Genomic DNA, 57,671 nt, shown 5'->3' on the forward strand with positions numbered 1-57,671 from the left:
GTTCTGTCACAACGAACGGTCAGGGAACGTGTAGCATTAAGTTTATTAATTCTGCATAGAAAATATCAATCTAATATAACAGAGGATAAAACTTACATTACATTGTCCAGAACAGATCTTGCCAACATGGTAGGAACTGCCAATGAAACGTTAGCCCGTATTCTCCATGATTTCCGGGAAGATCATCTTATCGTTATGGAAGGAAGAAAAATTCTATTAATAGATTTGGAAAGCCTTACCCGTATTGCGAATATCTAAAGGTAATAATTGTCTTTACACATTTCAAGGAGCTCTCTGTAAAAATCTGTACTCAAAAAATTTACCTTTTTAAAAATTTCACTTAAAAGAATTGCTCATGTTTAGGCACAAAGGGAAAGGAAGAACATATTCCCATAATTTAAAACTGGCTTCTATTTTATCTGGTGTTGCAGGATTAGTGAATATTACAGGAGTTCTATCCGTTAACAATCTTACCACAAATGTAACGGGACACTTTGCTTTTTTTTCCGAACAACTATTTTTAAGAAATTATAAAATGGCTTTTATTTATTTGCTATACATTTTATTTTTTTTATTAGGTGCTTTTATTTCAGGACTGCTAATCGAATGGACTGCAAAGTATAGACCCCATAGCTCATATATCATTCCTTTATCTATTGAAATTGTTCTCATGCTTCTCATCGGTTTCTCACCTGAATTATTTCCGGATCATTCCTCTGCTCCATTGGTGATTTCTTCCGTATTACTTTTTGCCATGGGATTGCAAAATGCTCTCGTTACCCGTGTTTCGCAATCTGTAGTAAGAACAACTCATCTAACAGGACTTTTTACAGATCTGGGAATTGAGCTATCGCTGCTGTTTTTTCATAAGCAAAAAGATAAGAGAACGCAAGTAAATAAAAGTATATTTTTAAAAATAATGATCATCATTTGTTTCTTTTCTGGAGGAATTATTGGGGCACTCACCTATCAGCATTTTCAATTAAAAACACTTCTTATCCCGGCTTGTTTACTATTATTCGCCTTGTGGTATGATAGATTATTAGCTAAATATTATCATATAAAAAGAAAACTGAGATAATTTCTTCTCTGGTTTTACATAAAAAAATAATCAAAAACAATATTGTAGAAAATTTAAAATAGACTTGCGGAACTAACAATTTATAGGTTTTGATATTTGTTTTAATCAATAATAAATCGATAAATACTCTAAAATATTTATTCTATCAAAAGCTGATTGATTTCTTCATAGAAAGAATCTCTGCTATAATCTGCCATTCCATCATGTTTCATCCGCATTTTTCCTTTCTTGTCCAAAACCACGGTTGTAGGGAGTGAACCAGTAAAATATACATCCGGAACATGCCCATTTGGAACTAGAAAAGGAATTGTATATTTTTCCTTCTCAAGATAGTTAGTTCCAGCCTTCAAGTCTTCATCCAAATTTACTGTAATAAAAACAATTTCATTATTTAAACTGTATTTCTCATAAAATTTTTGAATAGAGGGAAATTCTGCTCTGCAAGGTGGACACCACGAAGCCCAGAAATTAATAAAGACCACTTTACCTTTAAGTTCAGAAACATTGATGATCTTTCCGTTCTCATCTTTTACAGTAAAGCTTTCAAAGATGGATGGAGCCATTTCTTCTACGGGTTGTCCAACATTTTTTTTCTCAATTTTTGAGTTCAATAAGCCTGTAGAAATGATTTGTCGCATAAGCCAAGCTTTCGCATCTGTACTGACCAAGAGGAGAATGAATATTCCTACAAAAAGTACAGTACTCCAGTTTTTTTTGAGCCACATTTTGAATTTTTCCATTGTTATAGTATGGTGCTTATTGCAAAATTTGTTTTCTTACTTCTGATTCCTCCACAAATCCAAGATTTTCCCAGATTACATTTTTGTTTTTATATAATTTTAAAACAGGAAGTGCAGAAACATTCAGTACTTTACAAAGTTCGGTGTTTTCATCAGCATTGATTCGTACGACTTTTACTTTGTCCGACATTTCAGATGCTATTCTTTTGAGGTAAGGTTCCATTTTCCTGCACGGAGCGCACCATTCTGCGTAGAAATCAACAAGCACAAGAGTTTCACTTTTCAATAATTCATTGTACTGTGCAAGACTCATTCCTGCAGTGGTGGACTTTTTTATCTCCGGAAGACCTGCATTTCTCCATTTCATCATTCCACCTTCCATTATATAGACATTTTTAAAACCTATTTCCTGCAGTTTTTTACCAGCAGCAGTGCTTCTTGGTCCGCTCATACAATAAACAAATACGGGCTTGCTTTTGTCCAAAGCTTTTGATTTTTCTTCGAAATCATCTGCCTTCCAATCGATATTTTTTGCGTTGATAAGATGTCCGTTTAAGAATTCATCCGGCGTTCTTACATCGACCAACTGTGCTTCTTTGTTTGTTTCTATTTTTTTGTAGAACTCTTTAGCCGGGAGACTTTTTTGCTCGGCTTTATTTTGTGCTTTCATACCTTCTGTCACAACGAGTGCCAGTAATAATGCGATCAATTTTTTATACATTTTCAACTATTTTACTTCATTACTATTTCTAAACATCATCAATTTGTAGTCTTGAATCGGATCACGCAACATTTTACAACTCCTGATACAAAAAGATTCTATGCATCCGATTACTTTTTTCTCCCAATAAATCTTATTACCGAACCTACTCCATTGTGATAAAGTCCTTCGCTTAGTTCAATTTCCTTTTCTATTAATTCACTAAATTCATAGTTTGGGAAGTCTGATCCGATCTCTTCTATTGAAAATAAACTTTCAATATCTTTTGGACCACCTGCTTTCTCGTTTGCCGTAACATAATCAATATGTTTTTTACTAAATGCTTCAAAGATAATGGTTCCATTTTTTTTCAATAATCTGTCAAATGTTTGATGGTAACGTGATTTAATAGTTGCAGGAAAGTGTGCATAGATCAAAGCGATTGCATCAAATTGTTCATTTTCAAAATCTAATGTTTCCAATTCTCCAACTTTGTAAGTGATGGCTACATCATTTTTTTTAGCAAGTGTAACAGCTTTGTTTTTACCTTCAACACTAATGTCGAATGCAGAAACATCCCAACCCATTTTGGCGGCAAAAACGGCATTTCGTCCTTCTCCTTCTGCAGGAAAAAAAATAGAACCTGGGGTTAGTTTTGGCAATTGTTCTTTCAAATAGTTATTGGGTTCTTCACCATAAGCAAACTCTTCCTCGCGGTATCTATCATCCCATCTCGAAGTCCACAGTTCATCTACTTTATTATCTTTCATATTAAAATCTATTTATTGGTTTAAATATAGTGGTTCCCGACTTTTTAATGAACAGTTCGACCTTTTGCAGCCAGCCATTCTGTCATTCCACCAGAAAAATTTTTAACATCTTTAAAACCATTCTTTCTTAGAAGTGAATACGCGATCGCTGCCCTATCACCACTCTGACAATGAATGATCACCGTTTTATCTTTAGAAATTTCATCAAGATGGTCTTCCAAAGTACCAACAAAAACATTGTCTGCGTTTTGTATGTGAGCTTCTTCATATTCTGATTTGTTTCTCACATCCACAATCTGTATATCGTCTCGATTCAGATGGGTTTCAAACTCATTAATATCAATAATATCAGACAAATGCCATTAAAAAACCTCCTGCATAATTGGTTCCGAAGCCTACTAAAAAGCGACCGCCAATCATAATTGCAAAACCCTTTAAAGTCAATAGATTCGCAAATTCACCAATTGAACACGAATAATATTGCTGTAATCCCTGATTCCATAACCATTCAATTCTCCTTAAAGTGTTGGATTAACGATAATTCCTCTAGTATTCGTAAGAAATTGAGAAGCTAGCAGTCCACCTAATAAAAATCAAAAACAAAAAACAAGTTCAATAATTTATAAGATGTAAAAATAAGTCAAATTTCTCTCTTTCAATTTATGAAAAATACTATTTTAGACTACAGCTTATAGCTCTTAAGATTTATAAAACTTGATAATATCCTTCAATTCTGTTCTTCGAAAATCCACAACTACATTTTCACATTCACTCATTAATTCATTTTTTGAATGCGAGGAAGAAACTCCCACGACCACCATACCTGCAGATTTCGCTGCTGAGATCCCTGCAAAAGAATCTTCAAAAACGATACAATTTTCCGGTTCAACCCCTAATTTATCCGCAGCCTTTAAGTAGCATTCAGGCGCTGGTTTACCGTCAACAACATCGTTGGCTGTAATCATCACATCAAAATACAGATCGTAGTTTTTCTGTCCACTCACTCTCGTTAGTTTTTCCAGATCCGAGCTTGTTACCAATCCTAATTTAATTTTTGCTTGTTTTAAATGATACAACAAAGAAGAAATGCCGGAAATTTCAGGAAAAGACATTTTATCTTCAAATGCTTTGAATTCTTTTAAAAGATTCTTTTTTTCAACATCTCCAATATGTTTGAAATGTCCTTCAAATAATTTTTTAACCGTCATCCCGCGGATCTGTTTTTCAAAGCCTTCGAAGTAAACGTTATATTTCTTGGCAGAAGTTCTCCAAAAGTTTTCATATTGCGGTTCTGTATTGATCAAAACCCCATCCATATCAAAAATGATCGCCTTTAAATCTAATCTATTTTTTGTCATATTCTTTTTAATTCTTCCCACCTTTTAGAAAATAATTATCTTTAGATATCCATTTCTTGAACTACTTTTTATATGAATCAAAAGTAAAGTTTAAGCATCGGTTACAATCTACCAAAACCTCTTTTTTTAATGTCATTTTGATAAATATTTGCTTTAGTACAGTAGTTTTTGAATCATATATTAGTATCTACGATAACCATTGCATAGGCGTAGTTTTCTAAATATTAAAAATTGGGGAATATTTTATAATTAGAATGTATCATTCACGATTTAGCAGTATCTTTGATCATCGAATATTAGCAAATATTAATCTAAAAAAATATTTTTCCTTTTTTTTTTGCATACTCAGGAAAAAAATAACCTTCATTTTTAAAGTACTCTTAAATAAACCAATATAAATCTTTAAAAACAACTTCAAATAAATGAAAAAAATCACATTCATCAGTACACTCGTTTTTGTACTCGCTGTACAATCTTGTGCAAAAAAAGACGATAAACCAGTTGCAACTACAACACAATCGTCTTCAAAACAAAATGATAGCATACAATCGGATATATCTCAAAAAAATCTTAGTAAAAATAATAATCTGCTTTTTGATATTGAAGGACTATATCAATCTAAAGATAACGCTAGTTGTAATATGAATCTGAAATTATATTATTCAGAAGGAAAATTAAAGTATGATTTAAAAACAGATCGTCAGACACTTACAGACTTCGCCACTTTAACATTAAATGAGAAAAAAGATGGCTATTATATTACTTTAAAAAATATAAAATGGAGCGAAAACACAGGTGCTGTCGATTCAAAAGGAAATGCAATTGACAAAAATTTGGATCTTCCTAAAGACATACAAGGATCGTTAGATAAATATGGGATTACTATTCAAAACTATGGGAATGCAATGAATAGTTATGAAAAGTTTGCTGAATGTGGACTGAAATACATTAATTTGATTAAAGATGTAAAATAATCTGAATCAATAAAAGCAAAACTAAAGTACTTTAAGCACCACCTGCTATCCTTGATTTCAGATTTATTATTAATTAAAAGATAAAAACCTACTTAAGAAAGTAGGTTTTTATCTTTTGTGTTGATCAGTTTTCGTTGTTTAATTATAGAGAAATAGTCAGTTTTTCTCCATCTTCAGGAATAATTAATTTATCTGTTCCGATTTGCAATTCCTCAGCCTTCTTTTTCAGAATATCTCTGGTCGTAAAACAATGATCCAATGCATTCATGTGAACTGCTATAACTTTTGCTTTTCCACTTGCGGCAATCAAAGCCATCGTCTGCATTTCATTCATAATGATTGGAGTATCGCCAAATCCCTTGATCAATGCTCCTCCTGAATTAACAATAATATAATCCGGTTTGAATTTTTCAATATCTTTTTTAATGTCTTCATTCCAGATCGTATCTCCTACAATGTAAACCGTTGGTTGATTCGCTGCCTGCAAGACAAACCCGGACGTTTTACCCATCATTTCCAATACTTTACCAGAACCATGTTTCCCTTCCACGCGGTGAATATTGATGCCATTCCAAACTTTTTGATCTTCTACGACCGTTGCATTCATAAAGCCTTCTTTTTTGAAGAATTCCTTGTCGGCAGGCTGCATGATTAATGCTACGGATTTATTAAGAGTGCTGCTTGCAGGCTTGTCAAAATGATCTTCGTGAGTATGGGTTACTATAACCAAATCAACGTCTCTAACAATATCCTCTACAGGCATTGTCAGCTCAACCGTAGGATTTTTTTGAATCCCTGCCCAAGAATCAATAGCCCCTTTTGGGGATAACATTGGATCTACCAATATTTTTTTTCCGGCATAATCAATGACCAAAGTCGCATTTCTAATTAATTGAACAGTCGGTTTTGTATCAGATTTTATCTGTCCGAAGGATAAGGCAGATGACAACGTAAGTGCCATTGCTACGATTACTTTTTTCATAAATATTCTTTTTTTATTTTATTAACTATCTTAATTATTTCATCAGATTTTACAGAAATAAGAACACTGTAAATGTCCGAATAGGAACATATCTTTGAGGTATCTAAATGATGTTTTTTACCACCATTTTGATAAGCCAAATATCTATCCGAATCACCACTTCTATTTCATTCTTGAAGCAATATAATTCAAAATAATGTGTCTTAAAATTTCTTAATAATCAATTTTCCTCTTTGTAATATTCTCCTACTATAAAATAGGCATATTATAAGCATCTGCTATTAGTTCAGCCGAATGCAAAATACCCTCTGGCGAATATCCCAAATTAGCAATCATCAATTCATCTGCTCCCGAAATTTTTTGAAATTCATTCAATCCACTGACAACCTGATCTGCAGTTCCCTGAATCATTTTTTGATTCCAGCTGTCCAAGACATATCTTTCGTATTCGGAATATTTGTAGTTTTTTAATTCTTCAGGTGATGGTATGATATACGATTCACCTTTCATCATCCTAAGCATACTATGCGAAAAAGAATGAGTCTGGAGTCTTGCTTCTTCTTCACTGTTCGCAGCAAATACGGCAAATGATGCAACGGTATAAGGTCGATCAAGAACTGCTGATGGTTTGAAATTTCTCCTGTACAGGTCAAAAGCAATGGACAAATTCTCTGGAGCCAGCTGAGCCGCAAATGCAAAAGGCAATCCTAGTTTACCAGCCAACTGAGCCGAGTAACCTGAAGATCCCAAAAGCCAGACGGATGGGCTTTCAAAAGATCTTTCAATGTCGTTTTCTCTATCCTGTCCGGGTCCCGGAACAGCAAAAACTTTTTCTTTGTAAGGATGTCCATCCGGAAAATCGTCTTCAAGAAAATGCAGTAATTCTGCTAATTGCGCAGGAAAATCTTCAATACCAATATTACCTCGGCGAAGTGCTGAAGCAGTAAGACCATTGGTTCCGGGAGCACGTCCTATTCCAAGATCAATACGTCCTGGAGCCATTGCCTGAAGCATGCCAAATTGTTCAGCAACTACCAATGGAGGAAAATTCGGTAACATCATCCCGCCAGATCCCAACTTTATATTCTTAGTTTCTCCAATAAGTCTGGATAGCAACATAGCGGGGGAAGAAGTAGAAACTGCGGGCATCCCATGATGCTCTGCTACCCAATAACGGCCGAATCCACGTTGGTCAGCAAATTTTGCCAACTTAATACTTGTTTCTATGGCCTCTGAAGCAGAATAACCTTTTCCTGTAGTTGCAACGTCAAGTATTGATATTGGTACTGGTGCATTTCCTTGTTTTAACAGTGGAGAAAAAGCAGTTTTTTTATTTTTATCAGCTGTTGTATTTTTCATAATCTCTTGATTTAAATTATAGTGCAAAATTACCCCGGTTCTTAAACTAGTACGATATCAAAAAACAGATAAGAAATACCATTTTGATAAACCAACAAAAAAATGATTTTTCTGGAAATCTATTGCTTGATTGAGCCACACATTTATGTTTCATGATGTTCTCTGCTATTTGGATTGACCTACGTGTATAATTAAAAATATCCTCAACAAATTAATTGTCAAGGATATTCTCTCATTGTTAGAAAATGTTTTCTCTTAATTAAGAAACAGCATCTAAGAACTCATCTGTACTTTTTATTTCTCCGTAGAAAAATTCCAATGCTGCTAAAAATGCGTGGTGTACATCATCAGCTTTTACAGTTTTCCCGTTGATTTCTAAATCTTTTGATGCGCATGCATCCCCAATAACAGTACACTTGTAACCAAAGTCAAATGCTGCTCTTGTGGTGGCATCAACGCACATGTGAGTCATCATTCCTGTGATAATAACTTCAGTAACATCGTTTTCTTTTAAATATTCACCAAGACCTGTTTCTCTAAAACTGTTAGGATAGTACTTTTGAAAGATCTTCTCGCCTTGTAATGGTTTTACATTTTCGTGGATTTCTGCACCGGCTGTTCCCTCAATGAAAAGAGGAAGTGCTGTCGGATCAGCCGATAGATGTTGTATGTGTGCAATAGGTAAATTTTTTGCTCGGAAATGCTCAAGAACTTTACCTGCATTCAGACTTGCCTCAACTGGATTAACCAATGTAAGATTTCCGTTGTCAAAATATTCATTCTGGATGTCGATGATAATCAATGCTTGTTTGCTCATAACTATTTATTTATTTATTTATTTATTACGAAACAAAATTAGCGTCTATTTTGTAGGATCTTAATACCAAATTATTAGGAAAAGATGTCATTTTGATAAGCTAATTTAGAAACGATTAACATCAGATTAATTAATATAATTTCTAATAATAAAATTATTTCAGTGTATATTTGATTCAATAAAGATATAATGCAAACGATCAATTTTCATAAAACAGAATGTGGTGTCGATTTTTTCATCAATATCCTCAATCAGGACACCATCAATTATCTGCAGACCGATGTCCACAATACTGACTATTTTGAGGTTGTTTTTTTTACGAAAGCTGATGGTAAGGTGCAAATAAATGATCAGACAATTGATATACAAAATAATTCCATTGTTTTTATTTCAGCCTTTCAGAAAAGAGCCTGGAGAATTAAGGAAGAAGGACTTGAATTTAAAACTTTAATATTCAGGGAAGACTTTTTGAATGAATTCTTTGCTGATAAGTTTTTCACGCACAAAATGCTGTTCTTTTATCAGCTCAATCATGAGTTACGTCTCAATGTGAGTGATTCTGAAATGAAAAGATTCAATGAATTTCTTGCAGAAATTAAAACTGAACTTGTACACACAAAAAAAGATAGCGTTCACATCATCAGATCTATCCTGTACTACCTTTTACAAACCATCAACCGACGGTATGCATCTGCTAATCATTTGATGATTGAAAAGGATGATAAAAATTACGCAGTGCAGTATAAGTCGCTTCTTGAGAAACACATCTGTCAGAAAAAAAATATTGAAGATTATACCGTTTTATTAAATGTCAGCAGGATTACCCTAAACAAAGCAGTCAAGGAACAATATAATGTGACTGCTACAGAACTTCTAAAACAGCGTTTATTGGCTGAAATAAAAGATCGATTGGTTTACTCTAATAAAACAGTTTCAGAAATATCTTTTGATTTGAACTACGCTGAACCAGGACATATGATGAGATTTTTTAAAATGCAGACCGGAATGACGACCTCTGAGTATCTGGAAAGCCTGAGCACAAAGTAAACGTATTTACAAACATATTTATGTAACTATTTAAACAGCATATTTATTCAATAGCGAAGCGCCTGATAAAGAATGCAAATTTTCTCTTTGCGCACCAGATTTTCATTCAATTACTTTTTAGATTTGATAACAGAGTTATTTTACCTTACCTTTGCAACTGTACAACACACATAGTCAGGTACATACCAAAAGGTAAGAAATACTGTAAATCAATGGATTTAAGCGAAATTAATATCTGCGACGAAAACTGTCCTGTCCGAAAATCTCTCCAACTTCTAAGCGGGAAGTGGACTTTATTGATTTTATATCAAATCAATGATCAAAAAGTTAGGTACGGGGAATTGAAGCGTAAAATCCCCGGAATCAGTGAAAAAATGCTCATTCAGGAATTGAACCAATTGATTGAACATCAATTGGTTCACAAGAAATCGTTTCCTCAAATTCCGCCAAAAGTAGAATATACTTTGTCAGAAAAAGGCTTAAGTACACTACCAATTATTGAGCAGTTAGCCACATTTGGTCTTAACCATTTGGTTTAATTTATATTGGAAATACTTCATCTCAAATAAAAAATAATCCGACTTCAACTGATAATATTCATACTTAAGATATGACCAAAGAGTAGTACTTTTATCATTGCAGAATCCTATGAGACTTCTATTATCTTTATTTATTGTTTTCACCGTTGCTGTACGGCCGATTATGCCGGTGTACAACTATGTAGTCAACTATGATTATATCGTTGAGAACTTATGTGAAAACAGAGATAAACCTGAGTTATCATGTAACGGAAAGTGTTTTTTAGCGAAAGAACTTTCAAAATCTGAAAAACAGTCCACACAAACAGTCGCAAAAGTGATTAGTTTAGATATTTTTGTTCCGAACGATATTTTGTCATTCGATAATGGAACAGAATACATTCATTCTATTCAATCCATTTCAGAATATATCAACTTGTATCATTTAAGATATAATTTCACGATTTTTCACCCACCCCTCTTCAGTTAAATTATTGCATTACTTCTATTTTGATCTTTATCAAAATACTATTCGACAAAATTTAACAAATCTTACCTAATGAAATCAATAATAATTTTGATAGCAGTGCTGTCATTATCCCTAACGTCTTGTAAAAAAGAAAAAGAATTTAAAATTAACCACAAAAAGTCGATGACCGCTGGTGTCGACATAAAAAATGTAAAGGTGGTCAATGAAGAGGATCCCATCTGTAAAATGAAAACAGCTCAATATCTGAAAGATACTGCAGTCTACAAAAATAAAATCTACGGATTCTGTTCATCTGGCTGTAAAGAAACATTCAAAAAAACTCCAGAGAAATATGCAAGCAAATAATCATTCAAAAAAGAAGAGCTCAGTTTTTCAAAAATTTGTTGTTCCTATCTTGGTCATTGCCGGTCTGTTCGCAATTATTTCTTTCGGAACCGGATATTTCAAAAAAGAATTGTACTCGGTCATGAAAGTTCCCGATTTTGAACTGACCGACCAAAACAATAAAAAAACTTCTAATAAAGATATGCTGGGCAAAGTGTATCTGGTAGAGTTTTTCTACAGTACCTGCCCTACGATATGCCCGATTATGAATAGCAATTTGAAGCACATAATGGAGGAAATCGACAGTCCTGAACTGGGAGTAATCTCTATCAGCATCGATCCTGAAAACGATACTCCTGAGATTTTGAAGGCTCATGAAAGTAAAATTGGTATTAAATCTCCCAACTGGCATCTTTTGACAGGTGACCGAGATTATATCGGAAAAATTGCCGATCAGTTCAATATTTATGTCGGTGATAAAGATGACGATTCTGAAAGCCTGAACCACAGTGGTATGATTGCCCTGGTAGATCAGGAAGGAAACATAAGATGCCGTTTCGGTAAAAATAATGTTCCCATCCTCTATTACTCAGGATTGAATTATGAAGATCCCGAAGGACTCAGTACCGATCTTAAAGGAAAATACCATCCGGATCGAGAACTTTTAATTGAAGATATTAGAAAGCTTCTAAAATAATTTTAAATTTCTATTTGAATCTGGTTTTCACCTATTAACAGTCACTTTTCGAATTAAGATTCTGAAATATTTCGTTTCCATATTCATCATTTTTACGATGACAATGCGACCTGTATTGCCAATGATTAACTATGCAGTAAACTATGAGTATATTGTAGAAAACCTATGTGAAAACAAAGCAAAACCTGAACTGATGTGTAATGGTAAATGCTATGTTTCCAAAGAATTGACCAAAACAAATCAGGAACAGACGACTCAAAACGGTCATAAAATCTCTGTTCCTTCGATTGATGTTTTTTTGGTTGCCGAAGATTTTAAATTTACTCACTCGGACATCGATAGTATTTATCAAGAATCTATCAGTACTTTCTGTACGAATCCTTATTATTCCGAATACCATTCAAAGATATTTCATCCACCTTTAGTTTAATTGACTCTTATTTTTAAAAAAGAGAATTTTTAAGCAATTAGACAGCACTTATTAGCAACATTATTAATGATGTCTGCCTATATAATCTGTGTACAAAACCTCCAAAAACGGTGTAGACCCGATTGAAATCACAAAGAAACTTAATCTATCAAAACAATTTAATGAAATCCATTTCAAATATTCTAATAAGAAAAAGTTTTTTACAAAGCTTTCCCCTACTCTGTTTTATGACAATATTTAATTGTTTTAAAGCTCAGAATCAATCAACTGACATTGTTTCAAGTGTTCCCATCAATACAGAAGTTTTAGGGAGCAACCGCGGTCTGGCTTTTCAGATGATTATTGACAAAAAAATAAAAAGCGTTCCCAAACTCGGTTTTTTCAGCGTCACTTCTTTGGTAGGAGAATGGAGTGAAGATAAAGTGAATGATTATATGACGCAAGCCAGTCTTAGTTACGAGATTGTAAAAGGTTTGAAGCTCGCCGGTGGTTTTCACGTGACTCCTGTAAAAGGGATGCGACCGATTGTCGGACTCATTTACACCAAAGCCACGCCAGATTGGTTATTCGTCGCAAATTCCAGAATAGATTTCTCCAAAGATACCAATATAGAAGGAATGTTCTTATTTGAATACAAGCCGAAAATCAGTGATAACTGGCTTTTTTATTCTCGAATTCAAGCCTTATACGAATACAGCACAGTCATCGATATGCAAACCCGAAGCTATGTGATGGCTCGTGCAGGTGTAAGCTGCAAAGAAATAACTTTTGGTTTAGGAACCAATATTGATTATTACGGGCCGGAAAAATTCAATGAAAACAGCTATGGCGTTTTCGTAGGTTTTCTGCTGTTTTAAATTTAATTCCAAAAAATGAATAAATATATCTTAAGAATCGCATTGTCACTTTTAAGTTTTTGCATCGGTACACAAAATTTCAAGTTCGACATTTATGATCATCAGAAAAACTATATCAAAGTTCTGCTTGGTCAATCCAAGTAAATTTTCACGTTCAAGAAAATTTAAAATTCAATAATTTAATTCTAAATGTATAAATCATATATAAAAAACAGGAGCATCTCATCATATCGATATCTTGTTAAACCCTTTTTTCTGATTCCTTTTTTTTCAGTAATTCTTTCTTTTGCACAAACTACATACAAGTTGCAAGGTATGGTAACGGATGTTGAAGGCAGAGGAATATCAGGTGCGACAGTATTGCAGAAAGGTACTGCCAATAGTTTGAAAACAGATATTAACGGTCATTTTACCTTTGATACAAACCAAAATGAGATCATATTGCAATTTTCACATTTCGGTTTTGAGCAAAAGGAAAAAAAATATATAAAAAATGATGCAGGTTCTATCGTCGTAATTTCAATGACTCCATCGGTCTCATTATTAGAAGAAGTTATCGTAACAGGATATCAGACTCTTAATAGAAGCTCATCTACTGCTGCAATAACTAAAATTGACCAGAAAACCTTAAACGAAAACCTCAACACCAATTTAGCAAGTGCTTTGGAAGGTCGAGTTGCTGGTTTGATGTTTCAAAAAAATCCAGCTGGAATTGGTGCAGACAAACCTATTCTGCGGGGAATCGGAACTTTTTCTTCGCTTCAGGTTGGCTACAGTCCGCTTTTGGTAATTGATGGTTTACCAACGGAATTAACATTGGATGAAATCAACCCTTATGATATTGAAAGCATAGATGTGCTTAAAGATGCTGCGGCAGCCTCTATTTATGGTTCAAGAGCTGCAAATGGGATTATTGTTTTAACGACCAAAAAAGGAAGCGGGAATTTAAAAGTGACTTTCAATTCTGATTTATTTCTTGCTGAAAAACCCAATTTGAGGGATATGAATTATGCCTCTACAAGTGAGTTGATTGATTTTGAACAGGCTGTTTATAATAGAGAGCGATCTAAATTTGCCAATGTTGCCACGATGTTCAACAGTTATGGAGATATCGGAAACAGCAGTATCAAGTATTACAGCCCTCTTTATCAGCTTAACAGAGATTTGGAAGAGGGTAAAATTAACAATTCTGACTACAACAAAACCCTTTCCCAATGGAGAAAAAATGACTACAATAAAGATTATCGGGACAATGTTTGGCAGAATGAGTTAAGACAACGTTACAATATTGCATTTTCGGTTGGAAACAATAAGCAGAATACCTATGTATCATTTAATTATGATCAGGCAAACAGACGCATTATCAACAACAATAGCCTGGCATTAAATCTTTATGCAAAAAGCAGTTTTCAGGTCAGTAACTGGTTAAATGCAACCATCGGTTTGAATGGAACCTACACTAATGAAGATGTTACAGATGGCAGTTACGGAAATTACGATATTCAAAAAAGATACGAACGTATTACTGATGAGAATGGAAATCGTGTAATATCACCTTTTGTGGGTATCAATGACGGTTTCACCTCCGGAGGGATTATCAATCCGGGAGTGGCTGCAAAAATCAATGGCCTTAGTGGTTTTAAACCTGTTACTTTTAATGTTTTCGATGAGCTTCAGCAAGGAATTACAAAACAAAACTCGTTAAGTCTAAGAGCCTTTGCCAATCTAAAAGCAAAGATCTGGAAAGGTTTGATTTTCAGCACTCAATTTCAATACGAGACCAGAAAAAACGATAACGAGCAATATTATGACATTAACTCCTATAAAATGCGTTATGCCATCAATTCCTTGACCAGTTATAATCCTACAACAAATGCTTATACCTACGTCGAAGGTTTTTCTACAGGAGGACGATACTTACAATTCAGCAGTCAGGCAAACAACTATTCTTTTAGAAACCAACTGGATTTCAATCATAATTTTGAGGGAGGCAAACACGCTGTTACAGCTTTAGCAGGAACTGAAATGCGGGAAACTTTTGTTCCCAGAACCATTGAACAATTACGCTACGGTTATGATCCTGTGACCCTCAGCTCTTCCATAATCAATAGCCTTGCATTGAGCCAGGCTGGTGTTCCGAGTTACATCTACGGAAATAACAGAACCTTGTCAGCAGGATCAAGAGTGCAGACAGAAATTTTACATCGTTATTTTTCGGTTTTTAGTAGTGCAGGTTATACCTTATTATCAAAGTACAATGTGACGGGAAGTTACCGAGTCGACAGAGCCGATCTGTTTGGAGCAGATCCCAGGTACAAAAACCGCCCACTGTGGTCTGTAGGTTTAGGATGGAATGTGAGCAATGAAAATTTCATGAAAGAAATCCAATGGGTAAATGGACTTAAACTAAGAGCTACTTATGGCGTTAACGGAAATGTTGACCAGACCACAACACCTTACGTAACCGCTACCAGAAGAAACGATAACTTATACCAATCTCTGCAGTACATCAATATCACCTCACAGCCCAATCCTCTGCTTAGATGGGAAAAGGCAGAAACAAGGAATTTGGGATTGGATTACAGCTTATTTCAAAATAAATTAAGAGGAAGCGTTGACGTTTATCGTAAATACAACACCGATCTATTAGCGACCACAGATCTGGATCCTACCGTTGGTGCACTCACCAGAAGAATCAACGCCGGAGCATTGCTCAACAAAGGAGTTGAATTCAGCATAGGTTCCGATTGGTTGAATAAAGGAGATCTGCGCATAGGTACTACTCTAGTCTTAGGCTTTAACAATAGCACAGTAAGAAAAATTACCAGAGCACAATCCAATGCATCGGTATATGTGAGTTCCCCGATAGACTTCTTTCTGGAAAATGAGACCTATAATAGTTTGTACGCTTACCAATATGGAGGAACTATCAATGGATATCCTTATGTTTTAGATGAAAATGGAAATCCATCAATTACTTTTGATGCCAATGGAAACCCCATTTCGACTGCGATAAAAACAGTTACAAATTCTGCTGCCTTGGTCAATATGGGAAGTTTGACACCCACGTATACAGGATCTTTTTCACAAAGATTTTCATATAAAGGATTCGATTTGAATTTCTTGTTTGTGTTCTCGGGAGGAAATGTAATGCGTAAGGAAACTCTTGATATGAGTTCAGACGCAGTCAATCTTTCGGGCATTTCTGATCGATATACAGATGTCAACCAAAATGGCAATGTGCGATTGTATGTAGATTTTGATGAAAGTGTGAGAAATTATGCAGGAACCATAAGCGGTCAATGGCGAAATTCAACCGCCAATGTGGTAGATGGCGATTACATCAAGCTTAGAAATATTTCATTAAGTTATAATCTGCCGAAATCTTTTACTGATGAAAGTAAAGTGGTATCGGCTAAATTTACGTTACAGGTCAACAATCTTTGGTACTGGAGTGCCGCAGGTAATCGGATTGATCCCGAGGTTTATTCTGTTAATTCAGGCACGCGAAATTTGCCGTTGCCAAAAACATTTCTATTCGGTTTTAATCTTACACTTTAAAAAAATGAAACATATAAAAATTATATTGCTGTCGCTAATGATTTTAAGCACAACATCTTGCGAAGATTATACAGATATTACTCCAAAAGGAGCATTGGTTATAGAAACGGCAGACCAGTTTCTTGAAATGGTATCACTGCCAAACAGAGGTTATCCCATCAACAATTTTCAATATCTGTCAGACGACCAGTGGATGAGAGAAGCCAATGTAATAGGCAAAACGCCCAACATTGATATTCTCAATTTCACTTTTGATGAAAGTATTGACAGAGTTTCACTGATGAAAACATCCAGCTTTTACAATCAGGCTTATGCCTACATCAACCGATGGAACACCATTATTTCATTGGTTGATAACAGCAAAGGAGATGAAGGCACGAAACAATTAGCAAAAGCAGAAGCCAAAATTTATAGAGCGTACGATCACTTTTTGCTGGTCAACACTTATGCAAAAGCCTATGATCCGCAGACTGCTGCTAATGATGGAGGAATTTGCATTATGGATAAATTCGATCTGGAAGCTCAGCCATCAAAGTCAACAGTAGCACAAGTTTATGAATTTATACAAAAGGATATAGAAGAAGCACTTCCCTACATTCAGGCAAAACCATTTGATATTTACCATCCGTCATTGGCATTTGCGTATGCTTTCAAAGCTAAAGTTCATTTGTTCAAACGTGAAATTCCCGAAGCTCAGGCAGCCGCTGAAAAATCGTTAAGCTATAATAATCAAATATTTGACCTTGTAGCTTACAATCAACAAGGAGGACCCAACGCAGTTGCAGTTCCTGCAGCCAGTAATGTCGAAGTATTGAGTTATATGTATATGACAGGCTATAATGAAATGAATTTTGCTCAAAGTAGTATCATAAGTCCTGAGCTGCGTACTCTATTTGGGAACAATGACGCGCGTTTTAATTTGTTTTTCAATTCTACAAGTACTACCAATCTGGATCAAGGGTCCAATACAGCCTATTGGGCAACTCAATACACAAAATTTTTCTATCCGACTGTCGGGATGAAAACCACCGAGGTTCATCTGATGCTTGCCGAATGTTATGCCAGACAAAACAGGTTCAATGACGCTGTAGCTATTTTAAATACTTTACGAGCAAAACGAATCTTATCGGGTACAATAAATTTAGCCGTTCCATCCACCAGAAAAGCAACGATGCAGTTGGTCATCAACGAACGCAGAAAAGAATTGCTTTTAGGTTTCAATCGATTTTTTGACCTTAAAAGATTGAATAATGAACCCGATTATGCAAAAACGGTTGTAAGATTATTTCCATTGGTCAACACCATCGTTCCTCAAAAAACGTACACGTTACAGCCTAATTCAAGATTGTACATTATCCCTTTTCCGCTATCGGCATTGACAAAAAATCCAAAGCTTACCTTAAATACCAACGAAAAAGTTCCCTTTTAATTCTAATGAAGAAATTTTTGATATTATTAATTATGTTGTTCATCAATCAACATAATTTTGCCCAAACTCAGCCAGAAAAAAAAGCAGACAGCACCACCATGCCTCAGAAAGGTTTACAGCCCTATGATAAGATCATTAAAAAAAGTGCTGTAAGTAAATCAGGTTTATTTACAGTTGACGAGGTGGATAATAAGTATTATTTTCAAATTCCGGACAGTTTATTTAATCGCTATATGATTGTGGTTACCAGATATCTTTCAACTCCTGAAGGAATGGGAATTTTTGGTGGTGAAAAAGCCAACGAGCAGACAATATATTTTGAAAAAGGAGGCAATAACACCGTTTTTCTAAGATCGTTACAATACAAACAAGATGTCCGCAATCCGGAATCGATGCTCGCAAAAGCATTAGCAGGCAGCAATGAAAATCCTATAGTAACAGCTTTTCCTATCAAAACAATCAATCCTGTTACAAGAGATATTGTTATTGAAGTAACAGACGCCTTCAAAAAAGACAATGCGATGTTTTCCCTCGAGACTAAAGAGAAAACGGAAAGAAAACTGACCTCTCTTGCAGATGATAAATCTTTTATTGAAACAGTGGATGTCTATCCTATTAATGTTGAAATCAAAACAACAAAAACGTATACCAATTCTACATCAAGCAGCGGAAGTACAACTTTACGATTGAACACCTCAATCGTACTGCTTCCAAAAACACCGATGCGAAAGCGATTTGCTGATGAAAGAGTAGGTTTTTTTGCTAATAAATATGTCTTGTTTGATGATGATGGACAGCGTGCACAGACGAAACATATCATCCAGCGATACCGACTGGAACCCAAAGATGAAGACATTAAGAAATATCTAAAGGGCCAATTGGTTGAACCTAAAAAACAGATAGTTTATTACATCGACCCGGCAACGCCAAAAAAATGGAGACCGTATTTAATTGCGGGAATCAACGACTGGCAGAAAGCTTTTGAAGCAGCGGGTTTTAAAAATGCCATTGTGGGAAAAGAATGGCCTGAAGATGATAAAACGATGAGTCTGGAAGATGCAAGATATTCTGTAGTTAGATATTATGCATCAGAAACACCTAATGCTTACGGACCTCGGGTGAGCGACCCACGAAGTGGAGAGATTATCGAAAGTCACGTTGGATGGTATCATAACGTGATGAAATTAGTTCAAAAATGGTACATGATTCAGGTAGGTCCTTTAGATCCCAGAGCCAGAAAAATGCATCTGGACGATGAGGTGATGGGTCAATTGATCCGTATTGTTTCTTCCCACGAAATTGGTCATACCATTGGTTTACGCCACAATATGGGAGCCAGCAGCGCTACTTCGATAGAAAAACTTCGGGATAAAAAATGGGTAGAAACCAATGGTCACACTGTTTCTATAATGGATTATGCACGACTTAATTATGTGGCACAACCAGAAGATAACATTGGTTCAAAAGGAATTTTTCCCCGTATCGGAATTTACGATAAATGGGCCGTAAATTGGGGTTACCGTTATTTTCCAAAGACTAAAGATGAATTTGAAGAAGAAGATATCCTCAGTAAAATGACCACAGATAGTTTGACCGCCAATCCTAAAATATGGTTTGGAGGTGAAGGAAAAGATGAAGACCCACGCAGTCAGACAGAAGACTTGGGCGATGATGCCGTATTGGCAAGTGATTACGGAATTAAAAATTTAAAGCGAGTCGTTCCTAACTTAATTGAATGGACGTATGAACTCAATGATGCCTATGATAATTTATCAGATATGCATAAAGCGGTTGTCAAACAATATGGTTTGTATCTGTATCACGTGCTGAAATATATTGGCAGCAACTACGTAACCAAAAGAACAGCAGACGAAAAAGGTGTAGTCTACCAACCTGTTCCAAAGGCAAAAGTAAAAGCTGCAATTGATTATATGGGTAGACAATTGTTTATAGCACCACTCTGGATGTATCCGCAGGAAATTGGCGAGTTAATCCCTTTAAAAACGGAAGAAGAAATTTCAGACCAGCAAAATCAGATGTTAAACATACTGTTGAGTTCTGGTATGCTCTACAATATAAGCCTGAAAGCCATGCAGTTTGAAGGCGCTTACACGGTTCCGGAATTTTTAAATGATGTTCAGCAAACCGTATGGGTGAGCTTTAGTGGAAGCGAAAAACTCGATTTTTACAGAAGGGGTTTACAGCGTAGTTACATTGAAAAATTAAGCAGACTTCTATTACCTAAAGATATACAAGACGGTAAAGCTTTAAGTACCGCACAACGCAGCGATATTGCATTGTACGGAAAACAACATCTTTTAAAATTAAGAAATGATATTTCAAAACTGATGAAAGCAACAACAGGACTCAACAGAGAACATTTTGAAAGTTTACTGCTTGATCTAGACCGAATTACATACAAGCTGAACAAAAATAATAGTAAGGATTAATAAATCTCAAGTATTGTATTTTTTATAATTGAAATAAGATCTCGATTAATTAATGGACAATATCATACCAAAATATAATATCAACATTGAAAACAACTTTATATTTCTTGAGCAACAGGAACTGGAGGAATTTATGGATTTCAATGCTGATGCGCACAGTCATAATTTTTATATACTCAGCTTTTTGTACGAGGGAACAATAGATCATTATTCTGACTTCGATAACAAATCTGTCTCCGCTCCGGCAATTTTGATGCTTGATATTGATCAGGTACATACGCATCCGGAGATGGGTTCCTGCAAAATGATATCAATTGCATTTTCAACAAATTTTATTTCTAGTGAAACGGATTATTTTTTGGAGAAAGTGAGCTATCTGTTTTCAAAATCATTCCTCCCAATTTCAACTACACAACTTAAAGAATTGGATGAAATCATAGAGATTGAGTCAAAAGAAATTAAGAAAGAATTTCCTAATGAGAAACTTATCAAAGCTTTATTAAATGTTTTGATCATTCAATGCTTAGCGATTTCAGATAGTATTGTATCAGCAAATGACGAGGATTATGGAATTTATCCTAATTTTAAAAAATTGCTTAATAAAAATTACCGCAAGCAGCATCATGTCAACTTTTATGCAAATGAGCTTAATATAACAACAGCAATGCTTAATAAGAATATCAGAAGATGCACATTTAAAACTCCTAAACAACTTATTGACCAGAATCTGTTGCTTGAAGCTAAAAGACTTTTGTTCTGGTCAAAGATGTCAGTAAAAGAAGTTGCTTATGAACTTGGTTTTGAGACGGACAGTTATTTTAATCATTTCTTCAAGAAGCATACTGGTGAGACTCCGAAAGAATTTCAAAGAAAACAATCTTCTGAATAAAAAAACTGCTGACCAAAATAAATCGGTCAGCAGTTTCAGTTTATTGACATTTACTTTTTAGGTAAAAATTCCATTGTATTGTAGCGGTCATAGACCATTCCCAAAGCCAAATCGTCTGCCACCTCTTTGCCGTGGATAATTTCAACAGCCTGAAGAGCAACGTCTATTCCTGAAGTCACACCTGCACCTGTTAAAAATTTACCATCGACAACAAAACGTGTTGTTTCCTGCACTTTGATTTTAGGATGGGACCTCAGCTCATCGAGAGACCAGTGATGAGTGGTAGCTGAGCGACCATCCAAAAGTCCTGTATTTGCTAGAATTAATCCCCCGGTGCAGACAGACATTGTCATCACTGTCTTTTCATTTTGTTTTACAATCCAGTTCATCATTTTCTTGTCCGATGAAACCTTATGTACAATCTCTGGTGATGTCCCTGGAATAATCAAAATATCCGCTTGTGGAGCGTCGTTTATACTATATTTAGAAAGCATATTAAAGGTACCGCCATCCATCAGAGTATTTTTATCTGCCGAAGCCGAGACCGTATAAATATTGTAATTGCCATTCCAGTTATTGGCTTTAATAAAGACATCCATTGGTCCGCCCGTATCTACGATTTCGACACCGTCATAAACCAATACCGCAATGTTGGTCTTTCTGTCTTTAGGGAAATTAAAATTTTCTTTTGATTTGTTTTGTGCTTTCACATTAAGTGATAATAGAAAAAATACTGAAAACAGTGAAATTTGCATGAGCCTCATCTGATTTTTTTAAAAAATTAAAATTATATTGTTTAGGCGAGATAGATTATGCCGGCTAAGCTATCTTTACGCCTGTGCAAATTTAATTCTGCAATCCCTTTCAAAAATTACACTTTTGCTCCTTTTTGTTACATTTTAAGATTTTTAAACGAACATTTTCTGATAGATCAATTCGACATAATACTATAACTCACATGCTTAAACCTGAAATACAATAATACAGATGATGCTAATAGACCCACGGTCAGCCCATACCAGATTCCGTTAATACCAAAATGTAAAAAGACTCCTAATAAGTAACTTACTGGCAGACCTATCAGCCAATAAGAAATGAATGTTATTAATGTTGGGATATTAACATCTCCCACTCCTCTAAGACTTCCTAAACCGACAACCTGTGTACCGTCAAAAATTTGGAATATTCCTGCAATGATCAACAGCTGTGATGCGATCACCAAAACTTCAGCATCGCCTGTTATCAGGTACGGCAGATATTTATTAAAAACCATAAAGATAACTGCGAAGAAAAGCATGAAAACAACGACCAAGTGATAAGAGGCTTTAGCAAAATTCTGCAGTCTATTAAAATTCTGCTTTCCTAAACTATGACCAACTTTTATAGTTGCTGATGATGCGATACCACTTGCCATCATATAGGTCATTGCAACTAATGTGATGGCGGTTTGGTGGGCTGCCTGTTCGGTAGAGCCCAATTGACCAGCCATCAATGCGGCGACAGCAAATGCACCTATTTCAAAAACGTACTGCATGGCAACTGGCAATCCTATTTTCACAACATCGACTATTTTCGAAAAGTCTATAAACTTTAAGGAAAAATTCTGCAAATACATTTTAAAATAAGGTGATCGAAGAACATACCATGCCATTATAACCATCATTAAAAATCGGTCGATCAACGTAGCAATCCCAACCCCTTTTACACCCATTGGAGCGATTCCAAACATTCCTTTAACCAAAATAACTGCTAAAATAATATTGAGTACATTTCCCCAAATGGTTATCTTCATAGCCTGTTTAGTAAACCCCAATCCTTCAGCGAATTGCTTGAAAGTTTGAAAAATCATTAAAGGTAAAATTGACAAACTTAAAATTAAAAGATAGGGCTGGGCCGTTTTAACAACTTCCGGATCCTGCCCTGCATGTTGCATCGCATATGCTGAACCAAAGTAAACCAATATAAAGAGAAGAATTGCTGATGCAATGTTTAGCCATAAGCTGTTAGAAAGGAGTTTTGCACAATTCACGTAATTTAGTTTTCCATTTTCTTGTGCAATAAGAGGTGTTAATCCGTATGCTATACCTAACCCTATGACCAACACAACCATAAAAACTGAATGCACTAAAGAAACTGCGGCCAATGAAGTAGTTCCTGCAAAATGACCAATAATAATGGTATCAACGGTCTGCACCAAAGTGTGACCCAGCTGTGATATGACTACAGGTCCTGCTAATGCTATTGTACTTTGATAATAAATTTTATTTGATGTATATTTTTGTATCATGCATGTCAATTAAAAAAGAATAATATTTCCTGCTGTAAATGAGTTAGTGACAGCATCCTTCTTTTTTTGAAATTAATGCTGCAAAAATAGAATTTTACACATCGAACCTTTCTACCAAAATTTAACAAAAATCTGTCATTTTGATAATTCAAGCTAATTTATATTTACTAAAAAGCATCCAAAATGGATGCTTTTTAGTAAATATGACCTTATGTCACAACAAAGATTCGGTTATCTACATCACGTTATTTTTAGGAATAAATGTATTCGTAATATTTCTAATAGAATTAATAAATAAAAAGTCATGATTTTCTTTCCACTTTATCCTACTAAAACATTTTAAAAACCTTTTTTATTGTATTAATTCTACCTCTAAACTACTCTCACATTTCAATGCATTTCCAACAGGGCACATTTCTTTGGCTTTTAGTGCAAAATTTTGAAATTGTTCTTCCGTTATACCAGGGATTTTAGCTTGTAACAATAAGTTGGAATTCGTGATTACATTGTTGTTGATTATGAGTGAAACGGTTGTTTCAAGTTGGTCGGCAGAAAATCCGTTTTCTCCTAAAATATAACTTAATGTCATTGTAAAGCATGAAGCGTGAGCAGAAGCCAACAATTCTTCCGGATTGGTGAAACTGCCATCATTTTTTGCATAAGATGGCTTGAATGAGGTGTTTTTTAATTTTGAGTTTTCAGTTGTAAATTGTCCTTTTCCTTGTTTGAAACTTCCTTGCCAAACGGCTTTGATATTTGATTTCATAAATTTAATTTTAATAAAAATTTTATGATACAAATTTACGCTACCCGTAAAATTTTTTTTCTACCAAATGTTTATGATAACATACCATTTTGATAACTAATGTGAAATCTCTTAAGTTCTATTACACATTAAGAGTAAATCTCATTTCTGATTAACAATCTTTTCAAAGGTATTACTCTGAACAACCTTTGCGTTCGCCTATCTTAAGTATTAATAATATAAAAATTCAGAATAAAACTTGAAGTTTTATTGTTATCAGAGATGAAGGAGCCGAAGTTCGTACTTCATTTTTAATAGGGATAAAATTAATTCTAGAAGATGGAAATACTGTTTTGAGCAAACACAAACGCATCTTTCAGCATTAACGTCGGTACAACTAAAAAATGATCATGTAGTTAAGCTAAAACCTTCCAAATATAGCTAGATACTGCCTTCGGGGTAGAGCTTCATTAAATTTCAAAGACAATATTTTCAAAACCTTAAAAGGAAAGTACACCTTAGAATTACTTGATATTAGTGGTGCAGAATGGGAAGAAAATGTATCATCAAAATTAATAATAAAAAAGAACGGTATAGCTTAAAACCAACCGTTCTCGTTTAACAATTGAAGGATATTAATTTCCCCAAAACTCATCCTCGACAACTTGATCTTCGGAAAATAACCAAACTTGCACTATTTTTTCGTCTACAACTTCAAACAAATCGACACCAGTCATATCAATTGTTCTATCGCCAATTTTCCCCGTAAAATGAGTTGGAAATGAAATTAAATTTCCGTTAGCCATCAAAGCGCCTGTAGGTTCTATAACCAATGTACCTTCTGTTACATTCATCATATCTCCCAACATTTTGCCAATTGCATCAAGGCCTTCTTTAGTTCCAGCAAACTGATGGTTTCCTGGTTGGTGCCATTTTGCATCTGGACTGAAATGTGAAAATGCGGTAGGAATGTCTCCTTGTGAAAGGGCTACTGAGTAAGCCGTTACAACTTCTATTGCTGTCATATTATTTTGTTTTTAAAGTTTTTGATCTCTATTGACTAAAGTATTTTTTAATTTCCAAAAAACTCGTCATCTATCGATTGGTCATCTGAAAATGTCCAAACGTGAACAATCTTTCCACCTCTGACTTGAAACAGATCCATTCCTCCCAAATCCATCATATTAGCTTCTTTTTTGGCAGTAAACCAAACGGGGACCGATATCAAATCACCGCTTTCCAGCATTGGTCCTGTTGGTTTCACAACCATATTTCCCGATGTGTCATTCATAATGCCTTCAAGCATCTGAAAAATCTCACCAAGATTATTTTTCAAACCGGAAAATTTATTATTTCCCGGCTGATACCACTTTGTTTCAGGTGTAAAGTTGATAAATGCTTTTTCCATTTCCCCATTGGCCAATGCTTCAAAATAGGCTGCTACAACTTCTTTAGCTCCCATATATTATATATTTATTTAATAAAATAATCTTTGTTGTCTTTTGCCCACTCTGCCAAAGAAGTCATTTTTACAGGAAGTTTTTCTATGATTTCACTCATTTTAGGATTGAATTTTGTGGGATATTCAGTGGCCTGTTGAAGATTTTCATAATAAGCGGCAACGCTTGTTGCTCCCGCCTCTCCAACAAATGGTTTTAATATATCACCAAATTCCTGAGGTTTCTGAGGATAATAAACTATTTCTTCATCTACACCTTTAGAAAACTGTGATGCTAAATCGTTCCCTTTCAAATTTTCCAAACCACTTATTTTGAAAGCATCTCCCTTTAAATCATCATTGTAAATAGCTTCAACCACAAAAGCACTCACATCTTTCGATGCAATCCATCCAATCGGCATTGCCTCCGGTGTAGGATAAGCCAATTTTTTCTCATTGGTAATAAAAGGTGCACAGAAAGCGCCCATCATATTTTCCATATAAATTGTTGGTTCGATGATCACGTAATCTACACCGCTATTTTTCAAATACTCCTGAACATCCAATTTCACATCATCTACAGGAGAACCAATTTTTTGAGATTCTACCCAACCGCTTGTATTCCACACGATTTTCTTAACTCCATTGGCTTTAGCTGCATCGATGACATTTTTAGCATATTGCAAACCATCAAAAGGATTAGGCAGCGATACAGGAATCATAAAGGCAATTGCATCTATTCCCTTAGTAATTTCTACCATTTTATCGGCATCAGCTAAATTTGCCAAAACAGGCGTTGCTCCCGCCTGCGCTAACTTTTCAAAACTTTTTTCCGAACTTGTTGCAGCAATTACTTCTGCTCCTTTTTTCTTTGCTTCTCCTATGATGTTAAATTGTTGTGAACCTGTAGCTCCAAATACTAAAATTTTCATATTCTATTTATTTTATTAGATTAATACTTATACAAAGCTAAGCACACACACACCTTTACACAAGTACCCACCTAAAAGTCAACCACTTACCAAAAGGTTAGAATTATTGATTGTCAATGTGAAAAATTTCATAAAAAATTTAATGACCTTTTGTCATCAACAGTATCTCTTAAGATATGATCAAAAATAACAGAGATTTTCATGAAATGAGAAAAAATCATTTGTTGAAGTTACTCTAATAAGGCTACGACGCGTTGAGGGCGAAGCTTATACATCCATAGTAAAATAATGTGAGAAAAAAATTTTTCAAATACTTTACATCATAAAATTTTAACTAGAGAATTGATCTTCTTCTAACACCAGTAAAACTATCCATAATTAATAGATGTACGCCTTACTATTTTAATACAGCTTATTGTTAATGGTGTAATATGGTAATTTTTTGTCAGATCTATAGGCCGTAATGGCCTTGAACTGATCTCATAAGATATTCTGATTATCGAGCAGTTCATCTCCATCAATACTGTTCAGGACATTTTCTATTAATTTCTCACCAAGGATATCAAATAAATTCTGCTCTGTCAATATTCGTAATACTTGGTATATTGGTTATAACAAGGCTTTAAAGCATAATGAGAATCTTTCGTTAGTTTTTAGCATTACCGAATAATTTTATTCATAATACAAAATTTACATAAAAGAAATACCTCGATACAAATTCATTCTTCTTCTAAATTTCTATTGAGATTTCAGTAGATAAATGAAGAAATTTTCTTTTTCCATTTTTGAGATTCTTTATTTCAGATATCATTCATGGAAGTTACCCAGATCAATGTTCAAAGTTATCTCTACGGAATTTACAATTTCACTGAGTTCAATATTGCCGTCACTAAATTTTATCAGAATTCAAAACATATCCAAGCCTGAGAGCATTGTTAAGAATTTATAATGTTGCAATTAAAAAAGTTTGGCAGGAACCTTTGGACGAGGCAGAGCTCAGTATTATCACGAGGATGATCATTTTTATTTGCTCTAAATATTGTCATCTAATTTATGTTTTTCCAGACTGGAAATAGACCCGCCACTTTTTATCGTATGATTTATTCTTCATATTATAATCCAAATAGAAATCAAATTCTTGCTCATAGTTTAAGAATGGTTCAAATTGACTCTCATCGTATCCCGATTTTTCCAAGTAAAAACCGATTGCCTGATGATAAGGATAAATAAAATTCATTTTTGAATAGTATTCATATAAAGTTTCTGTATTAACTCTTCCTTTAGCTAATGTGAAGGCTTTTAGAACTCCTTCCGATCCTCCTGCATAAAACGGACGGACAACACAATCAATTAATGTCCTTTCTATATCAGCTATCAAATATTTTTTAGATCTAATGACTCCTATATTATCTTGAAACTGGCCGTTAATGATATTGATTTGATGACCTTTTAATATTCTCTTATTGGTTGCTAATCTTGGATCTTTATTAAATGATTCATCTATTGAATGCTGTGTTAGGGAATTACCTGATTGAGGATCAGATTGTTTTCTTTCTTGAACCATGAAGATATCATACGAAAGTTTTTCCGCTAATGAATGGATATATAATGAAGTTTGGTAACTGAAAAACGAAAATCTTGAGACCGCAGAATATATTTCAAAAACATCCGTATCAGTGCTGAACCAATATAGATTCGGAGTTCCTAAAAATTTTTCTTTCACAAATTTGTCGACTATGAAATTTTTTAAGACGTCTCTTCTGCGGTTTTTTAAACCTTTGTGACCCTTAATTACAGAAATAAGATTGTTCAGTTCGCTTTCATTGATTACGGGATAAATAATCCTTGTAATATAAAATTCAATTGTGGCGAAATAATAATCCAAACCTTTAGACATAAACCATAACTCATTATATTACAGATGGTTACATACGATTTTTGATGTAATCAGAATATCATATATGTAATTCTGATTACGAAGTTACGGTATTTTTTTTAATAAATCAAGTAAATGAGCTAACGATAACTATTAACTTATAGTACGTCGTCGAGTAATTGATATAATAGGTGCGTTATAATACACTTTAATATAATTTTTTAATGTTAATTTTCTAATTTCATTCGATTAGTGCATTAAAGAGCACTTTTATTTCAATATATTAGAAAATACTTCTATCTTTGCATAAAAGTGCATTATATGACACCATGGGTATTGATTGAGCAGATTAAGGAGCGTAGAAAAGTTTTGGATGTCACGCAGGAAACTTTGTCAGAGGTTTCCGGTGTGGGACTTCGAACGCTTAAACAATTTGAAAGCGGAAAAGGGAATCCCACGCTTGAAACAATACAAAAAATTTGTGATGCATTAGGAATGGAAATCAAACTTGAAATTAAAAAAACTGAATAATGAGGGCGGCTCAAGTTTTATATAAAGGTGATGTTGCCGGAGTTCTAACCCAAAATAATAATGGTACTTTTCATTTTAAGTATCATGAAGATTGGTTGTCTGATCCCTTAAAACCATCTATCAGCCTAACATTACCAAAAATTCAAGCTGAATTCTATTCAGAAACATTATTTCCTTTTTTTTATCATCTTTTACCCGAAGGTGCTAACAAACGATTAGTATGCAGAACCTTCAGAATTGATAAAGATGATGAATTCGGAATTTTGCTGCATACTTCTAAAATCGATACTATCGGAGCAGTAACCCTACAAAGAATCTAACATGGAATTGAAGATCACCAATTGTCCGGGAAGTTTGAAAGAAGGATTTTCTTCATACAGCAAGCCCGTTCTGAAAAAAATGTTTAATGGGCAGAAAATAAGTCCTATTTTACCTTACCTCTCTCCTACCAGTGCAGAGGAAAAGGAAATTTTCAATGAAAATCAAACCCATATTTCAATTTCAGGATTTCAGGAAAAATATTCTTTAATTCTTGATGGAAAAAATCTTCGTTTAACTCATAAAGATGAACACGGGCAGTATATTCTAAAACCAATATCTGACCTACCAAAAAATAAAGAGTATGCACCTGCAAATGAACATTTGACGATGCAGATTGCACAACAGGTTTTTAAAATGGAAGTCGCTGAAAATGCACTGATATTCTTTGCAGACGGTAGTCCTGCATACATTACAAAACGCTTCGACAGACTTGACAATACGTCTCTAGTCGAAAGCAAAAAGGAAAATAAGTTAGCTGTAGAGGACTTTGCATCATTGCTGCAAAAATCTCCACCAACGCATGGTGAACAGTATAAATATGAAGGGAGCTATTTCGAACTTTTTGAAGGCTTGAAAAAGTATATTCCGGCCTGGAAAGTGGAAGCACCAAAACTGTTCACTCTTATTCTTTTCAACTACTTGTTTTCAAATGGTGATGCGCATTTGAAGAATTTCTCAATAATTGAAACGCAGCAGGGAGATTATAAGTTAAGCCCCGCTTATGATTTATTGAACACGAGAATTCATATCGAGGATTCTAAATTTGCCTTAAAAGAAGGACTGCTGCCTAAATCCATTTCAAAAGGAAATGATTTGGAACAGTTTATCCTTTTAGCTGAAAAAGCAGAAATACCTCAAAAAACAATCATGAAGATTATCAGTAATTTAACATCCAGCCATGAAAAAATAGGTCAACTGACTGACCATTCTTTTCTTAGCGAAAAATTAAAACGCAATTACCTCCAAGCTTACCAGGGACGATTGAATAGACTAAAGAAAGATATGTCATAATGAAGGACATCACTTGATATTATTACCAACGTCAACTTAATTTAATATTCTTTATTAATTCCGAACAAATATATTGACTATATTTGTCCATCTTTTATGCAAAAAATAGTTAAACATTTTTTTGTCTTTTCCCTATTACTAATATTCTTATCGAATGTCAGTGGTATCTCGGTGTGTCTGGAACATGCAAAGCACTTGACCTCAGAACATGTTGAGAAAAAGAATTCCAAAGATGAGAAAAGTGCTAATTTTTCACAAGATGATCAATGCCAGTGTGCCCTACACCTGCAAATGAATTCATGTCTCTTTCCTGAGATTCAGAATGTAGATTTTGCTTTACAAGATATAGATCATAGCGTAATACCGCATCCCAAGGCAGTCGAATACCGTCGCCTGATCGATTATTTCTCGTCGAGAGCTCCACCCTATTTTTCATAAGTTATCGCTGAATAATTTCAGCTGAGACTATTTCCTACTACAGATTTTCCTATCTGTAATTACCACTGCGTGAATTTTTCACAGCAACGGAAGCGATTAATCATTAACCAATAGGGTTTCTCATACCTGTTTACCTATTTTCTATGTCACTTAATTATTGTATTTCGTGGAACATAAGCTATTATATTTCCACTAAGCCTTATCCATTAGCGGGCTTAAGCTTTCTATTATTCCCCCTTGCCTTCAATGCACAGGAGGCGGAAAAAGATTCGATTTCAGCAACCATCCAGACGGTAGAGATCGTCGGAAGGAGATCTCAGGATTACGTTTCCGACTATTCATTTGCTGCTACAAAGATCGCAATGAAAAATAAAGATCTACCCCTCACCTTGAACACCGTTACAAAAGAACTGATCAATGACAGACAGGCCTTCAGATTGGGAGATGTCCTCAAAAATGTGGCTGGTGTTTCCAATGCAAGTTTTTACAATCAGTACAGCATACGTGGGATCAGCCAGAACGAAGAAGGACAGATCATTAACGGAATGCGTACGAGACAATATTATTTTTTGCAGCCGATGACATCCCACATCGAGCGGGTAGAAGTTTTCAAAGGGCCGGCAAGCATTACGATGTCGAGTGTGGATCCGGGAGGGACGATCAATATGGTGACCAAAAAGCCACTGCTTAACGACCGTTATGAAGTAAGTTTATCGGGTGGAAGCTTTGATACGTATCGCCTGACCACCGATCTTACCGGTCCGTTAAATAAAAGCAAAACCCTATTGTACCGTTTCAACGGTGCGCATCAGGATGGCCAGTCATTCCGGGATAATGTAAGTAATAAGGGGTTTTTAATTGTTCCGTCCCTTTCTTTTATCCCCAATGAAAAGACATCGCTCAATGTCGAAATGATCTACAATGAGATGAACGGAAACCTGGACAGAGGACAGCCAATTTTTGGTGCGACAGCAGGAAGAACGGATCTCAACAGTACTCCTATCAGCCTTAATCTTGGCGCCCCCGGAGATTTTTTCAAAACAAAAGATCTTACTTTAATGGGAAGTTTTGCTCATCATTTCAACGACCACATCAGCTTTAATGCCTCCTATATGAAACAGTTTTGGGATGAAGACACCCGTGAAACCAGAACAACTAATTCTTTTGCTCCCGATATCAGCAACAACCCTGTTTCGAGCCTTGCGATGATGCAGTATCTGGAAAGGGTACAGCACTGGGAAGTGGATAATATCAGCGCTTATTTCAATTTCAGCTACAATACAGGAGTATTCAAACACCAGACTTTATTGGGATATGACAGCCATATGTGGGAGAAAAAAAGCAGTGGAAAGCAGGATGCCGCCAGAGGTTTTCTTATGAAAGACGGCAACGTCACTGCATCATATAATCCTGCAAATGTTGCACTGTACCAGACCATGATGTACAATGGTGCTACAATCCCAAAACCCAACGTCAATCCATTTGATCTTAGCCCAGGTGCTTTAAACCATCAGGGAAATGATTACTCCATACTGAATGTCATTAATCCCTTGCCAACCGCTCTAACCACGACCCATGCTGCCTATGTGCAGCATTTGGTCACCTGGAAAAAGTTTAGGCTATTAGCAGGACTGAGACAGGAATGGTTTCAGGATAGAACGAATTATAAAAAACAGGAGGAAAATTCATTTAGCAATCAGCAGCTGCTTTACCGTATTGGTTTAACGTACAGCGTCACTGAAAACACCAATATCTACGGAACCTTTCTCACAGGATATCAGCCACAATCCAATACCATTTCACTAATGCCCGGAACTGCATCATTTACCGGGGCAGTCTCTGCTTCGCTATTTAAACCATTAATTTCTGACCTGAAGGAACTGGGTGTCAAAACCAAACTCTTCGGAAAGGTTAATGCCAGTTTTTCAATCTATGAGATCAATCAGAAAAACATTCTGGTCAACGCCAACAATCCTGCAGAACCGGATCAGCTGATCCAGCGCGGAGCCGACCGAAGCCGGGGTTTTGAAACCGAGCTGACCGGATATATCCTTCCGCAATGGCATCTTTATGCCGGGTACAGCTACATCGATGCGAAAGTTGTAGATGATTCCAACCCTGCATTGGTTGGTTTGGCAAAGGAAAACACATCCAAGAACTCTGTTAATGTATGGACGAGATATAATTTTTCTGCAATCCAGGCATTAAAAGACTTCGGGATCGGAGCAGGAATTTTATATCAAAGTAAAAAAATCCCGTGGTACACCAGAAGTTTTGAGCTTCCGGCATATACCACTTTGGATGCCGCCCTTTATTATTCCGTTCCGCAAACCAAACTTCAGCTGGCTCTCAACGTCAACAATATAACCAATACAACATATTGGGTGGGAGCACAGAATTATCTAAGGCTTTTCCCTGGCGCTCCACGAAGCTATTTATTTACCGCAACTTATAAACTTTAAATTATGGATTTTTCAAACCTTAAACTCATCGTACGAAAAACCAGGCAGGATCTCTTCAGAGAGAAACGAAACCTGCTGATTGCAATAGCGGTCATTCTCTTCTGCTTTCTCAGTATAGCAATTGGATTTACAAAATACAGTGAAAACTTTTCGGATATTAAAGAATACAGAAAAGAAACCAGAGAGAATTGGGAACACAGACCCGATAAACATCCACACCGAATGGCGCATTACGGTTATCTCATATTCAGGATAGGCCATCCCTTGACCATCTTTGATACGGGATTGGATGATTACCTTGGAAATGTAATTTTCCTTGAAGCCCATAAACAAAATACTGCCAATCTATCGGAAGCAGGCAGTTCAGGTGTTCTGGTGCGTTTTGGAACATTCAGCTGTGCATTCATCCTACAAACTATTGTTCCGATCATTATTATTTTTTTAGGTTTCGGACTTGTTGTTCAGGAACGGGAAAATGCAACATTAAAAATCCTCAATGTTCAAGGTGCATCAGCGCGAGATATTTTGTGGGGGAAAATTCTTGGTTTGTGGCAATTTTCCTTATTATTTTTAATTCCTGTTGTACCCGTTGTTTTTTTAGCAGCTTTGCTGTCTGAAACCACCACCGCAGCAGATATCCTAATGCGTTTAGCACTCATACTTCCTGCGTATACGATCTACTATTTTTTCTTTAGCACTTTAACGGTCTTGATTTCAGCAAATAGCAAAAACACATCAGCATCTTTGATCAGTCTTATTGGATGTTGGCTGATTTTAGTAATTTTCTTACCAAAAGGAATTCAGTTTGCTTCACAAAATTTGTATCCGACACCTTCACGAATCGCTTTTGAAACACAAGTGGAAAAACATGTTTTAAAGGTCGGTGACAGTCATAATCCTAATGATCCCCATTTTAAACACATCAAAGATTCGCTTCTTGCCAGATACCATGTGAAAACTACTGATGAACTCCCTATCAATTATAGTGGACTCGTGATGAAAGAAGGAGAAAAAATCAGTTCAAAAATATATGAAAGCCATTTGGAAAAGCTTCAGATACAATATAAAAAGCAACAGAGAATTGGTGAAATCTTAGGATTTATTAATCCGGTCACGGCCATCAAAAATCTTTCAATGACTGCAGCAGGAACTGATTATTATGCCTACCAAAATTTTCAAAAACAAGCTGAAGAATACCGCTATAAGCTCGCTCAGAACATGAACGATTTACAGATTGAAAATATCAGCAATAGTCAACCTTCGAAAGGTGAAAAACCAGCGACCGTCAGCAGCGAAGAATGGAAACAGTTTCCTGATTTCAAATATGAATTTACCAGCTTAAAAGAAAGTATCTGGCAGCAGATCACCACACTTGCAGCCGTCTTATTTTGGCTATTAATCTGTGTAGCGATGATAGAACTGAGTGCTAAACATTTAAAATTAATATAATGAACCATTACTTATATAAACAGTTTTACAGAAACAAGTCCTATCTTATATGTTTAATCATATTATTTCTTGCCGGACTCAGTTCTATGTACACTGGGAAAAAGTTCCTGGATAAAAATGAGGACATCATTAACAAAAGTGCCCGTTATCAAAAAGAAAGTCTCGAAAAAAATATAGCTGCACACAGCGATAATTTAGGCCTTCTTCTCTATTACGTAAAATTTAATCTTGTCAATGAAACGCCAAAACTCTCTGCCCTAAACATTGGACTGAGAGACTTAAAGCCTTCCATACAGGGTGTCACTATTCGTAATTTGGAAGAACAGAAGAACAATTCTGACTTTTTCAATCCTGCCAATGCAGCGGTAGGAAATTTCGACTTTACTTTTGTACTTGTCTTTTTATTTCCGTTGGTGATCATTGCATTTTGTTTCAATCTCATTTCCGAAGACCAGGAAAAAGGAACATGGAAGCTGCTTTCCGTTCAAAGCATTAATCTCCGGAAACTGATTGATGCAAAAATTATGATAAGATGTATTGTGATTGTTGCATTATATTTTTTAATGCTGATCATAGCGGCAGTGTTCATCAAAATTCCTGTTGATATGCCTTTCATCATCTTTATTATTTCAGGATTGCTTTATATTCTTTTCTGGTTCGTACTCTGCCGATGGATCATTGGTTTCCAAAAATCATCTGCGTCGAATGCACTTACTCTCATCATCTTTTGGATTGGAATGAATTTTATCATTCCAATGACAGGAAATATGATGATCCAAAAAATATATCCTGTCAATGAAGGTCTGAAAGCACAAATTGAACAAAGGGAGGGTTACCACAACAAATGGGATGAAGCAAAGGCACCAACGATGCAGAAGTTTTATTCCATCTACCCTCAGTTCAGCAAATATAAAGTGGACGAAAATGTATCTTCCTCTTATGTGTGGTATTATGCCATGCAACATCTTGGTGATGTTGAATCGCAAAAATCATCTAAGCAATATCATATAAAAATGCAAAGCAGAAATGACGCTTCGGTATATTTGGGATACCTCTTCCCTACTATTCACACCCAGCTTGTACAAAGTCAGCTTGCCAAAACCGGTATGGAAAATCAACTTCATTATACAGATAGCTTACGCGCATTTCATGAAAAACAAAGACTGTTTTTTTATCCATATATCTTCTCGGAGCAAAATGCTGATGTCATTGATTGGAGCCAGCAAACGGTTGAAATTTTTAATGATGCTGAAAAAACAAATCTTTTACAGGTGCTCTTACCTTACTTCATTTTAATAACACTCTTCATTATTCTTTCACAACAAAAATTCAGAAAACTATGCTAAAAACAATCAATCTTCATAAAAAATATAACGACTTTACAGCACTAAAGTCCCTTAATCTTGAAATTCAGGAAGGTGAGATCTTTGCACTTCTCGGACAGAACGGTGCCGGAAAAAGCACAACAATCAACATACTTTTAGGCTTAATTCAATCCACATCAGGAGACGCCTTTATTAATAATATTTCAGTCAAAAAAGAACCTCAGAAAATTAAAAAGCATCTTGCTTATATTCCTGAGACCGTATTGCTATACCCCAATTTGACAGGAATTGAGAATCTAGATTTTTTCTCTAAAATTGCAGGTTTTAATTACTCTAAGAATGAGCTTTCTGAATTGCTGCAACGAACAGGATTACAGGAAGCAGCACACAATCAACTTTTGGGAGGTTATTCCAAGGGAATGCGTCAAAAGGTGGGGATAGCGATAGCTCTGGCGAAGGATGCAAAAGTTCTTCTTCTCGATGAACCCACAAGTGGGCTTGATCCTATTGCCACAGCTGAATTCACTGAAATAATTAGTGAATTAGGTAAAGAAGGACGTACCATTTTAATGGCAACACACGATATATTTAATGCAGCAAGTGTGGCCACAAATATTGGCATTATGCGTCAGGGAGAATTGGTACAGAATGTACCCTCGAAAGCCTTCAGTGCTGAAGAATTGCAGGAATTATATCTCAAGACTATTTAAATGATAAATATATACTTGAATTTAGGAACTTTTATAAAGGCAACATCGAAAAACTCAAAAAAGTCATACATATTAATAAATATATATTTTAAACCTATGAAATTATCTTTAACATTCAGCTTACTATTGGTAAGCCTTTTTCACCAAGCCCAATCGATCTGTACAAGTAATCTTGGAGGTGATATTGACCCAGCTTTCATTACTTTTAAAATTGAAAGTACTGCATTGGATCATAATACTTTTTCAGGATTAACTGCATTTTACCACGAATATCCTGCCAATGGAAATACAACCGCACAACTCACGGCAGGTCAGTCGTATAATTTGTATACTTCTACATCTTCCGAAGCCATTATTGGGGTATGGCTTGATTACAATAACAACAATGTTTTCGAACCCAATGAGTTTACCGTATTGGTCAATTCTATGAATACCCAGAACATCACTTCTTTGGCTATACCGGCAACTGCCCCATCCGGAAGTATTAAAATGAGAATAAGAACAAGGGCTTATGGAAGCACAATATCTGGAAATAATGCTTGCAGTAGTTTCGGTTCCGGCGAAACGCGAGATTATACTGTTGAAATTATCAATAACAATCTTTCGGTAAATGAAATGCCCAAGGATATGGATCTCAAATATTATCCTAATCCCGTTCATAGCGATTTAAATATATCATCGAACAAAAGTATTACAGGATATAAGGTGTATGATATTGCAGGAAAACTACTTTTAGACAAAGACCTAACAGAAGAAAAAAATATCAAATTAGATTTTTTACATTTTCCCGCTGGAAGCTATTTGGTTACTTTAACATTTAAGGATGGTTTTAAAACACTGAAGATTTTGAAAAAGTAACTGTGTGAACAATATACATATAACAATCTTGTGTCTTATTTCTTAAGTAATAAAAATAATAATTAATCTATTTCGATAAAAGCTTATGAAGTGAAAATAACATTTTTGTAATGTACTATTGATTATTTTGAACAAGTAAATAAACAAAACCAGCTGATTTCGGAGAGCTTCAAGTTTCATAGGAAGGAACCAGATCAGCTGTTTTATACCAAGAGAAGAAGGATGATTAAAATTTCAATGAACTTCAAGACGTTTCTAACTTTTTAAGGGGATTATCATTCAGGCTTGCAAAAAGTCACTGTGATTTATTAAGCACCTTACAGGCAAAAAATCTATTTTTTTTGATTTTCATGAACGTTACTGAAAGTGAAGCCAATAGAAATAAAAATCCAGCCAGCATAATTGCGTTTGAAGGATTACTACCTAGAAGATTCTTGTAGATAAAACCAAATGAAACAGTCTGTATTAACATAGGAATAACAATCATCATATTGATAACCCCCATGTAAACACCTCTTTTTTCTGCAGGTATTGAAGGAGAAACCATTGAATAAGGCAATCCCATCATTGCAGCCCAGCCAATTCCAAAAAGAACCATCGGTAATAATATTAAATATTCATTATTGATGAACGGTAAAATCATCAGGGCAATTCCTGTAGCAAAAAGACAAAAAACATACACATTTTTCGAAGAGTATTTTAGTGCCAAAGGAATGAGTAGCAACGCTGAAATCATGGTGATGAAATTATAAAAACCATTCATCAGTCCCGTCTGACCTACAGCCTTTTCTACCAAATAAAGAATGTTTTTAGCCCAAGACATGTCATTCTGTGATACTGAAAGTCCATTTTTTGAAAGTTCAATAAAATAATTTGCCTTTTGTTCATCATTCTCAGAAACATGATATAAAGTCTGTTTAATCATCGGCGTTGCAAACTGCCAGTAACAGAAAAGCGCATACCACTGAAACAAATAAACCAGTGCCAACTGCCAAAGTATTCTCGGCATTTTTATAATAGCCGTAAAAATATCAACGAAAGGTGTGAAAATCGTATTATTTTCTTTATCTGCATTTAGCTTAATCAGTTCTTCCTCGGTAGGAGGAATTTCGGGGGTTTTATAAACCGACCATACCACGGATGCAATCGAACAGAAAGATCCTAAGAAAAACGAATAATAAACCCATGCAGGGATACCTCCTGATTCAGAACTTCCGCCAAAATATTTTTGAAAAACAAACAGAGAGAGGTTAGCCAGCGTAATTCCGCCACCTACAAATAAACTTTGCATCTGAAAACCATAAGTTTGCTGCTCCTCTGGAAGTTTATCTCCGATAAAAGCTCTGTAAGGCTCCATTGCTGTATTGTTTGCGGCATCCAAAATCCATAATAATCCTACTGCCATCCATATCGAGGAACTGAATGGAAAAATAAACAATGCCAAACTGCAAAATATAGCACCCAACAAAAAGAAAGGTTTTCTACGCCCCCATTTTACACTCCACGTTTTGTCGCTTATCGCTCCGATCAAAGGCTGAATCAATAATCCTGTGACAGGACCAGCCAAATTAAGAATAGGAAGCTGATCTGCATGAGCCCCCAAGAAGGAATATAAAGGATTTACAGCGGTCTGTTGAAGCCCAAAACTGTACTGAATCCCGAAAAAACCGACATTCATATTCCAGATCTGCCAAAAACTGAGCTTAGGAATTATTTTCTTATTCATGATTTATGGCTTTACAATTTGGTAATTTTTTCCAAGCAAGATATCTGCCTTATATTTGAATTGGCGAATGATCTGATGCTCAATATCCAGAACCTTCTCCACAAAATCACTCTGCTCATCACGGTTTCTTTTCATTCGGTTTTCATAAGTATCCTTATAATTGCGATCGATAAAAATACTGAAATCAAAGTCTTCAATGCTCAATACATAAGTACCTTCAATAATTAGAACCTGAACGTCTTTAGTATCCAAAATTTCCTGAGAAACAGAGTTGTTCTGATAATGCACCAAAGGTTTTTCAATAGAATATTTTCCACTTTTAAATTCATTAATATTTTCCTGAATCACAACTAAATTGACTTCGTGCATCCCAACATTGTCCAGACTTTTCTGTCTGTTCTCGTGGTTGGTTTTCGGCGGAAATTTAAAGTAATCATCCATCTGAATGACTAAGCTTTTTATACCATTTTCTTCCAAAACCTTTTTCAAAGCAAAAGCAGTGACCGATTTTCCACTACCACTTTCACCGCATATTCCAACAGCCCATTTTTTAGTATGACTATTATTTTGTTTTAAAATTTCGTAAATATTTTCAGCAGTAGTCAAATGCTTCTCTTCCAAATTAATTACATCTCCGATCATCTTTAATATCTTTTAAAATAAATAGTTTTTGTTTACACTTGATTGTTCTTTCTCTCTACATCTTCATTAGAAGATAGCCGGAAGCAGAAAAGCACAATTGATCTGTTCCTGAAGGAATCAACTGATCCGTAGAATAATACTCTTTGAAACTTGAGCCCTTTTCTGTCAGAAGATTTTCATATTGGCTGAGAATTTTTTCGGGAATTTTATCATATCCTCTTTTCTTCAATCCGAGCGAAAGCCAACCGAGGTAGATAGGCCACGAACCTCCGTTGTGGAATTGATACGGATGATTTTTGAAATCATAGCTGTAGTTATTTTCCAATAAATTCCAATCAGCATCCTTTGGAAATATAATCGGATAAAAAACTGGAAGCATCCAATGCTTAAACTCTTTACTCAATTGTTCTAAAAACTGATTAAAACCATCCATATCTATATCAAATCCCAGAAAGATCGCTAAAGCATTTCCTGCCAGGTCAAAGCGTTCGTCATAGCCGTTGGCATTAAGGGATGCCCAGAAGTAAGGTTTTTCTTTGGCTTTCTGATAGGCAGTTTGATGATATTTGCTTTCATCAGAACTATTCTTTCTGAAATTATTTTCAATCAGTTTTTTTATTGTTTCGGCAAGAGATTTAAGATTTTCGTCTACATATAATTCCGCTGTATTTTTAAGAGCCCAATACCTAAGAACATTGTCATACAAAACATATCCAGATGTAACATATTCGTCTGCCCAATTTCCACCTAACGGACTGTACAAAAGGCCTCGCTGATTAAATTCCCATGTTTTCAGACATGAAAATGCCTTATAAATTTTATCCTTCAAAGTTTCTTTCAGGACTTCGTCTTTAGAATATGCAATATATTCACAAGCTCCGATGATCCACCAGATTGTTGCATCTGTTCTCCCGACAAGCGTCCCATAACTTGCTTTATCTCCATAAACATTGGATGGAATCTGTCCGTTCTCCCACTGATGATCTGCAAGGGTTATTATTGATCTTTCTAAACCATCAACGATCATTTCGTTTTTGATTAAAATCCCCGTAATTCCTGTCATCATGGAATCTCTTGACCAGACTCTCGCATAATTGTCTTTCTTTTCAGAAGATGCAAGAATGCCCTGATCTGAAATTGCCTGCTCGATGACGTTTATGGCTTTTTTTGTAAACATATTTTTTTATATCATTTGATTAAGTAAACTAACAGTAAAGCATGCTGTTAGTTTACCATTTAATTCATTACTTCTGATAAGATTTAATCAAGATCTGAAAACTTGTTACTAGAAATCAAATTTTACACTTGCGCCTATAGTTCTTCCCGGAAGTGTTCTTGCTCTTACAATTCCGTTGGTTCCCTGCATGCTTCCTTCTTCTGCCTCTGTTATTGCCAATGCATTGAATACATTGTTGGCATTAACATTCACCGTTAAATTCTTCAACAACCTGTAAGAAATATATGGATTTACAATCACATAACCCGGCATGATCAGTTTATTGCTATCCTGAGTAAATGCTTTTGTAGATCCGACTGCGAAGAAACCAAAGCTTAATTTTTCAATATTCACATTCGGGTTGAAAGAATACATCAATTTCGGAGTTCTTCTTGGCATATTACCAATAATGGTCTGATCAATTGCGTTTTTAATTTCGGCGTGTGTATAAGTTAATCCGGCTTTGATGTCAAAATTTTTATTGATCTTGTAAAATCCGTCTAACTCGACTCCAAAAGACTCATATTTATTTTCAGTTCTAAGCTGTGTAGTTGCTTCATAATTTGCTTCGATCGTTTTAGCCTGAAACAAAGTCGTATTCAGGAAATAGTTTGAACCTCTTAATTTATACCCTACTTCAATCTGATTCAATTTATTAACTTTCACCGCATCTAAAGCAGGATCATCATTATTCGTATAATTGTAGCCAGCAAAAAGAATTCTGTCTGCGGAGGCACTTCCGCCCTGGCTTACTCTTGCAAAAACTGCATTACGGGAATTTAAAGCATAATTTGCTCCAAATGAATATCCAAGAATACCATATGTGTAATCCACAGGAACGGTTCCGTTTACCACTTCAACTGCCAGTTCCGGAGTTTCCAAAGTTCCATTTTGATTAATATCTATTGCTCTTGTGGTATTCTGTGTTCCTGAAAAACTTCCCGATACATTTCCAAAATCATATCTTGCACCAAGATCCAACGTTAATTTTTCTATTGGATTTATTTCTATCTGAGCGTGTGGTGCAATCACCGAATATTTCGTATCATAATTCCTGTTAACTCCCCCAAAGGCCGGAACACCGTAATTCAGAAGTCCGTTGTCTGTAATTTTTGTTCCTGTATTACTGACAATATCAACCAATCTGGCGTTGTTATCAGAAACTTCCATCAGGTACGTATTCCAGTTCCACGAAATATTGATGTTTTGAGAACTGTTGTATACACCTGCATTCATTTTCACCTTACTCCATTTTTTGCTGATATTGATGTCACTGAAGAAATTATTAAGATTATTCATTTTGGTGTTGAACAAAACGGTTTTCATGTATTTTGCATTGCTATCAACTGCGGTATTTGTTCCTGCATATACTGCACTCCCATATCCTGTAACAGATTCCAAAATTTCGGGCTTGCTCCCAACAGAAGCAGGAAACGGAGCCAAAAATTGACCATCATTGGCAGCATATTTTGCTTTGGCATCCAGTTTCCAGCCAGACCCGAAGTCGTAGTTAAACTCGCCTCCAACGGTTTTTGAGACTGAATGCATTCCGTCACGAATATCACTTTTTAAAATTTGTCCGTTTGCACCCAGCGTAACATCATTTTTAAAATTGGAAGACTGCAAGGCACCTGTTAAAATATCATAGTTGTTTAAAGAGCTATAATCAGGATTTGAATCTGATCCCGAAACCGCAATAGGCATCGGCATGTAAGCTGCAGTACGGTCGTCCAGATATTTACCATAAATCCTGATGCTTCCCTTTTCGAATTTCTTTAATAAAGACAAACGAAATTGCCCACCGTTATTAGAAGTGTAACCAGTTTTTCTCGGTCCATCCCCTCCCCTGTAAAATCCGCCTACACCGATGTAGAAATCTTTACCAAGTGGTGTTCCATAATCGATATCTGTCCTGTAGTTTTTATAATTCAATCCTACCTGCTGGGTAATGCTTCCTCCTTCTTTTTCACCTGTTTTCGTGATAAAGTTAATGATCCCCGCTGGTGAATTGGATGCAAATACAGATGCAGAACCTCCTCTTAAAGCTTCAACACGGGATACAAAAGAGTCAAATCTTGTAAATTGATCCTGAGTTCCAAAAGCAATATCTCCAAACTGCATGACCGGAAGACCATCTTCCTGAATCAATAAATATCTTGAACCTCCCGCAGAAACAGGAACCCCTCTCACTGTAATATTTGAATTTCCCTCGCCTCCTGAAGATTCTGCACGAATTCCCGGAATTGTTCTGAAAATTTCAGCGGTAGTTCTTGGCGCTGAATTAATAATATCGGCTGACTTCAAGGTTGAAATGGACGTGCTTGTTTTAATAGAAGCTTTTGGATTTGAATTTCCTGTAATGACTACCTCATCGATTGTTTTACTTCTTGGAGATATAGTGTCAGTTATTGCTGACTGAGAAAACATGAATGCTGCCATATTCATCGTCCCGAAAACCAGTAATTTTTTTATGAGCTGTGATTCCATAATTCTGTTGAGTTTTTTGTTATGTCTCAAAAGTATTTTTTTTAAGACATCAAAAAAGTGATTTAAACGGATTGTTAACAGATGGACAATATCAAACGTTTGCGCAAACGTTTGCAGTTGATAACTTTTCTAAAAATTAACTTTTCATTAACAAATTAAAGGTGATTATTTAACAAATATTAACAAAATGAATTCGTAAAATATGCTTAAATTATCCCAATAATTGACGTGATACTTCAAAATGAGAAGAACTACCCTAAAAGACCTTGCTGAAATGCTTCAAATCAGTACATCTACAGTTTCAAGAGCCCTGAAGGATCATCCTGACATTAGTAATGCTGTGAAAATGAAAGTAAAAGAGGCTGCTGAAACCTTTAATTACGTTCCTAATGATTTTGCTGTTAATTTCAGGAAGAAATCATCAAAAGTTATTGGTCTTATTGTTCCTGAAATAACAATGTTCTTCATACCATCGATCATCAACGGTATCTCGTCAGTACTGAACAAAGAAGGTTATCATTTTTTCATATTATCATCGAATGATTCATTTGAAACTGAAAAGGAACATCTGGAAACCTGCATTAATTCTAGAGTAGATGGTATTTTAATTTCCCTGACTAATGAAACGAAGGATAGTGAGCATTTAAAAAAACTGAAGGAAATGGAAATTCCGACCATTATTTTTGACAAAACCGTTTCTCAAAACATTTTCCAATCTATAGTTTTTGATAACGTTAAAAATGCTGAATTGTGCGCCGATAAATTAATTAATCATGGATGCAAAAATATACTCGCCATCTTTGGTGACGAAAATTTAGAAATTACACAAAGCAGATTGGTTTCATTTGAAAATCGAATTAAACAATTTCCTGGAGTTACCCTAAACATTATTTATTGCAACTCCACTGATTTCGTAAAGGAAAAATTAGATATAATACTGAATGACGATTCTATCGATGGTTTTTTTGCCATGAGTGATGAAACACTGATGGGACTACATAGCTCATTAATTAAAAGAAGCCTGAATAATACCAACAAAAAAGTGGTTTCGATAAGTGAGGGCACTTTACCAAAATATCTTGATGAAACGTACGAATATCAAATAAATGACGGATATGAAATGGGAACCTTTGCTGCAACACAATTGCTCAATTCCATAAAAAATCCTGTATCGGGAACTTATGAAGCAGAAACTACGGTACACCATCTTTAAATTAAGTAATTATAAAGAATATTAATTAATTGGCAATATTACATTTCCACTATCCAACCAATACATTGCTGAGTATAAATATTCTTCACTTCAAAGCTAGAAAATTGCTTTTGACGATGTCTTGACTTAACTTGTAGTCAAAACTTTACTAAGGGATTTGGCTTTATTTTTGAGATTCATAAAAAAATAAATCTAATCAACTTTACACATGAAAACATTAATATTAATATTCATTTTCTCTATTTTTTCAACAGCAATTTTTGCTCAAAGTAACAATCATCAACTCTCAAGTCATATTTTGGATATTTCCAAAGGCTCACCTGCTGTAGGAGTATCCATCAAATTGGAAAAGTATAATGACAAATCTAAATCATGGAACTTCGTTGAAGAAAAAATTACAGATTCAAACGGGAGAATTTCAGATTTTCTGCCTTCCGATAAATCTAATTTAGGTATTTACAAGCTGACATATTTTACGAGTCCATACTTTAAGAGTAATAATACGGAAAGTTTTTATCCTTTTATAGAAGTTGTTTTTCAAATCAAAGATAAAAATCATTATCATGTTCCAATCACGCTTTCTGCCTATGGATATTCTACATATAGAGGGAATTAATTTATATTAAAGTTAATAATACAATCGCTTTTGATTAGAATGTAGAAGAAGTCTGAATTTCAATATTCCAAGGCTGCAAGTATAAAATATTTTTTGGTAAAGAGATCTTGATAATGGTACAGTTTCTTTTTCTAAAACTTTTTAACTAATTAAAATTTATCAATTCATATATGTTATCAAGAGAAAATCCTCTACAAGATATCGGCTAAATTAATGAATAAGTTTAGATATGTATTCTAAAAATATTGTAGATAAAAGTTAGATAATCTGATGCGCATAAGATGATATATCACTGATCGCTTTCTCAATTTTCCTTCTGTCATCCTCAGAAGTTAAATCAAAACCCAAAAAATTACTGTGTTTTGTTACAGTACTAAGGTTTAAGTGATAAATTCCCGCAAGAACTATAGCTATTGACGCTCTATATTCTTCAGATTTTTCATCAAAATTCGATTCTGTACTATTTAGATACAGGCCTTGACCAACTTCTTCTCGCTGTTCATATAATTCTGCAAGAATAGGACGGTTCTCAGAAAGTTGCCAAAGCATGATCTTCTGTAATTCTTTATTTTTCCTTATACCTTCAAACTGTTTAAGCAAAGCCAATTCTAAAAGATCTTTTTCAGATGCTGGAAGGTCTACATCAATCTTTTTTTCGTCTATTACACTCCAGTAATCCTTCATTCTGATATACTCATCAATAAGGTTATCAGTACTTCCGAAGTATTCATATATTAATTTTTTATCAAATCCGGCAACTAATGCTATTTTACTGACCGTTAATTCTAAATAACCTTTAGTTCTCAAAATTTTCCCGACTGCTCTCAGTATTTTTTGTTTGGTTTTTTCTTTATTCCTAATAGAACCTCGTACAATTTTTCTAGACATAATCTATTCTTTAAAATTTCATTAAGCAATTAATTTATCGATTTAATATGAATGGACATTTTAAGACTAAAAATTTAAAATATCTTTTAATTTAAATACTAATCTTCTGATACAAGCATCATAAAAATAAATATTTCTAAAATGCTTGAAAATATATCCAATAAGTATGATATTAATATTATTGTGGAATTAATTATTTAATCTTGAAAACATCCGCACTTAAAATTGTAATTGTAAAATTTGTAAACAAATGGTGAATAGAAAAATTTCACGATTCAAAAGGAATCAGTAAAGGCATTTAATGTAACAATATCGACACTCAGTTTTTTTGTTATAGTACACTACATGCCCTGAAGAAAATCCCCCACCTGCTTTATGAAAGGCCGAAAGAAAATCTTCCGGCCCTCATTAACTAACTTTTCAATACCTGAGATCTTTAAAACTCTACTTAAAAAAAGCTCATCTTAGAAAAGTTAGACTTAACCAAACTACTACTAATCATTTTTACTTATATAAAAAACTATTCTTAAGATCATTCTCTGTTTTTCAACATAATCCAGCCACTTTGCTGAAATTGTGTTTTTGATTTTTCATATTCAAAACCTATTCTGTACCAATACGTAGCAGTAGGCAATTTTCTTCCTCCGATAGTACCATTCCAGACAGGTGTTACTTCAGAAAATTTGAATACCTCGGTACCGTAACGGTTAAAGACAGAACCTGAGAAATTTCTGAAACTGGTCAATTTTCTTAAATCAATAACATCATTGAAGCCATCATCATTAGGAGTGATTACATTGATTATTTGAAGCGTAAAAAATTCTAAAGTACCTACACATCTAGTTCCTACCGTTCTGACATAAAGCGTATAATTCGTATTATTTGAAAGATTTGTAAAAACATTTGATGTTTGCCATATTTGCCCGTTTATTGAATATTCCAAATCTCTTACGATATTGTTAATCGTAGGGTTTGTTGTGGTAGCTGTTATCGTATTATTCTCATAAGCTACATGGGTAAAATAAGGAGATGCAGCGGCACTTACGCTTACCGTAAAGTCTTTTGAGCATATTCCATTATTAATCGTTACGGTATAGATTCCAAGCTGATCGGCAATAATCTTCTGGGACGTAGCTCCCGTATTCCATAAGTAAGTGTAATTCAATCCGGATCCTGCATCTAATTCTATAGAGTCTCCTATACACATCTCTACATTTTGAAGCTGAGAAGTAATCGCAGGAATGACCTCTATGGTAATTGTAGCAGGTAATGCAGATTGACAGCCATAATTACCAACTGCATATACCGAAAAACTGGTAGTTTGAAACAGCGTCACAGTCTGTGTATTGCCTGCTCCCCCAAAATTATCCCAGTTGTAAAATGTACCACCTGTCGCAGTAAGTGTCACTGATTCACCCGCACAAATTCTGATTCTTGATGATGATATACTGGCTACCGGAGTGACAGATTTGTGTAATGTCAGTTCAATCATCTTACTGCAAAAACTACCATCCGATACTACGACAAAAAGAATCTGTCCGTCTGATCCATTATAGTTTGAGATATTGGTGATAAAACTGTTGTTTTGAGCAATAGCATCAACCTGTGTTTCATAAAAACGAAAAACAGCAGTTGGAGTTGGGCTGATTAATGGTTTTGCTGCATTCAAATCAAAATTCATTCTATCAGGTGTAGCACACAGGAGAAATGTAGCATTTTGTGCAATCGGCGTAATTCCACCAAATATAGTTATTGAAGCGGTTCCCGGACATGGATTCCCGGGTACGGTTACCTCAATCTTATACGTTCCTGGGTTTACAGCAGTAATTGTATTTGTAGTTGCCCCGGCGATTGTAGTTCCATTAAAAAACCACTGATAGAGCATTGCTGGATCGTTAACAGATGCTGTAAGAACTTGAGGAACATTATCACAAACATTAATCTCGTCAGGTAAAGTGGCACCATTTGGGTCTAATAATTCTACTCCAATATTAAATGAGCCGCCTTCTAGAAATACAGCAGAATCATAATTATTATCTAGAGCATCAGCAATTACCATTTTAAAATGATATGCCTGACCTGCAACAACTGTTGCCGTGGCTGTTAACGGAATTGTTCGACCGTTAAAATTAGTTTCAATAGAAGTGGCATTATATCCTGCAAAAAAAGCAGCATTGGATGCACCACAAGATAACGGCCCCCCATTATCTTCATTGGCAGGATGAATATTCGTTACACTCACAGGTCCACCACCAGCAGGAAGAATTGCCATGTTAGTGTACGGACCTCCAGTCACCGGGCGTATTAATAATGCAAATGCATCAGAATATCCACATGGAAATGATCCGGTATATTCTTCTGATGCGAACAAATAATTAAATGATATCTGATTGGTTGTCGGCACAAAATCAAATTCAAGGATAGATGCATCTTTTAATATTCCTGTAGGACTTGTTGCTGTTACAAGATCGGGATCGCTTCCAGTTCCTATATTATCTCCCAAAGTTCCACTTTCAACAGCGTTTCCCCCTTTACTTGCATATCCTGTTGAAATAACAATTCCATTATCAAAAGGAAAATTGGTTGCAGCCTTGTTAAAATACCCCCACGATCTTTCGACAGAACTTGCAGGTAAGTTGGGGCTCACCTGAACATTTGAAATATTAGGTACAAAACATGAATTTGCTCCGGAAGAAATCAATACGTCCTTCACCAATTGTGTCGGAGTATAATCCGACTCGGGATATGCAGCTGCATTAATATCTATGAATGCTCCTGCTTTTTTTGATAATGCTGAAATTTTTTCTTTCTTAGAAGGACGTACCTGCTGTTGAGAGTACATATCATTTGTACATAACAAAAAAAGGAAAAATATAAAGATCCTATCTACTTTATTATTCATTTAAATTTTTTAAAGATTAAATAATAGTTATTACAATTAAGAAAATTTACAGATGCTATAAGAAGCAGGTTAATTTGGAATCACATACAACCCTACTATTTAGCTCAACTTATACTGAAATAAAAAAGAGTCGAGACTAACCGTAATCAATCAATCAATCAATCAATCAATCAATCAATCAATCAATCAATCAATCAATCAATCAATCAATCAATCAATCAATCCTTTCACTCTTAATTACATATTAAGACAAGCCAATCAATAGCGAAGTTTCAACTTTCCTAATGACCTTTACTTTTTAATAATTTTCTCTGTAGCTATAATTCCGTCGATAAAAAGGACTTTCACTAAAAAAGTTCCTGCAGATGCTGAAGATAAATTAATCTCTTTTCCTTTAGAAATAAGTTTCCCCGTCAAATCGTAAACTTCAATAACTTGCACATTCTTGTCAGATTTTAAGTAAGCATATCCATTTGTAGGATTAGGATATAGCTGAAACATATTATTTTTAAGTTTTGTATCCGCAGTGGAAAGATTGTTGTTGGTTACTTTAAAATCATCGAAATAAAGCATATAGTCCACTCCAAAATTAGGATCTGTTCCGTTAGAGGTGTAGAATGCAAACTTAGTTGTTGCACTCGTATAACTGTTTAGTGAGTATGTTTTTGTTGTTCTGGTATTGGGTATTCCAATATTGGGAGAAGCAATGCTTTCAAGCTCTTGCCAAGTCGCCCCATTATCTTGAGAAATCAAAAACTTGAACATATCATCTGTTGGAGACTGAGAAGGGGCAGCCGTAGGATCGATGGAATAGATTCCGTCACCACATCCGAAATCAAAAGAAACACTGTATCCTCCGGCAGATAAGTCAATTACTGGGCTTATGGCCCAAGAAGAAAGCCCCCCACTGTATATTTGAACTGACATGGAAGGATTGCTGTTGGTTTGATTGCTTAGAAATGATCTTTGTACCCAGTAAACATTGTATTGATCTTCATATTCGGGTCCATTTCCTACATTGGGATCAAATGAATACCCTAAATACCAATTTTGAGGGGGAAATGTTACAAAATCTTGTGTATAAACTGACGTTTGTCCAAATACACCAATATAAGCCAGCAGGCTTACGGCTAAAGAATAGATTGCTTTCATATTTTTTCTAAAAATTTTCAAATAGTTTACTTTGCTTTTTAACAATAAATAGTACCTGAAAATTTTAACAAATGAAATCTTTTTGCAGTGTATTTGCTTTTATAAAATCGCTTTGATTTAAGCATTTTTTTAATAAAAAAACTAAAAGAAATGCTCAATTTCGTGGTAAAGTACTATTTATCGTCTTCAAAATTTTCTGTATTTAAAAAAACTTATTTACAGAACCTTTAGAAAAGCGCTTGTACATGATTCAATGATTAAAAAATTCATTAATAAAAAAAGACGTTTCGATCTTAATTTTTTAAATTTCAATAATCTTAAAAAACCATGACACAATGATAACAAACGAAAACATCACAAACATGAAAAACACTATCAGATGTAATGAATATTCTTTGAATTCTACAGTTAAAAAAACGTATATAAAATATTAATTATCAGAACTATACAAGTCTCTCTTAAGAAAACTATTAGCCTTTTTAATTTTCCTTAGTGTAAGGGCAATAAACAATGAAAAAACTGCTGAAAACAAGATTGAAACTATACTCCATTTCACAATTTTTCTGTTATACTGCTCTATTTTTTGATCAGCATTTTTCTGATCTTGTACGAGCAGGTTATTTAAAATCTCAATCTGAACATTACTTCTTTCTACCATTTTCTGATGATAAAGGGAATCGTAAAATTGACTCTTATCCATTTCCTTTAGTTTCATAAAATTCTGAGACAGCTGAAAACAAATATCCGTATCTGTGTCAGAGATATTTGTTTGATCCTTCAGCTCCAAAATGGAAAGCAAAATTTCATTAGAGTGCTTAAGATTGTTTCTTAGTGCTAAGATTTTTGCAGTACCTAAGTCATAAGATTGATTAAGTATCTCAAAATACATTCGAGGAATACCTGATGAAGTCTTAAATTCTGAATCATTTATTTTTGAAAGTAGAAGGTAGTGTTCTGCTTCTTTCAGCTTATTCATTCCTATCAGACAATTGGCTTTATTAATATAAGCCAACTTGATATTCATTTTAGATAACGGGTCTGTAGCGGGACGAAAAGCTGAGATTGCTTGATCGAAATATATCAATGCCATATCACAATCTAAAGTATAGGCATAGTTCATACCTTTCAGATAAAGGATATTGCCAGCAATATGCTGTTCGGAATTTGGCAGTTTATTTTTTTTAAGAACATCCTCGGCTTTGTTAAGATAGTATTTGGCTTTATCATTCGCTTGAAGAGACTGATAAATATTTCCTAAAGTTCCTAAAAACTTAACCTGAGAAACCGTATAGTTTGATTTTTCAGCCAAATCTAGTCCTTCCGTTCCGTAACGTATTGCCTCACTAAATCTTTGCGTCTGATTGCTAACATTGAGCAAGGAGAATAACAGACGAATTCTGAAATTATCTGTCAAATCGCTGTTGTCATAAATCTTTATAGCTAACCGATATGCTTTTTCAGGATTAGAAATAAGAGATTTTTCTACTTTTTTCACATCAATAGAATCATACTTCTGACAATAAATATTGCCAAAGCAGGATAATAAAATGAAAACATATACAAATCTAAAGTTCAAGGGCTCGATTATTTTAAAAGTTGAATGTATTGCGCCGGAGAAATGCCTTCGATGCTTTTGAATACAGAAGAAAAAACACTGTGAGATGAAAATCCACTCTCTTCTGCTAAATATTTTATTTTATAAGTTCTATACACCACTTCATTATTAAGTTTTTGCTTAATGTACTCGATTCTCATCTCGTTGATATACGCAATAAAATTTTTCCCTTTGTATGTATTGATTACATCTGAAACATATTTCGAATTGGAATCAAGCTTTTTAGCCAATGTCTGAATAGAAATATTTGGGTCTAAAAAGAAATTTTTTGATTCTAATTTTTCCAGCCTTTCTAAAAGAATAAGTTTTACATTTTCCGAAATAACTTGAGTTTCTCTTTTTTTAACTGACTTGGCTTTCATCTTATTTGACAATAAGAGATAGCCTTTATTTTTTAATTTTTCCTGCCGTACTTTGACAACCAATATCATCAATACAAGGCATGATAAAAGAATTATACTGATGATTATAATAACACCTCTTTTTTTTATAAACAGATATTCGTTGTTGTTCTTTTCTTCAGTTAGATAGATCCATTGTGAACGTGCCTGAATTATCGATTTATTATTTTTGCTGTTTTGTTCATCTCTTTGATCTATGGTAAGAATATAATTCGAAACATCTTCTGTCACAAAATAATACTCTTGCAAAAAATTATAGTAGATCGTCCGCAGTTGAAAATTAGTTGTATTATTGATTTGTATTTTGGTTTTTGCTAACCATTCATTAGAAATATTTGCAGGAAATAACTTTTTTCTTAAAATGTCAAATCCTATATCAGACGGATAGTAAGAAAGAATTTTTAAAACTTGAACACGAAACTCTGGAAATTTGTTTATCCAATTCTTTTCATCCAAACTGATTAAGAGAAAACTAAAGCTATCCCTGAAAGTATATAGATTTTCATGAGGGATTTTAGCGAGAATATTTGAAATTTTCAGAAGTGCCTGATGTTGAGCTCCCTGTAAAATCAGTTCATTTGTTGTTAAAATTTCTTCATTAATCCTGAATAGAGAATTCTGCTTATAATTTGTGCTGAAATTAAATTTCTTAATTCCTGCTGAATATAAGATATTTCGATATAAAATAACTCCATCCGCATTTTGATGATCTTCAGTTTCAATTATTTCCTGAAATGCATCATTATAATTGTTCTCATAATAATAAGCCTGAACTAAAAGTCGGTTACACTTATTTAAAATTTCATTATTCCGATTATTCTTTTTTACATAACCAACAAGATTTCTCGCTTCTACGGGATTCAAAATGATCTGTGAATCTATTTTTTGAAATATCTGCTTCGTATCCGACACATCCTGTGCGGAAATTTCCCAAAAGAGTAATCCGAAAAGACATGCAAGAAAAGCTCTCATATTGTTCAATAAATTCTAATTAGTTATCAGAGTAACTATATTTTATTTAAAAAATTAGCACTTACCCTAAACCTAGCCTCTAAATATCTGCTGAAGCTATATAGTTATCTTTTTATAAAGAAATATTGCGCCGAGCCAAAAATAATATAAAAAAAGTTATGCAACGATAAAATCTTCAATGAGTCCTAATTTTACTAATTATCTATTATTATTGACTGGATTATTTGACAGTTATCATTAATTTATTGTTCTTTCCTGAAAATACTGTTACCAATCTTCAGTGTTAAGTTTAAACCATTAATTATAAAAAAAAACATAAAATAACAAAAGTAATTAACTGATTTAAAATCCTAGTATTAAATTTCGGAATTAAATCCCTGTGTATAAAATATTGGTATGTAGGAGACCCTCGTTCTTACTGAAACATAATATAAAAAATCCCACATAACCTAACAGTAAGTGGGATAATCGGAGTACAATACATTAGTTACATTGGAGAAAATAATCTAATGTATAATTACAATGATAAACGGAATTATTTCAAACAAGCTTCTGTTTAATCTTAGAATCTAGTCCTAAAATTTATATCTGTACTTTATTTCTAAAGCTGATATTGTTGCCCGTCATCCGGAACCAACACTTTATCAATCAGATTTTCGTTCGAAAGATATTGCTTCAGTTCTTTTCGAGATAAGGTATTATGGTTTACACCCTCCATATGGCTTACCACTAAAGTTGCATTTGGAACAGTATCATATACCTTTTTAATCTCTTCCTTGCCCATAATCAGTTGACCGCTTCCAACGAACTGATTGTCACCACCATTAACAACTACAATATCAGGACTGTGTCGTTCAAGTTCCTGTTGTACTCCCTCATACCAAACTGAATCTGTAATGAAGTACAGCGTTTTTTCTTCATTATGCTTCATGACAAACCCGTGGACATTTCCTGCTAAGTTTAACGTTTCGCCAAACCCATGCTGAGCCTGGGTCTGAAATAATCGAATGCCATCAATCTCAGTACCATTTTTAAGTACTTCAACATTTGTAAAACCGGAAGATTCCACTTCTTTTTTATCAGCATCATCCTGAACATAAATTTTTATATGTTTAGGTAGAAATTTCTTTGCTGCATCATCATAATGGTCATAATGCAGATGGCTTAAAAAAACTGCATCAAGATCTTTTACCAGTTCATCTATTGATACTGGGAGTTCTACTAAAGGATTATTTCGCTCGTCGCCACTTGCCGAATGTGGAAATGCAGGTAATGTACCTTTATCCGCCAACATAGGATCAATTAAAAATTTTTTCCCTCCATAATTAACAACCATAGTTGCATTCCTGATTTGTTGTAGTTTCATATCAATTTATTTAAATGTGTTAGATTAAAATTCTCTTTTATTTAAGTGAATATAGCCCAATCGTGTTATTTTCGCTATCTCTCAAGAGGGCTGAAAAACCAAAGTGGGGAAGTTGCGTTTTAGGAGCTACGATCTCCACACCCTTTTCACGGGCTCTGGCCTCCTGAACAGCACAGTCATCGCAGTTGAAGTAGATGACAGTTCCATTTGGTGAGGGTTTATTGAACTGCATCTTTACCAATGCGCCTCCCGCTCCGGATAAGTGATCCTCCCATTCAAACATCTGCATTTGACTGTCGCCTTTTGAAAGGTCGATGAAGTTTACATCATCAAAAACATACAGATAAAAATCCATTGCCCTCTGCATATCTTCTACATAAATCTCAAACCAGCCGCCAATATTTCTTTTTGTTTTCATTATACCGTTTATAAAATGTAAGGTTATGTCTATTTATTAGCTGATATCCCTTTTAAGGTCTTTATTTCATAAAACTGGTATCAAATAACAAACTTGAAGAATCTTATGGTGAAGTGAAAATACTATTTTTCAAAATCTCCGATGAGGATAACAGGCTTTATAGTCTTGCCACTTTCGGAATCTGCTATAGCCTGGTTAATATCCTGAAAACTATATTTCTTTATCAGTTTATCAAAGGGAAATTGTCCAAGAAGATACATGTTGACCATCTGAGGAATAAATTCTGATGGAACACTGTCACCTTCTACTATTCCCTTAAGTTTTATACCTCTCGATACAAAAGAATTCATTTCTATTTCAAGCGGTTTTGTCGCAACTCCCAATATGCCTATTTCACCAAAAGGTTTTAAAGAAGACAAGATAGTATTGATAACCTCATTACGCCCTGTAGTATCCAATCCGTAATCGAATCCTTTAGGCAGAATTTTTCTCAATTCTTCTGCGGCATCCCGATTTTTACTATTGATAATATGTGTAGCCCCTAATTCTTTTGCAAACTCCAATCTTTCATTATTGATGTCCACCGCAACGATAGTTCCTGCCGAAGAAGCAACTGCCGCCAACAATGCGGATAATCCGACTGCACCAGCGCCAGTGATAACAATTGACTTGCCAGGTGCAACTTTAAGAGAATTAATGACAGCTCCTGCTCCGGTCTGAACTCCACATCCCAAAGGGCCTAAGATTTCCAACGGCGCATCTTTACTAACCTTTATGGTATTGCTTTTGTGCGATATAGCATACGTTGCAAAAGACGACTGCGAGAAAAAATTGTCATGTATTTGTTCATCTTTATTCTGGCTGGAGTGGTTGTGTGTTCCATCTAAACGACAACCTGAAAAATTCATTCCCATCAGATTTTCACAATATGCAGGATTACCTTTTTTACAGTTTTCACATTCACCACATGATCCGAAAGTCAGTACAACATGATCGCCTGATTTCAGATTTTTTACATTTTCTCCCACTTTCTCAACAATTCCCGCTCCCTCGTGTCCCAGGATAAAAGGGAAACCAGTGGGTCCCATCTGCTGGTCTCTTACTGCCATATCTGTATGACATGTTCCTGTAGCTACGATTTTCACCAGTACCTCGTCAGCACGTGGCTCATCGATCATGACTTTTTCTAATCCAAATTTTCCGCCTTTTTCTCTGATAAGAGCTGCTGTTATTTCCATTTTATTTAACATTTAAGTTCAACAATATTCTCTTTAATAATCATTAATCTGAAATAAAAATCAATTTCGTTCATTGAAATGATTTAAAATACTCAGTTGTTTAGATTGACCTAAATTATGACAAAATTTGATCAATTGGGATTGACTTGGATCAATATTAGATATTGATCCAAGTCAATATTAAATACATCATCTTGTCTTTTAGCTATTGGAAATCAAATGAGATCTGCCGCTCTTCTAATTTATTTTCGCCCAGATTATCAAAGGGTAATTGCTGTCGCATGTCATCTGAATTGAGAACAGACACAAGGCTGTCTTTCATAAAGACTGAAACATTTTGCTGATCCACCTGTCTCATAATATTGTCTACCCATTCTCTTTTAACAGTAACCTTCCCTTTCCTGTTCCCAGTTTCTGGTCCAATTATAATCCATTTGATGTCGTGCAAGTCAAGCTCTCCAAGATCATTAAGTAATGGCTCGAATGTGAGAAAATAATTTTTTGCTTTGATATTGTTTCTCAGTGAATCAATCCTACGTTTTTCATTCTTTGCCGTGATGGTGGCACCGATCCATACATTTTGGAGTTCGGTCTCAAAATGAATACGCTCGGGGAATTTTGTTAGAAATATAAAGTTGTGCTGTGGAAAATCTTTGATATAATCAAAAACAATTGTTCTCCACTCTTCCTGCCAATCGGAGAAATCGCTCATACTTGTCATGAAGTAGGTCTGGGATTTTCTGGTTTGCTTGATCTGTTTTAAACGATGCGGGCTAAACTCCGGGATTGCAAAATCAGGGGTGATTTTAAACCTGTTGTTAATTTTTCGTGCATAGCAATATACACACCCTGCAGTACATCCGTTTACGGGATTAAGGGTTTTTATCAGCTTACTTATATTAACAATTTCCATAATAAAATGATATTTACTTTACTAGGCAAATTTACGGACAAGGCTGAACA

The 57,671-nt window shown here is 34.8% G+C and carries 53 protein-coding genes; 24 read left to right on the forward strand and 29 right to left on the reverse strand.

Annotated features, from left to right (window positions below):
• The coding region (locus tag B5X64_RS18600) for a Crp/Fnr family transcriptional regulator (protein ID WP_139377614.1) at window positions 1–258 on the forward strand (258 nt) is incomplete at its 5' end.
• 97 nt (window positions 259–355) lie between these two features.
• A complete protein-coding gene (locus B5X64_RS18605) occupies window positions 356–1,081 on the forward strand; it encodes a YoaK family protein (protein WP_079466662.1) in 726 nt (241 codons plus the stop codon).
• 137 nt (window positions 1,082–1,218) lie between these two features.
• On the opposite strand, the gene B5X64_RS18610 is transcribed toward B5X64_RS18605, so the two are convergent.
• The 5 genes from B5X64_RS18610 to B5X64_RS18630 all read right to left on the reverse strand — a co-directional run bounded on the left by B5X64_RS18610 (window position 1,219) and on the right by B5X64_RS18630 (window position 4,649).
• On the reverse strand, window positions 1,219–1,821 hold the full coding sequence (locus B5X64_RS18610; protein WP_079466663.1) for a TlpA family protein disulfide reductase: 603 nt from the start codon (window positions 1,819–1,821) through the stop codon (window positions 1,219–1,221).
• 16 nt (window positions 1,822–1,837) lie between these two features.
• The gene (locus B5X64_RS18615; protein WP_079466664.1) at window positions 1,838–2,542 is read right to left on the reverse strand and encodes a thioredoxin domain-containing protein; all 705 of its coding nucleotides are present in this window, start codon (window positions 2,540–2,542) and stop codon (window positions 1,838–1,840) included.
• A gap of 110 nt (window positions 2,543–2,652) precedes the next feature.
• Complete coding sequence (locus tag B5X64_RS18620; protein ID WP_079466665.1) at window positions 2,653–3,291, reverse strand: class I SAM-dependent methyltransferase; 639 nt, start codon at window positions 3,289–3,291, stop codon at window positions 2,653–2,655.
• Window positions 3,292–3,335: 44 nt separating this feature from the next.
• On the reverse strand, window positions 3,336–3,647 hold the full coding sequence (locus tag B5X64_RS18625) for a rhodanese-like domain-containing protein (protein ID WP_079466666.1): 312 nt from the start codon (window positions 3,645–3,647) through the stop codon (window positions 3,336–3,338).
• A gap of 342 nt (window positions 3,648–3,989) precedes the next feature.
• Window positions 3,990–4,649 carry an HAD family hydrolase gene (locus B5X64_RS18630; protein WP_079466667.1) on the reverse strand — a complete coding sequence of 220 codons (660 nt, stop codon included), beginning with the start codon at window positions 4,647–4,649 and terminating at the stop codon, window positions 3,990–3,992.
• Between the two features lie 422 nt (window positions 4,650–5,071).
• On the opposite strand from B5X64_RS18630, the gene B5X64_RS18635 reads away from it, so the two are divergent.
• Window positions 5,072–5,623 (forward strand): hypothetical protein, encoded by a 552-nt coding sequence (locus B5X64_RS18635; protein ID WP_079466668.1) that lies wholly within the window; start codon window positions 5,072–5,074, stop codon window positions 5,621–5,623.
• A 142-nt stretch (window positions 5,624–5,765) separates the two neighbouring features.
• Here B5X64_RS18635 and B5X64_RS18640 read toward each other — a convergent pair whose 3' ends face one another.
• The 3 genes from B5X64_RS18640 to B5X64_RS18650 all read right to left on the reverse strand — a co-directional run bounded on the left by B5X64_RS18640 (window position 5,766) and on the right by B5X64_RS18650 (window position 8,781).
• Window positions 5,766–6,605 (reverse strand): MBL fold metallo-hydrolase, encoded by an 840-nt coding sequence (locus tag B5X64_RS18640; protein WP_079466669.1) that lies wholly within the window; start codon window positions 6,603–6,605, stop codon window positions 5,766–5,768.
• A 249-nt stretch (window positions 6,606–6,854) separates the two neighbouring features.
• Window positions 6,855–7,964: an LLM class flavin-dependent oxidoreductase gene (locus B5X64_RS18645; RefSeq protein ID WP_079466670.1), complete on the reverse strand. Its 1,110-nt coding sequence runs from the start codon at window positions 7,962–7,964 to the stop codon at window positions 6,855–6,857.
• A 259-nt stretch (window positions 7,965–8,223) separates the two neighbouring features.
• Window positions 8,224–8,781, reverse strand: a complete 558-nt coding sequence (locus B5X64_RS18650) for a cysteine hydrolase family protein (protein ID WP_079466671.1) — start codon at window positions 8,779–8,781, stop codon at window positions 8,224–8,226.
• A 189-nt stretch (window positions 8,782–8,970) separates the two neighbouring features.
• On the opposite strand from B5X64_RS18650, the gene B5X64_RS18655 reads away from it, so the two are divergent.
• From B5X64_RS18655 to B5X64_RS18705, 11 genes are all read left to right on the forward strand, one after another.
• Window positions 8,971–9,828 carry an AraC family transcriptional regulator gene (locus B5X64_RS18655; protein ID WP_079466672.1) on the forward strand — a complete coding sequence of 286 codons (858 nt, stop codon included), beginning with the start codon at window positions 8,971–8,973 and terminating at the stop codon, window positions 9,826–9,828.
• 212 nt (window positions 9,829–10,040) lie between these two features.
• On the forward strand, window positions 10,041–10,367 hold the full coding sequence (locus tag B5X64_RS18660; protein WP_079466673.1) for a winged helix-turn-helix transcriptional regulator: 327 nt from the start codon (window positions 10,041–10,043) through the stop codon (window positions 10,365–10,367).
• A gap of 109 nt (window positions 10,368–10,476) precedes the next feature.
• Window positions 10,477–10,836 carry a hypothetical protein gene (locus B5X64_RS18665; RefSeq protein WP_079466674.1) on the forward strand — a complete coding sequence of 120 codons (360 nt, stop codon included), beginning with the start codon at window positions 10,477–10,479 and terminating at the stop codon, window positions 10,834–10,836.
• Window positions 10,837–10,905: 69 nt separating this feature from the next.
• Complete coding sequence (locus B5X64_RS18670) at window positions 10,906–11,181, forward strand: YHS domain-containing protein (protein WP_079466675.1); 276 nt, start codon at window positions 10,906–10,908, stop codon at window positions 11,179–11,181.
• Complete coding sequence (locus tag B5X64_RS18675) at window positions 11,168–11,857, forward strand: SCO family protein (protein ID WP_079466676.1); 690 nt, start codon at window positions 11,168–11,170, stop codon at window positions 11,855–11,857. The genes B5X64_RS18670 and B5X64_RS18675 overlap by 14 nt, the downstream gene beginning before the upstream one ends.
• 121 nt (window positions 11,858–11,978) lie before the next feature.
• A complete protein-coding gene (locus B5X64_RS18680; protein WP_111944996.1) occupies window positions 11,979–12,287 on the forward strand; it encodes a hypothetical protein in 309 nt (102 codons plus the stop codon).
• Window positions 12,288–12,514: 227 nt separating this feature from the next.
• Complete coding sequence (locus B5X64_RS18685; protein WP_111944997.1) at window positions 12,515–13,144, forward strand: hypothetical protein; 630 nt, start codon at window positions 12,515–12,517, stop codon at window positions 13,142–13,144.
• A gap of 315 nt (window positions 13,145–13,459) precedes the next feature.
• Complete coding sequence (locus tag B5X64_RS18690) at window positions 13,460–16,705, forward strand: SusC/RagA family TonB-linked outer membrane protein (protein WP_174887949.1); 3,246 nt, start codon at window positions 13,460–13,462, stop codon at window positions 16,703–16,705.
• A gap of 4 nt (window positions 16,706–16,709) precedes the next feature.
• Window positions 16,710–18,134, forward strand: coding sequence for a RagB/SusD family nutrient uptake outer membrane protein (locus B5X64_RS18695; RefSeq protein WP_079466679.1), 1,425 nt, complete (start codon window positions 16,710–16,712; stop codon window positions 18,132–18,134).
• A gap of 5 nt (window positions 18,135–18,139) precedes the next feature.
• Window positions 18,140–20,584: a zinc-dependent metalloprotease gene (locus B5X64_RS18700; RefSeq protein WP_079466680.1), complete on the forward strand. Its 2,445-nt coding sequence runs from the start codon at window positions 18,140–18,142 to the stop codon at window positions 20,582–20,584.
• Window positions 20,585–20,636: 52 nt separating this feature from the next.
• A complete protein-coding gene (locus B5X64_RS18705) occupies window positions 20,637–21,473 on the forward strand; it encodes a helix-turn-helix domain-containing protein (RefSeq protein WP_079466681.1) in 837 nt (278 codons plus the stop codon).
• Between the two features lie 50 nt (window positions 21,474–21,523).
• On the opposite strand, the gene B5X64_RS18710 is transcribed toward B5X64_RS18705, so the two are convergent.
• The 7 genes from B5X64_RS18710 to B5X64_RS18740 form a co-directional block, all read right to left on the reverse strand.
• Window positions 21,524–22,228 carry a DJ-1/PfpI family protein gene (locus B5X64_RS18710; protein ID WP_164463392.1) on the reverse strand — a complete coding sequence of 235 codons (705 nt, stop codon included), beginning with the start codon at window positions 22,226–22,228 and terminating at the stop codon, window positions 21,524–21,526.
• A gap of 176 nt (window positions 22,229–22,404) precedes the next feature.
• The gene (locus B5X64_RS18715) at window positions 22,405–23,760 is read right to left on the reverse strand and encodes an MATE family efflux transporter (protein WP_079466683.1); all 1,356 of its coding nucleotides are present in this window, start codon (window positions 23,758–23,760) and stop codon (window positions 22,405–22,407) included.
• Between the two features lie 352 nt (window positions 23,761–24,112).
• Window positions 24,113–24,526 carry an OsmC family peroxiredoxin gene (locus tag B5X64_RS18720; protein WP_079466684.1) on the reverse strand — a complete coding sequence of 138 codons (414 nt, stop codon included), beginning with the start codon at window positions 24,524–24,526 and terminating at the stop codon, window positions 24,113–24,115.
• Between the two features lie 614 nt (window positions 24,527–25,140).
• Complete coding sequence (locus B5X64_RS18725; protein ID WP_079466685.1) at window positions 25,141–25,530, reverse strand: nuclear transport factor 2 family protein; 390 nt, start codon at window positions 25,528–25,530, stop codon at window positions 25,141–25,143.
• Between the two features lie 47 nt (window positions 25,531–25,577).
• The gene (locus tag B5X64_RS18730; protein ID WP_079466686.1) at window positions 25,578–25,967 is read right to left on the reverse strand and encodes a nuclear transport factor 2 family protein; all 390 of its coding nucleotides are present in this window, start codon (window positions 25,965–25,967) and stop codon (window positions 25,578–25,580) included.
• 11 nt (window positions 25,968–25,978) lie between these two features.
• Window positions 25,979–26,875, reverse strand: a complete 897-nt coding sequence (locus B5X64_RS18735) for an SDR family oxidoreductase (RefSeq protein WP_079466687.1) — start codon at window positions 26,873–26,875, stop codon at window positions 25,979–25,981.
• A 1,051-nt stretch (window positions 26,876–27,926) separates the two neighbouring features.
• On the reverse strand, window positions 27,927–28,772 hold the full coding sequence (locus B5X64_RS18740) for a hypothetical protein (protein WP_079466688.1): 846 nt from the start codon (window positions 28,770–28,772) through the stop codon (window positions 27,927–27,929).
• Between the two features lie 300 nt (window positions 28,773–29,072).
• On the opposite strand from B5X64_RS18740, the gene B5X64_RS18745 reads away from it, so the two are divergent.
• The 3 genes from B5X64_RS18745 to B5X64_RS18755 are packed head-to-tail and all read left to right on the forward strand — an operon-like array spanning window position 29,073 to window position 30,614.
• Window positions 29,073–29,282 carry a helix-turn-helix domain-containing protein gene (locus B5X64_RS18745; RefSeq protein ID WP_079466689.1) on the forward strand — a complete coding sequence of 70 codons (210 nt, stop codon included), beginning with the start codon at window positions 29,073–29,075 and terminating at the stop codon, window positions 29,280–29,282.
• Window positions 29,282–29,602: a HipA N-terminal domain-containing protein gene (locus B5X64_RS18750; protein ID WP_079466690.1), complete on the forward strand. Its 321-nt coding sequence runs from the start codon at window positions 29,282–29,284 to the stop codon at window positions 29,600–29,602. Before B5X64_RS18745 ends, B5X64_RS18750 begins: the two co-directional genes overlap by 1 nt.
• Before the next feature lies 1 nt (window position 29,603).
• Entirely contained in the window at window positions 29,604–30,614 is a 1,011-nt protein-coding gene (locus B5X64_RS18755; protein WP_164463391.1) for a type II toxin-antitoxin system HipA family toxin, read from the forward strand.
• Between the two features lie 244 nt (window positions 30,615–30,858).
• On the opposite strand, the gene B5X64_RS22665 is transcribed toward B5X64_RS18755, so the two are convergent.
• Complete coding sequence (locus B5X64_RS22665) at window positions 30,859–31,038, reverse strand: hypothetical protein (RefSeq protein ID WP_139377615.1); 180 nt, start codon at window positions 31,036–31,038, stop codon at window positions 30,859–30,861.
• A 157-nt stretch (window positions 31,039–31,195) separates the two neighbouring features.
• Here B5X64_RS22665 and B5X64_RS18765 point away from each other — a divergent pair, with 157 nt between their 5' ends.
• From B5X64_RS18765 to B5X64_RS18785, 5 genes are all read left to right on the forward strand, one after another.
• Window positions 31,196–33,514 carry a TonB-dependent siderophore receptor gene (locus B5X64_RS18765; RefSeq protein WP_079466692.1) on the forward strand — a complete coding sequence of 773 codons (2,319 nt, stop codon included), beginning with the start codon at window positions 31,196–31,198 and terminating at the stop codon, window positions 33,512–33,514.
• Between the two features lie 3 nt (window positions 33,515–33,517).
• Window positions 33,518–34,963 carry an ABC transporter permease gene (locus tag B5X64_RS18770; protein ID WP_079466694.1) on the forward strand — a complete coding sequence of 482 codons (1,446 nt, stop codon included), beginning with the start codon at window positions 33,518–33,520 and terminating at the stop codon, window positions 34,961–34,963.
• Window positions 34,963–36,309: a DUF3526 domain-containing protein gene (locus B5X64_RS18775; RefSeq protein ID WP_079466695.1), complete on the forward strand. Its 1,347-nt coding sequence runs from the start codon at window positions 34,963–34,965 to the stop codon at window positions 36,307–36,309. The genes B5X64_RS18770 and B5X64_RS18775 overlap by 1 nt, the downstream gene beginning before the upstream one ends.
• Window positions 36,303–36,998 (forward strand): ABC transporter ATP-binding protein, encoded by a 696-nt coding sequence (locus B5X64_RS18780; protein ID WP_079466697.1) that lies wholly within the window; start codon window positions 36,303–36,305, stop codon window positions 36,996–36,998. The genes B5X64_RS18775 and B5X64_RS18780 overlap by 7 nt, the downstream gene beginning before the upstream one ends.
• A gap of 96 nt (window positions 36,999–37,094) precedes the next feature.
• Window positions 37,095–37,856, forward strand: a complete 762-nt coding sequence (locus B5X64_RS18785) for a GEVED domain-containing protein (protein ID WP_164463390.1) — start codon at window positions 37,095–37,097, stop codon at window positions 37,854–37,856.
• A 295-nt stretch (window positions 37,857–38,151) separates the two neighbouring features.
• Here the strand turns inward: B5X64_RS18785 and B5X64_RS18790 are convergent, their stop codons facing one another.
• From B5X64_RS18790 to B5X64_RS18805, 4 genes are all read right to left on the reverse strand, one after another.
• Window positions 38,152–39,582 carry an MFS transporter gene (locus tag B5X64_RS18790; protein WP_079466699.1) on the reverse strand — a complete coding sequence of 477 codons (1,431 nt, stop codon included), beginning with the start codon at window positions 39,580–39,582 and terminating at the stop codon, window positions 38,152–38,154.
• Window positions 39,583–39,585: 3 nt separating this feature from the next.
• Window positions 39,586–40,224: a uridine kinase family protein gene (locus B5X64_RS18795; RefSeq protein ID WP_079466700.1), complete on the reverse strand. Its 639-nt coding sequence runs from the start codon at window positions 40,222–40,224 to the stop codon at window positions 39,586–39,588.
• A gap of 55 nt (window positions 40,225–40,279) precedes the next feature.
• Window positions 40,280–41,401 (reverse strand): glycoside hydrolase 100 family protein, encoded by a 1,122-nt coding sequence (locus B5X64_RS18800; protein WP_079466702.1) that lies wholly within the window; start codon window positions 41,399–41,401, stop codon window positions 40,280–40,282.
• A 108-nt stretch (window positions 41,402–41,509) separates the two neighbouring features.
• Window positions 41,510–43,927: a TonB-dependent receptor gene (locus tag B5X64_RS18805; protein WP_079466703.1), complete on the reverse strand. Its 2,418-nt coding sequence runs from the start codon at window positions 43,925–43,927 to the stop codon at window positions 41,510–41,512.
• Between the two features lie 241 nt (window positions 43,928–44,168).
• Here B5X64_RS18805 and B5X64_RS18810 point away from each other — a divergent pair, with 241 nt between their 5' ends.
• On the forward strand, window positions 44,169–45,140 hold the full coding sequence (locus B5X64_RS18810) for a LacI family DNA-binding transcriptional regulator (protein ID WP_079466704.1): 972 nt from the start codon (window positions 44,169–44,171) through the stop codon (window positions 45,138–45,140).
• A gap of 208 nt (window positions 45,141–45,348) precedes the next feature.
• A complete protein-coding gene (uraH, locus tag B5X64_RS18815) occupies window positions 45,349–45,756 on the forward strand; it encodes a hydroxyisourate hydrolase (protein ID WP_079466705.1) in 408 nt (135 codons plus the stop codon).
• Between the two features lie 258 nt (window positions 45,757–46,014).
• On the opposite strand, the gene B5X64_RS18820 is transcribed toward uraH, so the two are convergent.
• From B5X64_RS18820 to B5X64_RS18860, 9 genes are all read right to left on the reverse strand, one after another.
• The gene (locus tag B5X64_RS18820; protein ID WP_079466706.1) at window positions 46,015–46,644 is read right to left on the reverse strand and encodes a TetR/AcrR family transcriptional regulator; all 630 of its coding nucleotides are present in this window, start codon (window positions 46,642–46,644) and stop codon (window positions 46,015–46,017) included.
• A gap of 532 nt (window positions 46,645–47,176) precedes the next feature.
• The gene (locus B5X64_RS18825; protein ID WP_228419013.1) at window positions 47,177–49,486 is read right to left on the reverse strand and encodes a choice-of-anchor L domain-containing protein; all 2,310 of its coding nucleotides are present in this window, start codon (window positions 49,484–49,486) and stop codon (window positions 47,177–47,179) included.
• Between the two features lie 351 nt (window positions 49,487–49,837).
• Window positions 49,838–50,698: a T9SS type A sorting domain-containing protein gene (locus B5X64_RS18830; RefSeq protein WP_123920718.1), complete on the reverse strand. Its 861-nt coding sequence runs from the start codon at window positions 50,696–50,698 to the stop codon at window positions 49,838–49,840.
• 430 nt (window positions 50,699–51,128) lie between these two features.
• Entirely contained in the window at window positions 51,129–52,274 is a 1,146-nt protein-coding gene (locus tag B5X64_RS18835; protein ID WP_123920717.1) for a hypothetical protein, read from the reverse strand.
• 8 nt (window positions 52,275–52,282) lie between these two features.
• Window positions 52,283–53,686, reverse strand: a complete 1,404-nt coding sequence (locus B5X64_RS18840) for a helix-turn-helix domain-containing protein (protein ID WP_079466710.1) — start codon at window positions 53,684–53,686, stop codon at window positions 52,283–52,285.
• Between the two features lie 601 nt (window positions 53,687–54,287).
• Window positions 54,288–55,052, reverse strand: coding sequence for an MBL fold metallo-hydrolase (locus tag B5X64_RS18845; RefSeq protein ID WP_079466711.1), 765 nt, complete (start codon window positions 55,050–55,052; stop codon window positions 54,288–54,290).
• A gap of 37 nt (window positions 55,053–55,089) precedes the next feature.
• A complete protein-coding gene (locus B5X64_RS18850) occupies window positions 55,090–55,470 on the reverse strand; it encodes a VOC family protein (protein WP_079466712.1) in 381 nt (126 codons plus the stop codon).
• Window positions 55,471–55,592: 122 nt separating this feature from the next.
• Window positions 55,593–56,708, reverse strand: a complete 1,116-nt coding sequence (locus B5X64_RS18855) for an NAD(P)-dependent alcohol dehydrogenase (protein ID WP_228419015.1) — start codon at window positions 56,706–56,708, stop codon at window positions 55,593–55,595.
• Window positions 56,709–56,913: 205 nt separating this feature from the next.
• A complete protein-coding gene (locus B5X64_RS18860) occupies window positions 56,914–57,621 on the reverse strand; it encodes a DUF5131 family protein (protein WP_079466714.1) in 708 nt (235 codons plus the stop codon).
• Window positions 57,622–57,671 lie beyond the last annotated feature (50 nt).

The sequence above is a fragment of the Chryseobacterium balustinum genome (assembly GCF_900168205.1).
Lineage (GTDB): Bacteria > Bacteroidota > Bacteroidia > Flavobacteriales > Weeksellaceae > Chryseobacterium > Chryseobacterium balustinum.

Bases quoted from the DNA above. Each gene is read 5' to 3' on its own strand.
- B5X64_RS18735 (WP_079466687.1), bottom strand. From the start codon at position 26,875: ATGAAAATTTTAGTATTTGGAGCTACAGGTTCACAACAATTTAACATC.
- B5X64_RS18635 (WP_079466668.1), top strand. From the start codon at position 5,072: ATGAAAAAAATCACATTCATCAGTACACTCGTTTTTGTACTCGCTGTA.
- B5X64_RS18820 (WP_079466706.1), bottom strand. From the start codon at position 46,644: ATGTCTAGAAAAATTGTACGAGGTTCTATTAGGAATAAAGAAAAAACC.
- B5X64_RS18655 (WP_079466672.1), top strand. From the start codon at position 8,971: ATGCAAACGATCAATTTTCATAAAACAGAATGTGGTGTCGATTTTTTC.
- uraH (WP_079466705.1), top strand. From the start codon at position 45,349: ATGAAAACATTAATATTAATATTCATTTTCTCTATTTTTTCAACAGCA.
- B5X64_RS18730 (WP_079466686.1), bottom strand. From the start codon at position 25,967: ATGGGAGCTAAAGAAGTTGTAGCAGCCTATTTTGAAGCATTGGCCAAT.
- B5X64_RS18750 (WP_079466690.1), top strand. From the start codon at position 29,282: ATGAGGGCGGCTCAAGTTTTATATAAAGGTGATGTTGCCGGAGTTCTA.
- B5X64_RS18670 (WP_079466675.1), top strand. From the start codon at position 10,906: ATGAAATCAATAATAATTTTGATAGCAGTGCTGTCATTATCCCTAACG.
- B5X64_RS18690 (WP_174887949.1), top strand. From the start codon at position 13,460: ATGGTAACGGATGTTGAAGGCAGAGGAATATCAGGTGCGACAGTATTG.
- B5X64_RS18665 (WP_079466674.1), top strand. From the start codon at position 10,477: ATGAGACTTCTATTATCTTTATTTATTGTTTTCACCGTTGCTGTACGG.
- B5X64_RS18830 (WP_123920718.1), bottom strand. From the start codon at position 50,698: ATGAAAGCAATCTATTCTTTAGCCGTAAGCCTGCTGGCTTATATTGGT.
- B5X64_RS18785 (WP_164463390.1), top strand. From the start codon at position 37,095: ATGAAATTATCTTTAACATTCAGCTTACTATTGGTAAGCCTTTTTCAC.
- B5X64_RS18795 (WP_079466700.1), bottom strand. From the start codon at position 40,224: ATGATCGGAGATGTAATTAATTTGGAAGAGAAGCATTTGACTACTGCT.
- B5X64_RS18780 (WP_079466697.1), top strand. From the start codon at position 36,303: ATGCTAAAAACAATCAATCTTCATAAAAAATATAACGACTTTACAGCA.
- B5X64_RS18685 (WP_111944997.1), top strand. From the start codon at position 12,515: ATGACAATATTTAATTGTTTTAAAGCTCAGAATCAATCAACTGACATT.
- B5X64_RS18610 (WP_079466663.1), bottom strand. From the start codon at position 1,821: ATGGAAAAATTCAAAATGTGGCTCAAAAAAAACTGGAGTACTGTACTT.
- B5X64_RS18765 (WP_079466692.1), top strand. From the start codon at position 31,196: ATGTCACTTAATTATTGTATTTCGTGGAACATAAGCTATTATATTTCC.
- B5X64_RS18680 (WP_111944996.1), top strand. From the start codon at position 11,979: ATGATTAACTATGCAGTAAACTATGAGTATATTGTAGAAAACCTATGT.
- B5X64_RS18800 (WP_079466702.1), bottom strand. From the start codon at position 41,401: ATGTTTACAAAAAAAGCCATAAACGTCATCGAGCAGGCAATTTCAGAT.
- B5X64_RS18770 (WP_079466694.1), top strand. From the start codon at position 33,518: ATGGATTTTTCAAACCTTAAACTCATCGTACGAAAAACCAGGCAGGAT.
- B5X64_RS18740 (WP_079466688.1), bottom strand. From the start codon at position 28,772: ATGTCTAAAGGTTTGGATTATTATTTCGCCACAATTGAATTTTATATT.
- B5X64_RS18645 (WP_079466670.1), bottom strand. From the start codon at position 7,964: ATGAAAAATACAACAGCTGATAAAAATAAAAAAACTGCTTTTTCTCCA.
- B5X64_RS18720 (WP_079466684.1), bottom strand. From the start codon at position 24,526: ATGAAATCAAATATCAAAGCCGTTTGGCAAGGAAGTTTCAAACAAGGA.
- B5X64_RS18725 (WP_079466685.1), bottom strand. From the start codon at position 25,530: ATGACAGCAATAGAAGTTGTAACGGCTTACTCAGTAGCCCTTTCACAA.
- B5X64_RS18640 (WP_079466669.1), bottom strand. From the start codon at position 6,605: ATGAAAAAAGTAATCGTAGCAATGGCACTTACGTTGTCATCTGCCTTA.
- B5X64_RS18675 (WP_079466676.1), top strand. From the start codon at position 11,168: ATGCAAGCAAATAATCATTCAAAAAAGAAGAGCTCAGTTTTTCAAAAA.
- B5X64_RS18850 (WP_079466712.1), bottom strand. From the start codon at position 55,470: ATGAAAACAAAAAGAAATATTGGCGGCTGGTTTGAGATTTATGTAGAA.
- B5X64_RS18705 (WP_079466681.1), top strand. From the start codon at position 20,637: ATGGACAATATCATACCAAAATATAATATCAACATTGAAAACAACTTT.
- B5X64_RS18695 (WP_079466679.1), top strand. From the start codon at position 16,710: ATGAAACATATAAAAATTATATTGCTGTCGCTAATGATTTTAAGCACA.
- B5X64_RS18855 (WP_228419015.1), bottom strand. From the start codon at position 56,708: ATGGAAATAACAGCAGCTCTTATCAGAGAAAAAGGCGGAAAATTTGGA.
- B5X64_RS18620 (WP_079466665.1), bottom strand. From the start codon at position 3,291: ATGAAAGATAATAAAGTAGATGAACTGTGGACTTCGAGATGGGATGAT.
- B5X64_RS18710 (WP_164463392.1), bottom strand. From the start codon at position 22,228: ATGCAAATTTCACTGTTTTCAGTATTTTTTCTATTATCACTTAATGTG.
- B5X64_RS18630 (WP_079466667.1), bottom strand. From the start codon at position 4,649: ATGACAAAAAATAGATTAGATTTAAAGGCGATCATTTTTGATATGGAT.
- B5X64_RS18810 (WP_079466704.1), top strand. From the start codon at position 44,169: ATGAGAAGAACTACCCTAAAAGACCTTGCTGAAATGCTTCAAATCAGT.
- B5X64_RS18775 (WP_079466695.1), top strand. From the start codon at position 34,963: ATGAACCATTACTTATATAAACAGTTTTACAGAAACAAGTCCTATCTT.
- B5X64_RS18700 (WP_079466680.1), top strand. From the start codon at position 18,140: ATGAAGAAATTTTTGATATTATTAATTATGTTGTTCATCAATCAACAT.
- B5X64_RS18745 (WP_079466689.1), top strand. From the start codon at position 29,073: ATGACACCATGGGTATTGATTGAGCAGATTAAGGAGCGTAGAAAAGTT.
- B5X64_RS18790 (WP_079466699.1), bottom strand. From the start codon at position 39,582: ATGAATAAGAAAATAATTCCTAAGCTCAGTTTTTGGCAGATCTGGAAT.
- B5X64_RS18825 (WP_228419013.1), bottom strand. From the start codon at position 49,486: ATGTACTCTCAACAGCAGGTACGTCCTTCTAAGAAAGAAAAAATTTCA.
- B5X64_RS18715 (WP_079466683.1), bottom strand. From the start codon at position 23,760: ATGATACAAAAATATACATCAAATAAAATTTATTATCAAAGTACAATA.
- B5X64_RS18840 (WP_079466710.1), bottom strand. From the start codon at position 53,686: ATGAGAGCTTTTCTTGCATGTCTTTTCGGATTACTCTTTTGGGAAATT.
- B5X64_RS18605 (WP_079466662.1), top strand. From the start codon at position 356: ATGTTTAGGCACAAAGGGAAAGGAAGAACATATTCCCATAATTTAAAA.
- B5X64_RS18615 (WP_079466664.1), bottom strand. From the start codon at position 2,542: ATGTATAAAAAATTGATCGCATTATTACTGGCACTCGTTGTGACAGAA.
- B5X64_RS18805 (WP_079466703.1), bottom strand. From the start codon at position 43,927: ATGGAATCACAGCTCATAAAAAAATTACTGGTTTTCGGGACGATGAAT.
- B5X64_RS18860 (WP_079466714.1), bottom strand. From the start codon at position 57,621: ATGGAAATTGTTAATATAAGTAAGCTGATAAAAACCCTTAATCCCGTA.
- B5X64_RS18650 (WP_079466671.1), bottom strand. From the start codon at position 8,781: ATGAGCAAACAAGCATTGATTATCATCGACATCCAGAATGAATATTTT.
- B5X64_RS18755 (WP_164463391.1), top strand. From the start codon at position 29,604: ATGGAATTGAAGATCACCAATTGTCCGGGAAGTTTGAAAGAAGGATTT.
- B5X64_RS18660 (WP_079466673.1), top strand. From the start codon at position 10,041: ATGGATTTAAGCGAAATTAATATCTGCGACGAAAACTGTCCTGTCCGA.
- B5X64_RS18845 (WP_079466711.1), bottom strand. From the start codon at position 55,052: ATGAAACTACAACAAATCAGGAATGCAACTATGGTTGTTAATTATGGA.